The sequence below is a fragment of the Deltaproteobacteria bacterium genome, from assembly GCA_016933965.1.
GTDB lineage: Bacteria > Desulfobacterota > Syntrophia > Syntrophales > UBA2210 > JAFGTS01.
This window is the reverse complement of sequence record JAFGTS010000014.1, coordinates 1-57,671: the sequence shown is the minus strand read 5'-3', so window position 1 is coordinate 57,671 and position 57,671 is coordinate 1. Positions and strand designations below refer to the sequence as shown.

Annotated in this window: 53 protein-coding genes and 1 rRNA gene (1 of these 54 running past the window's edge); 10 read left to right on the top strand and 44 right to left on the bottom strand. The window is 50.4% G+C overall.

Features of this window, described 5'->3' with window-relative positions; all coding sequences use genetic code 11:
- The 24 genes from JXO48_03405 to JXO48_03290 all read right to left on the bottom strand — a co-directional run.
- A protein-coding gene (locus JXO48_03405; GenBank protein MBN2282916.1) for a sugar transferase crosses the window boundary here: on the bottom strand, positions 1 to 219 show its start. 411 nt of this gene lie to the left of the window's left edge; the window shows 219 of its 630 coding nt (coding positions 1-219); its start codon is at positions 217 to 219; the stop codon falls past the left edge of the window.
- Between the two features lie 36 nt (positions 220 to 255).
- On the bottom strand, positions 256 to 1,467 hold the full coding sequence (locus JXO48_03400; GenBank protein ID MBN2282915.1) for a glycosyltransferase family 4 protein: 1,212 nt from the start codon (positions 1,465 to 1,467) through the stop codon (positions 256 to 258).
- A gap of 10 nt (positions 1,468 to 1,477) precedes the next feature.
- Positions 1,478 to 2,779, bottom strand: a complete 1,302-nt coding sequence (locus JXO48_03395; protein MBN2282914.1) for a hypothetical protein — start codon at positions 2,777 to 2,779, stop codon at positions 1,478 to 1,480.
- 97 nt (positions 2,780 to 2,876) lie between these two features.
- Positions 2,877 to 3,785, bottom strand: a complete 909-nt coding sequence (locus JXO48_03390) for a glycosyltransferase family 2 protein (GenBank protein MBN2282913.1) — start codon at positions 3,783 to 3,785, stop codon at positions 2,877 to 2,879.
- Positions 3,786 to 3,884: 99 nt separating this feature from the next.
- The gene (locus JXO48_03385) at positions 3,885 to 4,484 is read right to left on the bottom strand and encodes a CatB-related O-acetyltransferase (GenBank protein ID MBN2282912.1); all 600 of its coding nucleotides are present in this window, start codon (positions 4,482 to 4,484) and stop codon (positions 3,885 to 3,887) included.
- 302 nt (positions 4,485 to 4,786) lie between these two features.
- A complete protein-coding gene (locus tag JXO48_03380; protein ID MBN2282911.1) occupies positions 4,787 to 5,416 on the bottom strand; it encodes a hypothetical protein in 630 nt (209 codons plus the stop codon).
- 385 nt (positions 5,417 to 5,801) lie between these two features.
- Positions 5,802 to 7,250, bottom strand: coding sequence for an oligosaccharide flippase family protein (locus JXO48_03375; GenBank protein ID MBN2282910.1), 1,449 nt, complete (start codon positions 7,248 to 7,250; stop codon positions 5,802 to 5,804).
- Entirely contained in the window at positions 7,238 to 7,945 is a 708-nt protein-coding gene (locus tag JXO48_03370; protein MBN2282909.1) for an SGNH/GDSL hydrolase family protein, read from the bottom strand. Before JXO48_03370 ends, JXO48_03375 begins: the two co-directional genes overlap by 13 nt.
- Before the next feature lie 19 nt (positions 7,946 to 7,964).
- Positions 7,965 to 8,966: a Gfo/Idh/MocA family oxidoreductase gene (locus JXO48_03365; protein ID MBN2282908.1), complete on the bottom strand. Its 1,002-nt coding sequence runs from the start codon at positions 8,964 to 8,966 to the stop codon at positions 7,965 to 7,967.
- A gap of 77 nt (positions 8,967 to 9,043) precedes the next feature.
- A complete protein-coding gene (locus JXO48_03360; GenBank protein MBN2282907.1) occupies positions 9,044 to 10,021 on the bottom strand; it encodes a Gfo/Idh/MocA family oxidoreductase in 978 nt (325 codons plus the stop codon).
- Between the two features lie 167 nt (positions 10,022 to 10,188).
- Entirely contained in the window at positions 10,189 to 10,902 is a 714-nt protein-coding gene (locus JXO48_03355; GenBank protein MBN2282906.1) for an acylneuraminate cytidylyltransferase family protein, read from the bottom strand.
- The gene (locus tag JXO48_03350; protein ID MBN2282905.1) at positions 10,903 to 11,961 is read right to left on the bottom strand and encodes an NTP transferase domain-containing protein; all 1,059 of its coding nucleotides are present in this window, start codon (positions 11,959 to 11,961) and stop codon (positions 10,903 to 10,905) included.
- A 45-nt stretch (positions 11,962 to 12,006) separates the two neighbouring features.
- On the bottom strand, positions 12,007 to 13,176 hold the full coding sequence (neuC, locus tag JXO48_03345; GenBank protein ID MBN2282904.1) for a UDP-N-acetylglucosamine 2-epimerase (hydrolyzing): 1,170 nt from the start codon (positions 13,174 to 13,176) through the stop codon (positions 12,007 to 12,009).
- On the bottom strand, positions 13,173 to 14,174 hold the full coding sequence (gene neuB / locus JXO48_03340; protein MBN2282903.1) for an N-acetylneuraminate synthase: 1,002 nt from the start codon (positions 14,172 to 14,174) through the stop codon (positions 13,173 to 13,175). Before neuB ends, neuC begins: the two co-directional genes overlap by 4 nt.
- Positions 14,171 to 14,791 carry an acetyltransferase gene (locus tag JXO48_03335; protein MBN2282902.1) on the bottom strand — a complete coding sequence of 207 codons (621 nt, stop codon included), beginning with the start codon at positions 14,789 to 14,791 and terminating at the stop codon, positions 14,171 to 14,173. The genes neuB and JXO48_03335 overlap by 4 nt, the downstream gene beginning before the upstream one ends.
- Positions 14,788 to 15,951, bottom strand: coding sequence for a LegC family aminotransferase (locus JXO48_03330; GenBank protein MBN2282901.1), 1,164 nt, complete (start codon positions 15,949 to 15,951; stop codon positions 14,788 to 14,790). Before JXO48_03330 ends, JXO48_03335 begins: the two co-directional genes overlap by 4 nt.
- A 49-nt stretch (positions 15,952 to 16,000) precedes the next feature.
- Entirely contained in the window at positions 16,001 to 16,993 is a 993-nt protein-coding gene (locus JXO48_03325; protein ID MBN2282900.1) for an SDR family oxidoreductase, read from the bottom strand.
- A gap of 178 nt (positions 16,994 to 17,171) precedes the next feature.
- The gene (locus JXO48_03320) at positions 17,172 to 18,353 is read right to left on the bottom strand and encodes a UDP-N-acetyl glucosamine 2-epimerase (GenBank protein ID MBN2282899.1); all 1,182 of its coding nucleotides are present in this window, start codon (positions 18,351 to 18,353) and stop codon (positions 17,172 to 17,174) included.
- A gap of 10 nt (positions 18,354 to 18,363) precedes the next feature.
- Positions 18,364 to 19,926, bottom strand: a complete 1,563-nt coding sequence (locus JXO48_03315) for a Gfo/Idh/MocA family oxidoreductase (GenBank protein MBN2282898.1) — start codon at positions 19,924 to 19,926, stop codon at positions 18,364 to 18,366.
- Positions 19,927 to 20,126: 200 nt separating this feature from the next.
- On the bottom strand, positions 20,127 to 21,284 hold the full coding sequence (locus JXO48_03310) for a hypothetical protein (protein MBN2282897.1): 1,158 nt from the start codon (positions 21,282 to 21,284) through the stop codon (positions 20,127 to 20,129).
- Between the two features lie 36 nt (positions 21,285 to 21,320).
- Complete coding sequence (locus JXO48_03305; protein ID MBN2282896.1) at positions 21,321 to 21,701, bottom strand: four helix bundle protein; 381 nt, start codon at positions 21,699 to 21,701, stop codon at positions 21,321 to 21,323.
- 64 nt (positions 21,702 to 21,765) lie between these two features.
- A complete protein-coding gene (locus tag JXO48_03300; protein ID MBN2282895.1) occupies positions 21,766 to 23,454 on the bottom strand; it encodes a GDP-mannose dehydrogenase in 1,689 nt (562 codons plus the stop codon).
- Between the two features lie 271 nt (positions 23,455 to 23,725).
- A complete protein-coding gene (hemL, locus tag JXO48_03295) occupies positions 23,726 to 25,006 on the bottom strand; it encodes a glutamate-1-semialdehyde 2,1-aminomutase (protein ID MBN2282894.1) in 1,281 nt (426 codons plus the stop codon).
- Entirely contained in the window at positions 25,003 to 25,515 is a 513-nt protein-coding gene (locus JXO48_03290; GenBank protein MBN2282893.1) for an Lrp/AsnC family transcriptional regulator, read from the bottom strand. The genes hemL and JXO48_03290 overlap by 4 nt, the downstream gene beginning before the upstream one ends.
- 154 nt (positions 25,516 to 25,669) lie before the next feature.
- Between JXO48_03290 and atpE the strand changes: the two genes are divergently transcribed.
- A complete protein-coding gene (atpE, locus tag JXO48_03285; protein MBN2282892.1) occupies positions 25,670 to 26,044 on the top strand; it encodes an ATP synthase F0 subunit C in 375 nt (124 codons plus the stop codon).
- A 77-nt stretch (positions 26,045 to 26,121) separates the two neighbouring features.
- On the opposite strand, the gene JXO48_03280 is transcribed toward atpE, so the two are convergent.
- On the bottom strand, positions 26,122 to 26,538 hold the full coding sequence (locus JXO48_03280) for a peptide chain release factor-like protein (GenBank protein ID MBN2282891.1): 417 nt from the start codon (positions 26,536 to 26,538) through the stop codon (positions 26,122 to 26,124).
- A gap of 351 nt (positions 26,539 to 26,889) precedes the next feature.
- On the opposite strand from JXO48_03280, the gene JXO48_03275 reads away from it, so the two are divergent.
- Complete coding sequence (locus tag JXO48_03275; GenBank protein ID MBN2282890.1) at positions 26,890 to 27,915, top strand: ribonuclease Z; 1,026 nt, start codon at positions 26,890 to 26,892, stop codon at positions 27,913 to 27,915.
- A 5-nt stretch (positions 27,916 to 27,920) separates the two neighbouring features.
- Here JXO48_03275 and JXO48_03270 read toward each other — a convergent pair whose 3' ends face one another.
- Positions 27,921 to 28,424 (bottom strand): UpxY family transcription antiterminator, encoded by a 504-nt coding sequence (locus JXO48_03270; GenBank protein ID MBN2282889.1) that lies wholly within the window; start codon positions 28,422 to 28,424, stop codon positions 27,921 to 27,923.
- 9 nt (positions 28,425 to 28,433) lie between these two features.
- Positions 28,434 to 29,525 carry a bifunctional diaminohydroxyphosphoribosylaminopyrimidine deaminase/5-amino-6-(5-phosphoribosylamino)uracil reductase RibD gene (ribD, locus tag JXO48_03265; protein ID MBN2282888.1) on the bottom strand — a complete coding sequence of 364 codons (1,092 nt, stop codon included), beginning with the start codon at positions 29,523 to 29,525 and terminating at the stop codon, positions 28,434 to 28,436.
- Between the two features lie 173 nt (positions 29,526 to 29,698).
- On the opposite strand from ribD, the gene JXO48_03260 reads away from it, so the two are divergent.
- Genes JXO48_03260 through JXO48_03250 form a run of 3 tightly spaced genes read left to right on the top strand, consistent with a single transcriptional unit; the run spans position 29,699 to position 31,843 of the window.
- Positions 29,699 to 30,427 (top strand): NTP transferase domain-containing protein, encoded by a 729-nt coding sequence (locus JXO48_03260; protein MBN2282887.1) that lies wholly within the window; start codon positions 29,699 to 29,701, stop codon positions 30,425 to 30,427.
- A gap of 25 nt (positions 30,428 to 30,452) precedes the next feature.
- The gene (locus tag JXO48_03255; GenBank protein MBN2282886.1) at positions 30,453 to 30,908 is read left to right on the top strand and encodes a dTDP-4-dehydrorhamnose 3,5-epimerase family protein; all 456 of its coding nucleotides are present in this window, start codon (positions 30,453 to 30,455) and stop codon (positions 30,906 to 30,908) included.
- A 59-nt stretch (positions 30,909 to 30,967) separates the two neighbouring features.
- Positions 30,968 to 31,843 (top strand): transposase, encoded by an 876-nt coding sequence (locus JXO48_03250; GenBank protein ID MBN2282885.1) that lies wholly within the window; start codon positions 30,968 to 30,970, stop codon positions 31,841 to 31,843.
- Between the two features lie 27 nt (positions 31,844 to 31,870).
- On the opposite strand, the gene gltA is transcribed toward JXO48_03250, so the two are convergent.
- The 10 genes from gltA to JXO48_03200 form a co-directional block, all read right to left on the bottom strand.
- Complete coding sequence (gene gltA / locus JXO48_03245; protein MBN2282884.1) at positions 31,871 to 33,274, bottom strand: NADPH-dependent glutamate synthase; 1,404 nt, start codon at positions 33,272 to 33,274, stop codon at positions 31,871 to 31,873.
- Positions 33,261 to 34,100, bottom strand: coding sequence for a sulfide/dihydroorotate dehydrogenase-like FAD/NAD-binding protein (locus tag JXO48_03240; protein MBN2282883.1), 840 nt, complete (start codon positions 34,098 to 34,100; stop codon positions 33,261 to 33,263). Before JXO48_03240 ends, gltA begins: the two co-directional genes overlap by 14 nt.
- Before the next feature lie 196 nt (positions 34,101 to 34,296).
- Positions 34,297 to 35,139: an FAD/NAD(P)-binding protein gene (locus JXO48_03235; protein MBN2282882.1), complete on the bottom strand. Its 843-nt coding sequence runs from the start codon at positions 35,137 to 35,139 to the stop codon at positions 34,297 to 34,299.
- Between the two features lie 15 nt (positions 35,140 to 35,154).
- Complete coding sequence (locus tag JXO48_03230) at positions 35,155 to 36,180, bottom strand: 4Fe-4S dicluster domain-containing protein (protein MBN2282881.1); 1,026 nt, start codon at positions 36,178 to 36,180, stop codon at positions 35,155 to 35,157.
- Positions 36,181 to 36,244: 64 nt separating this feature from the next.
- The gene (locus JXO48_03225; GenBank protein ID MBN2282880.1) at positions 36,245 to 37,093 is read right to left on the bottom strand and encodes a CoB--CoM heterodisulfide reductase iron-sulfur subunit B family protein; all 849 of its coding nucleotides are present in this window, start codon (positions 37,091 to 37,093) and stop codon (positions 36,245 to 36,247) included.
- Between the two features lie 51 nt (positions 37,094 to 37,144).
- The gene (locus JXO48_03220) at positions 37,145 to 37,669 is read right to left on the bottom strand and encodes a 4Fe-4S dicluster domain-containing protein (GenBank protein MBN2282879.1); all 525 of its coding nucleotides are present in this window, start codon (positions 37,667 to 37,669) and stop codon (positions 37,145 to 37,147) included.
- Between the two features lie 22 nt (positions 37,670 to 37,691).
- Positions 37,692 to 38,702: a 4Fe-4S dicluster domain-containing protein gene (locus tag JXO48_03215; protein ID MBN2282878.1), complete on the bottom strand. Its 1,011-nt coding sequence runs from the start codon at positions 38,700 to 38,702 to the stop codon at positions 37,692 to 37,694.
- A gap of 47 nt (positions 38,703 to 38,749) precedes the next feature.
- Positions 38,750 to 39,193 carry a hydrogenase iron-sulfur subunit gene (locus tag JXO48_03210; GenBank protein MBN2282877.1) on the bottom strand — a complete coding sequence of 148 codons (444 nt, stop codon included), beginning with the start codon at positions 39,191 to 39,193 and terminating at the stop codon, positions 38,750 to 38,752.
- Positions 39,194 to 39,220: 27 nt separating this feature from the next.
- On the bottom strand, positions 39,221 to 43,612 hold the full coding sequence (locus tag JXO48_03205) for an FAD-dependent oxidoreductase (protein MBN2282876.1): 4,392 nt from the start codon (positions 43,610 to 43,612) through the stop codon (positions 39,221 to 39,223).
- 204 nt (positions 43,613 to 43,816) lie between these two features.
- A complete protein-coding gene (locus tag JXO48_03200; protein MBN2282875.1) occupies positions 43,817 to 44,401 on the bottom strand; it encodes a YihA family ribosome biogenesis GTP-binding protein in 585 nt (194 codons plus the stop codon).
- A gap of 186 nt (positions 44,402 to 44,587) precedes the next feature.
- Here JXO48_03200 and JXO48_03195 point away from each other — a divergent pair, with 186 nt between their 5' ends.
- The 4 genes from JXO48_03195 to JXO48_03180 are packed head-to-tail and all read left to right on the top strand — an operon-like array spanning position 44,588 to position 49,940.
- The gene (locus JXO48_03195; protein MBN2282874.1) at positions 44,588 to 46,354 is read left to right on the top strand and encodes a chloride channel protein; all 1,767 of its coding nucleotides are present in this window, start codon (positions 44,588 to 44,590) and stop codon (positions 46,352 to 46,354) included.
- A 39-nt stretch (positions 46,355 to 46,393) separates the two neighbouring features.
- Positions 46,394 to 47,314 (top strand): M55 family metallopeptidase, encoded by a 921-nt coding sequence (locus JXO48_03190; protein MBN2282873.1) that lies wholly within the window; start codon positions 46,394 to 46,396, stop codon positions 47,312 to 47,314.
- A gap of 54 nt (positions 47,315 to 47,368) precedes the next feature.
- On the top strand, positions 47,369 to 48,721 hold the full coding sequence (locus JXO48_03185) for an FAD-dependent oxidoreductase (protein ID MBN2282872.1): 1,353 nt from the start codon (positions 47,369 to 47,371) through the stop codon (positions 48,719 to 48,721).
- A gap of 13 nt (positions 48,722 to 48,734) precedes the next feature.
- Positions 48,735 to 49,940, top strand: a complete 1,206-nt coding sequence (locus JXO48_03180) for a CoA transferase (protein MBN2282871.1) — start codon at positions 48,735 to 48,737, stop codon at positions 49,938 to 49,940.
- Positions 49,941 to 49,955: 15 nt separating this feature from the next.
- Here JXO48_03180 and JXO48_03175 read toward each other — a convergent pair whose 3' ends face one another.
- The 7 genes from JXO48_03175 to dusB form a co-directional block, all read right to left on the bottom strand.
- Positions 49,956 to 50,813 carry a ferritin-like domain-containing protein gene (locus tag JXO48_03175; GenBank protein ID MBN2282870.1) on the bottom strand — a complete coding sequence of 286 codons (858 nt, stop codon included), beginning with the start codon at positions 50,811 to 50,813 and terminating at the stop codon, positions 49,956 to 49,958.
- A gap of 77 nt (positions 50,814 to 50,890) precedes the next feature.
- Positions 50,891 to 52,171: a tyrosine--tRNA ligase gene (locus JXO48_03170; protein MBN2282869.1), complete on the bottom strand. Its 1,281-nt coding sequence runs from the start codon at positions 52,169 to 52,171 to the stop codon at positions 50,891 to 50,893.
- Between the two features lie 61 nt (positions 52,172 to 52,232).
- A complete protein-coding gene (locus tag JXO48_03165; protein ID MBN2282868.1) occupies positions 52,233 to 53,018 on the bottom strand; it encodes a TIGR00282 family metallophosphoesterase in 786 nt (261 codons plus the stop codon).
- 13 nt (positions 53,019 to 53,031) lie between these two features.
- A complete protein-coding gene (gene rny / locus JXO48_03160) occupies positions 53,032 to 54,594 on the bottom strand; it encodes a ribonuclease Y (GenBank protein MBN2282867.1) in 1,563 nt (520 codons plus the stop codon).
- A 333-nt stretch (positions 54,595 to 54,927) separates the two neighbouring features.
- Positions 54,928 to 55,242, bottom strand: coding sequence for a cell division protein ZapA (locus JXO48_03155; GenBank protein ID MBN2282866.1), 315 nt, complete (start codon positions 55,240 to 55,242; stop codon positions 54,928 to 54,930).
- Between the two features lie 9 nt (positions 55,243 to 55,251).
- Complete coding sequence (zapB, locus tag JXO48_03150) at positions 55,252 to 55,491, bottom strand: cell division protein ZapB (protein MBN2282865.1); 240 nt, start codon at positions 55,489 to 55,491, stop codon at positions 55,252 to 55,254.
- Between the two features lie 356 nt (positions 55,492 to 55,847).
- Complete coding sequence (gene dusB / locus JXO48_03145; protein ID MBN2282864.1) at positions 55,848 to 56,834, bottom strand: tRNA dihydrouridine synthase DusB; 987 nt, start codon at positions 56,832 to 56,834, stop codon at positions 55,848 to 55,850.
- A gap of 474 nt (positions 56,835 to 57,308) precedes the next feature.
- Between dusB and JXO48_03140 the strand changes: the two genes are divergently transcribed.
- Positions 57,309 to 57,671, top strand: a 16S ribosomal RNA gene (locus JXO48_03140); the annotation flags it as partial.

Sequence of the window (57,671 nt, the reverse complement as noted above, 5' to 3'; positions counted from 1 at the left end):
ATTCCTTTCATCCGTCATAGTGCGAAACTTATAGATGGTAAAAGGCCTGCCATGCAACCCTGGACGTATCTGGCGGAAAAGGACCGGCGACCCAATCTTAAGGCGTACCAGGAATCCTATCACACACAAAACGGGCACTAGAATGATCATGGAAGGAACAGCAATCGCCAGATCAAAGAGCTGTCTTCCCGGTTTCTTGTGCGGTTCATAAACAGACATCATCCTCATACGTTTGTTGCTGCTACATCGGTAGTTTCAGCCACATGTTTTTTCCAATACTGCCAACAATTCTTCTGCTAAATCATCACGTGCAAAGCGGGACTTGGCTAGTTTAAAGGCCGCTTGTCCGGCCCTTGTTACCCTACCTGGTTCGGAAAGAAAATCATGCAGTATCTCAGCGGATCGTAAGGCATCATTTGGCGGCACAACCAATCCAGCCCCTGTTTCACGTATCAAATCCGCCTGCCATCCGCCATAATTTATCATAATTGGCCGTCCAGCAGCTAATGCATCAAAAAACTTATTTGCAGAATTATTCCACAGTTCCTTCAAATTTATAACGAACGAACTCGTTATTGTTGCTGCCGAAAGTAAATGCGGCATCTCTGATTTTGAGACCGACGGCAACATCCATAGATTTTTTCCCAGCACACCGGCACTAAAGGCTTTTTCCCTAATTTTCTTTTGTTCCTTACCTTCACCAACAATCAAAAAACGAACCGATGCATCGATTCGTATCATAGCAGTTGCTATTTCAACAAGATATCCAACTCCATTAATGAGACCAAGCGTACCTGCGTAAAGAACAAGTGGCCCATCCCGCAAATCCGGGTGTAACCTCAGAAACGCATCCCTCTCGCTTTCTGAAATTTGAAACATCTCAATATCACAGCTGTTGGGTACTACATACACCTTGTTTTCTGGATACCCAGTTTTAATTATACCTGCAGCCATGCCAGGAGATAAAGCTACTATGGCTTCTGAATTCTTGTAAGCAAAACACTCAAACCATCTCGTTGCCTTTTTTAAAAATATGTTCTTGATCGCGCCCACGGCAATGGGTATCTCCGGCCACAGATCTCGCACTTCAAAAACCATCGGTTTTTTCAACCGCCGGGCAGCATACACTGCTGGTAAGGCAATAGTTAATGGAGTACTGGTTGCAAATATTATATCTCCACCAACTTTTACAGCCTTTAGGGCGGATAAAAGGGCAAACTTCATAAAAGCCATTATTCGTGCCGTAAATCTCATCTTGTTTGAATAAGGCACATGTAACCAGTAGACATGAATACCATCAATATTTTCTTCCATCCATCTGTAAAAATAACGAGAATTCTCTCTTTGTGACGTGATCATATGTACTTCATGTCCTGCAATAATGAAACGTCTCGCCATCTCATATGAACGCGTTCCACCTGACATAGAAGGGGTATTAAAATATTGATGGAGATAGATAATTTTCATATCCAATTCTTCACGCCACTTCAACGCTCCTCCTGAAAATTGAAGGGTTTTTGATGCTCCGCGCATAGCCCGGCAATCCATCTTTCCCATATATTATGGATGAAAGGATAAAGATGTAACAAAATTTATAAAGGGTATGTCCTCCCGAACTATTCAAGAGAGAAGAAAAAAGAAAGGCTGAATATGTTATTAACATAAACACATTGCCCGTTTTATTTAAATAAAACCATGTCATGAACAGAATAAATATTAGCGCAGCGCTTCCAATAATACCAAAAGCAAAGAAAAACGAATGAAGGATAGAATATTCTCTATTAATATTTTCTCCGCTTTCTTCCCCGAAAAAAACTGTTGCTGCATTAAAACCACGACCAAAAAATAGACCGCCTTCGTTCTTAAAGATTTTATAATAATTAAACAGGGAACGGAGTCTTGAATTGCCATGACCTTCTTCAGAAACACTTTGGATAGAAGTGACGATTCTTCCGTAATTAAAGCTATTATCAAGTATTTTCATAACTTCTGACTGATACACCAATAAAAAAACGACTGTTATCATTATAAATAACGGCACTGAAAACAAGATGATAAGCTTTTTAATGTTTCGTTTTTGAAATATAACGTATCTGACACAAAACATAATGGCCATAAGTACCATGACAACATATACAGTCCCGGAAGCCACAAGATGAGCTACGAAAAGAGATAATATAATCCCTAAAATCCTCTTTCGCACCAGAGAATCAAACAACACGATACTTATTACTGGCGCAAACGCTGATGGTTCCGAAAACATGGCACGCCACCGAGTAAAACCATATCCTATCTCTACAAAATAGTTCGGGAAAAAAAACGCCCCGATTACTGTAAGAAACAAAGATGCATAACAAAATGTAAGCAATACACGATAAAAAACATGCCAGTTAAAGAAATGCATAGCAAAAATCAAAATAATGACTATATATGCATATAATCGCGACAGCTTGATGATATATTCAAAAGTGAAGTGATCAATCACTAACATAAGATGACCGAGCAAAATAATATAACCACCTATAATAAACATCACATATTTAATATTAATTCTTACAGTCCCCTTCAATAGTGAAAGGAAATACACAGTAAGTATTCCTGCGGTTTCAACGGAAACTATATTTATTAGATCTAGAGGGCGAGGTCCCCTACAGATGAAATATTTTGCAACAAAGAAAACTGTTGCAATCCAAACAAGAAGGCTTCCGGCATTACCTATCCCGTCTGAATTCGTATCAACTGACAAAGACTTATTCAGCGAATATCCTCTGGCAGGCATAGACGTAACATCTAAAATTTTTCTATCGTGTGAATTGTAAAAAGAAGAATCGTGGCGGCAGGTCATGGATTTAATATCGTGCCTTTAAGAAAATTTTTTATGATAATCTTCTTCCTAATGATCTAAGAATCTCGACAATAATGCCCCCGAATACCTGTGCGCATACCGATATAAAATATGGAATGCGTAAATATCCTTTCTCTATGTTACGACCAAATTTCCATCGATATTTAAGGTTGTTGGTTGATTTGATGGAAAAAAGCCCTCCCATTTTATCCCTCAGTGAAGCGCTATCTAATCCCGGGTTGTTACCTGTAGAAAGAATATCCAAATAACAGACACTTTGTGGAACCACAAAAGGCTGAAATCCCAATCGCTTACAGCGTACTCCGAAATCGCTGTCACCACCATAATGAGGAAAAGCTTTGCCGTCTATAAAACCAACTTTTTCTATTACATTATTAGGAATTAAAAGGGACCGTGCGGTAACTGTCTCAATAGCAACGGGCGCAAAATCAATCTGAGAACGCTTCATTCCTCTCAGAGGGTGATCTGTAAGAAATAATGCCCAACTTTTAATATTACTCCCGCAAGTAATTATAGTTTCTCGGTCTGACTGGTTTACTGTAAGAGAGTGTGCGATGCAGCTGTTTTTCTTTGATTCAAGGAAAAAAAGAAGTTTTTCCAAACAGTCTTCTTTAAGTTCGACATCACAATTGACAAGATATATATAGTCACTCTCCTGCACAACATGAGAAATTGATTCATAGCCGCGCAAAACCCCACCGCCCCACCACAAGTTGCCATCGCCACGCAATACCACTGTGTTATTGCCAATCTGGCTGAGGAATTCAGACGTATTGTCATTGCTCCCATCGTCAACAACAACAAGGGATATGTTTTTAAATGTTTGTTTGAAAAGAGATGACAAACACCGCTTAATCGCATGAAGTTGATTATGACAAGTTATAATAACAAATACTCTGGCGGCTTTATTTTGAATCACTGCTGCTGCTCTTCATTTCGGGAGTATTCTTATTCATATTAAATGACTTGTTTTTATGTCATTTTTCTCATTAATAAACCTGTTATTATTGTTATTATATTAACCAACATTTTTCATGAATTTTTCTATATCACAAAACAAGTGTGCATTTCTTGCGAGCCAATTAACGTCTTTCTCCCACCACTTAAATTCTTGGAGAAACTTCCTTTCTTCTTTACTAAAACGGTATCTTATCGCCCTTGCAGGTATTCCACCAACTACGCAATATGGGGCAACATCTTTTGTTACTACTGCACCAGCACCAATAACCGCGCCATCAGATACAATAATTCCATCCATTATCGTAACATTATTGCCAATCCACACATCATTGCCAATATCAACAACAAATCTTCTCTCTGCATCTACATATAAATGTTCATGGAATAGTTGCTCTTGAGCGAAAGTTATTCCTGCCTGTTTCTTAAGCGAAAAAAATGCGGGATGAATACTAACCATCGTATCGATGGGATGGCGTCCTACTCCCGTTCTCACATAGTCCCCAATAGCACAGAATCTACCAATCTTTGTGCTCCGAATGACGGAATTTTCAGCAACATAAGAAAACAACCCAAGGATTGAATTCGATATTTCAGTATTGTGAAACACGGCATTATGCCCTTCAAACTCACAGTCGATCTTAACTTTACAATTTTTCATTATCTTAACGTTGTATTTGAGGCGCATGATGGTATTCATCGCAGCAATGGTTAAACAGGCGGGCACACTTTGAGCAGTGATTTTTAATATTTTATTTAAGTTAACCGGCATAATGAGTGTGTATCAATAAATATGATGACTTCGTCAAAAAGTCATAAAGTGGCAATTTTTAATTTGCATTTAATATATTCAAGCAGTTAAAAATCAAAATGCTGGTTTTTCGGCACCATGGAGCTTTTCATGACTTCGCCAAATATGAGCATTGAATAAATCATCTGGATCAAAGAAAAGTGTTTTATTTTTTATAAAAGCGCAGACAACTCATCAAAACTTTCAGGGAAAAATATTTTCCCATTTGAATTTGTTACAAGGTCTTTTTTAAGAAACATTTTATAATCATTGTTACGCCACTCCACAAGTTCAATAAGACTTATTGCCTTGAGATGAGAAAATTTTGATGCACTAATCAATGAAGATGAATATATTGCGACAACATTTTTATCAATATTACCAAATATTAACTCAGAAGGCAGGTGTTTTGGATATTGGCACATATTTCTGAGAGCTGCTTCAGCAATTTTTTTACTTGGATGTGATTTTACAACAAAGTCTTTCTTATTTAATAAGTCGTATATTGCATTTATGGACCTTTGCCACGTCACATTTGAGAAGTCCTGATATAAAAAGAGATTCTGACATTTTTTCAACTCAATTTGCCTGTCTTTTATTGCCTCTGCAATCTGTTCATAATAGGTATCTTTATTATCTACTGTCTCTATGTTATGTCTCTCTAAAAATTCCCTATCTATGCCGATCAGATAAACACCTCTCACTTTTTTAATAACGCATTCGCATTCATATATCTTTTTCATCATGAGGCGAAGAAATAATGTCTTCAAAAAACCATAATCGAGCGATATTTTTTCAACCACACCATATTCAACCTCAAAATTATAAAAAAATATCGGGGCTACTTTTGAATAAGCGTTGATCAATAAAAAACAAAAACTATCAAATTGCGTATGTGAAAAGTGCAGAGGTACACCATCGCCCAGTAAACATAACTGATTAATATATTTTTTCACCTTTCCTGAATTGAAACATATATGCTTCTGAGAAAATGAGACAAGTTTTATAACCTCAAGATCAAGTTGCTCACATGTTCTGATAATATTTTGATTTTGTGTGACAAATACTATCCTTCTGCCACAACGAATCAAATAGAGCCCCATCAGAAATGCCTGATATGAAAGGCAATAAAACAACTCGGCTCTTTCAGCAACATAGTTCGAAAGCATTTACTAATCCAATATTAATTCAGATAGAATCAGTGAGCTCGTTCTCATTGTTTTTGCCCGCAAAGACAGACTTAAGTTGAACTCCAAAACGCGCATATAAAAACATTGAAGCAATTGATACTACAATTAACTTTATGAACAAAGAGAGAAGGATGTTCACTTCTATAAAATACGCTGTAGATGCAATTGGTATAGCAATCAGCAATCCCTTTATGATTTTGCTCCAGTCGTAATTGATAAAGTAGCATTTCTTTGCATACCAGTACTCAACGGCAAATAATCCTGCAAAAGATAATACTGTTGCGTAAGCAGCACCGTATGCTCCTAATGGGGGGACGAACAAAAAATTGAGACCAATATTTAATAATGCGCCAAATATTACTATTATCATGAGGGCAAACGTTTTCTTCTCCTGATAAATCAAACGATTCATAAGACCTCCAGCTTGCGAAATAAAATAAGCTAGGGCTATGATTGGAACTATCTTGTAGGCTTCTGCATATCTCTCATCCAGTAAAATAACTATGGCTTCTTTGGAAAACAGGCTGACAAAAAAACATATAACTAAAATGACCATCACAAACGTATTATTATAAAAAAAAAGCTTTTTTCTGGCCATTAATTGATCGTCAGAATTGGCTAAGTTATAAAAAAGCGGCTCGTATGCCATATTGAAAGCACTTGATAGGATTAATACAAGTCCTGCAATTTTGTATCCCAATGAATATATTCCAACATCCGCTAATGAAAAATATCTTTCTATAAAAATCCTGTCAGACAAATTTAAAACCCAAGCGCTGAGCAACGCAGGTATCATCGGCAAACTGAACTTTAGACTTTCTCTCAAAATCGAGAGATTAACAGTATAATTGATTATCCTAAATCCTATAAACAGGAATACAGGAAGCATTACTCCATATCCGAGCATCTGACCCTTAAGCATACCTTCAGCACCAGCTTTCAATCCCACGATGAACCAAAGGATGAATGTGGTATTAGCAGCAAACTGCATTATAGATAGTATCACAAAGCTTGCGGCTTTCTGTTTCAACTGTAAGTATATCTTAGGTATGAGCCCCAGCACTGAGAAATAAGCAGTTACAATGGCATAGGCATAAAACGGATAGAAGGGTATTGATTTATAAATCAACCCCACGAAACCTTTAAACAGAAATAATAACAACAAAATTATGGTGGCTATACTACACAGCGCTACAACTACGGAACCTAAATAATCCTTCTTTCCCTTTTCTGTTTTATAATCCCAGTAAAGACGATAAACAGACCGTTCAATAGCAAGGGTAAAAAAAACCGCGAGAATCGTATTTAGAACTTGCATGGAACTGACAATCCCATAATCGGCGGGTGTTAAATAACGTGTATAAATCGGCAGGAGGAAAAACCCCGCTGCCTGGGGAATGATATTGCCAATAGAGTAAAGGAATGTATTTTTAATTATTTTGGACATATCTGTTTCATAAGTATTCGAAAAATAATATCGTGTCCTTCTAAGTTAATATGGTAGCCATCAATAGTAACATCTTCCAAATTTATTACATCATCAAAAGGATACACCAAATCAACATTTCCAAAATCTCTACTGAGATCATGATAAATATTATTATAATTTTTTATACTTTGATTTGCGAAGGGACTTTTATCGATGAACGCACTGGTCACAGGCGCAATCATTATGGCTATGACTTTTACATTGTGGTTATCTGCTCTTTGAAAGTAATTAGAGAGATTTGACCGAAATCTATGTCTCGGAACATAAGCTTTTTGAGGGTCTCTTACACGATTCTTTTTTATTAAATCCATATATACTGTGCGCATACTTCGCGGCATAATTCTGTTGAGTATTATATTTTCTAAGCTACCTTTTTTTATGTACCTCGGGGCACAATCCACAATACCGATTTGCATAACGACGATATCAGGCATATAATGCTCCAAAAGATCAGCACCGTATGGATTGTTATTATCCCCCCCCCCTTCAGTTACCAATCGTTCAGAAGTAGACGCACGCATCGTTTTATCGATAAATTCCAACTCAGGAAGCGCTTTAATTAACTTGTATACCCATGTATCTTCATAGCATACGTCAGGGCGTGGCATTGCCAGAGAATCGCCTATGATCAAAACCCGTTTCTTCTTTTTCATGTTGTTTTTACCAATAATTTTAAATAAGAGAATATCCCAGAATCACTTCCGCCAATTTTGTATATTCCGCAGCTTTTTTTATATCAACCAATGGAACTGCCTTTTCAAGTTCCAAGGCAAGCATTATTGCCACTTCTTCTGCGATCCCCTGTTTTGCATAAGGGTAAGCTGAAGTTGTCTCAACAAGTTCCCAATTAAAAGAACCTTTTTTGCATCGATAAAGTTGTTCCAATGGAATCAACCGATAGGCATTTTCAGGTGTCATGATTTCTATTCCCCATCGACCTGCGGAACTCCAGTCCGCATGATAGGAAAAAGGGATATTTCCCCGGGTAACACCGGCTCCCACAAAACGATCACCACTAGGATGCCAATTACATTTACCATACTGATATGTTCTTATTTCTTCCGGCATTCCAATAAGATCATGGGCCATGGAGATAACGTGCAGCGAATTCGCGATTCCCCATCTTTCATAAACGTCAGGTTGGTCCTTATTGAAATTGATGGCGTGTACCAGTTCTGTAAACGTATATCTGCATGAGGTTATTCCTCCTTCAGCGTGAACACATTGCTTGAGTTTCCATAAATTGGGATAGGTCAGGCGATTATAGGCAATGCGTATTCTTGCATAGCTGTCATCTGATTGTCTTGCCCATTCAAAAAGCTCACTCGAATAGAGTGATGCAGGTTTCTCAACCAGGATATTTTTATTACGGCATTCTATTGCGCACATGGATGCAGGTTTCAACTCATGCACTGATGTCGCAACAACAACCAGATCAAACGTGTCAAGATTCGGCAGACATTGTTCATAGCCCCCATGATAGGAATGGAATCCAAACTTATCAAAACATACCTTAGCCGACTTTTCCGATCGGGATACAACACTGACATTTCTGACACCCATTTGTGTCAGCGCAATACAATATTGCATCGCCATCCAGCCGGCACCTATGATGAGGACTTTCTTGTCAGAAAAATCTCTTTCCGGTATTGACAGCAATGTATTGTAAGGCATTTGATCCTCCAAATTATCGAGGTGAAATCTGAAAGGAGTAAACGGGCGGGGGTTGTGATCTTCGAATGTTAAGCCCGTTATGTTATCGGGCAGCAATCATATGTTCTATGTTCAACAGTCTCTATATGCTTTTTTATGGCGTCTAAAAAAGGCTCGTGCAGCATAGAACTTTCATTATAATCAGGCAGTTTACAAGTACCAGTCTCCAAGATTACTTTTGCTTCCAGGTGAGTGAGTTCACTCTGAAAAGGCACCGTAAATTTCAACATCTTTTCATTCCAGTTATTTTCCTCTCTGGCAACAGTTGCCTCACCACGGCTCTCATCAAGTACAATTTTTATTTGTGAGTTATTTATTGAAATCCGGGGGGGCTCTTTTTTACCGGCAATTGATTCAAGCTCAATACTGCTTCCATTTGAAAAAACCCCGGTGATCTTTCCGGTCACCTCTACAAAACCCTTTCGTTTACTTTGCAAGACCACGGGATCAAGGCCCGCAATATCCAGTTCATACGAAGTGTTGCGGCACATAAATGCCAGCAGGTCGATAAAGTGCATGGCGTTACAGGCTAATCCCCACTCTCCTCCTGATACTTGTACACAAATCTTGTTATCTTCCGCCATCATTTCCTTTATTTTGTTATATATTGGGTACATTCGGCGGGCACAATTTACCCAGCATGAAATACCTTTCTGATTAATTAATTCTTTTGCATCGTTAAATTGCTTTTTTGATTGAAATAGAATCTTTTCGAAGATTATATTCGCGACTTTCGTTTTGCCGATCAATTCCTTGAAAACCTTAAATCGAACGTCCGCGTTTGTGGCAATAACACATAAATCAATGCTTACATTCAGGTTTGCCATTCCTTCCAGAAAATCGATACGTTCTATATTGTTGTTTACTGGAATATCCAGGTATCTCTCTCGTGCTACTTTCAGAGAGTCTTTGTTGGGGTCTACAACCTGTAAAATCACGGGCATATCAATCTTAGCCAAGGCCTGTAAGTGGCGACTGCCAAGTTGACCTGCACCGATTAAAGCAATTTTTATCATTCTATTGATATCTTCGCTTCTTCATTTGCATTGTCGCACATCCAAAATCATCCACGATTATGTGCCGACCAGTGACATAATATTGGGGAAAATTGTCCGAAACAGATTACTAGCCTCTTTATTTGCTTTGTCCGTAAAGTAAAAAGATTTTTTATTGGCGTCTGCTTTCAACTATCATTCATTTTTTCCCTTAATAACAATGCCGCCAAACTGAAATCCAAGTCCGAATCAATATCAACTGAACGGCTTTGGGGCATTTTATGAGCAAAGGTATCCGGCCCGAAAAATCCATTGTATTTATACAGGTAATCCGTATCAGCAAGATATATGGCACCATTCAGTTTATAAAAAACGGGCAGTTCCTGCCTGCGTTTATTCATCATCTCCGGTCTTATAAAAGATTCCATGTTGCCATCTTCGGGCAATATGTTGGACCACCATGGGTGATGATCCGTTTCACACACAGAGACAACTGCCCGAGCATTCTTGTCTTTTAAGATCAGGATGGCATTTTCTATGTCTTCTTCCGCACGCAGTGGTGATGTTGGTTGTAACAGCAGAATATATCCAGTTTGGTAACCTTTGTGTTTTTTGAGCCATTCTATGGTGTGGAAAATAACGTCTATGCTTTTTGCTGTGTCATTTGCCAATTCTGCAGGACGTATAAAGGGTACTCCTGCGCCATACTTTTTTGCGACTTCAGCAATTTCTTCGTCATCTGTTGACACGACTATTTCATCAATATCCTTACAAGATTGAGCCTGTTCAATACTCCACGCAATCAAAGGCTTACCGCACAGTTCTTTTATGTTCTTCCCCGGCAGTCCCTTTGATCCACCTCGCGCAGGAATTATCGCTAAAACCGATTTCCCGTTTATCATTCAAATTTCCTCAATCACTTTCAACGCCTTGCGGTATTCTGCCCATTGGCCGACGTCTATCCATGCCTTTTCACTTACTGGATACACACCAATTTGCCCACCATTTTCCTTTATCCTGTCAATCAGGTGAGTAATATGAAACAGTTGTTTGTCGGGGATCAATTCAAGGACAGAGGGATTCAATACATACATCCCTGTATTTACCAAAAAACTGTACTCGGGCTTTTCCTCTATTCGTTCCAGACTGCCCCCACCATTCAGTTCACATATACCGTAAGGTATATTAAACTGTTTTGTTGAGGCTACAAGAGTAATATCATTACTGTTTTGCAGATGAAAGTGGTAAAGATCAGCATAATCGGCCTCTATAACCACGTCACAGTTCGATACAAAAAAAGGCTTATGTAATTTATCTAAAAGGAGTTTGAGACTCCCCGCCGTGCCTCTGGGTTCATCTTCTTCGGCGATATCCACGGAATAATCCGGCCTTTTTTCTTCAAAATAGGCTCGGATGATCCTGGCCATGTGATAAATCGTTAAATAAAATTGACTTATTCCATAAACCCTGAATCTGTCGATGATATGATCAATTACCGGTTTGTTCCCGACCGGGATAAGGGGTTTGGGCAAAACTCTCGTAAATGGCTCAAGACGCGTTCCCTTACCTCCTGCCATTATTACAACTGGAGCATCAAGCTGCGTTGCAGTTGATCGACTGCTATTTCCGAAAGCCTTTGACCATGTAATGTAATCTACTATTTTTCGGTTCTGATCAAGAATGGGAACCAGGTCTATTTGATTTTTCGTAAGAATCGTTTTGATTTTTTCCAGATCAAAATTATCCTGAAATGAGCAGATTGGATCTGCTTTGTATGCACCTTGAATTGTTCCAGCAAGATCATTACCCTTCAGAATATGCCGCCTGATATCACCATCAGTTAACGTACCAAGCAGCGAGTTATCTTTATCAACGACCAGAAGCACTTTTTGTGCTGTCTTGTCAAGTAATTCCATTGCATTCTTAATCGTAGCTTCGGGATGAATTGTTATGTCTTTCATGACTTTTCCCTCGTCCAAAAAAATAGTTCTTGAATACAGATAGTTTCATTTTTCGAATTTTACATCATAAAACTCTTTTTTCAAAATATCTGTAAGATTAGTTTCTTTAATGATTCCCTTGATTTTTTTAGAGGCACCACCCTCGCCATAAGGGTTTTTTACGTTTTTAAGTTTGGATTGGAATTCTTTTGAATAAAGCCTTGTAATTGCGGCCAGAATTGCTTCTTTTGTGGGGTTACAATCAATAATACTATCGGCCCTTATTCTGCCACGCTGGCGATCTCCTATGTTGATCGTACCGATCTTGAGTGACGGCGCCTCCGTAAACCCACTTGATGAATTGCCCAGAACTCCGTCTACAAATTGCATTGCTGACAAATATCTGAGTTGTCCGAGGTTGACAAATGCAGTGGCATTATGGCTGTTTTTGGAAACATAATCATCAATCATTTCAATCAGAACACGGCCTTCGGTATCGGCATTCGGTTTTGTAAAAATAAAGTGGGTATCTCTGAGTTCACTAAGGACATCAAGAATATTCTTGAATTGCTTTCTCGCCGTGGCATGTTCCAGGGTCACAGGATGAAATGTTATCATAAGATTTTTTGAACCAAGATTAAAATTTATTGAATTTTCAAATTCCTCCCGACTCATAAGCTTGAGTTTATTAATATTGTCGATACCGAGACCACCTACATTAAAAACTCTTCCGGGTGACTCCCCAAGTTGAATGACCCGTCTTCTGTATTCTTCCGTCGCGGTAAAGTGAATATGCGACATCTTGGTAATTGAATGCCTTATCGCTTCATCAAACGCTCCTTCCGTCGCCTCACCTCCATGTAAGTGTGCAATCGGTATGCGATTAATCATTGCAGCGGCGGCAGCGGAGAAGATCTCAAATCGATCCCCCAAAAGGACAACAATATCCGGGTTTAGGTTTTCGTACGCGTCTGAAAAACCGATCATACCGAGTCCCATTGATTTTGAAATACCTGCCGGGGTATCGGAAGAAAGGAGCATCTCAATCTTTTTATTAATCTCAAAGCCGTCTTTCTCTATCTGACGGAAAGTTAAGCCGAATTCAGAAGAAAGATGCATCCCGGTGGCAATGAGCTGGAGTTCAAGATCAGCGTCTTCCTGAATCTCTTTCATCAACCAGTAAAGAAGACCGTATTCGGCGCGGGTCCCGGTGACAACGCATATCTTTCGGCTCATATTAACTCATCCTGTTGATAATCTCTCTTTGCCTTTTGGCCGATAATCTCATCCCACCGCATGGGATTAATCCCTGTGCCCGGTCGCTTTACGGTGAGATTTTCTTCGGTGAACAATTCACCCTTGTGGATATCGCGGCATGCCACAATACTTTTACGGGAAATGAGTTTATTTTTCAGTTCTGAAGGTGATGGTTTCTTAATTCCGTTTCCCATCGCTCTTTCTATATTGCGAATTGCACAAACCATGGCCTTTAATTCACTGGGGTCAAGTGATGCTTTGTGATCAGGGCCTTCCATGTTTTTATCAAGAGTAAAATGTTTTTCAATGACCGTTGCTCCCATTGACACAGCGGCAATGGGAATTTCTATTCCAAGTGTATGATCCGAATAACCAATATTAACACCGGGGAATGTGGACTTGATCGTTAGCATGGCTTTAAGATTAACGTCTTCAATGGGTGTGGGATATTCAGTGTTACAGTGAAGGATAGTAATATCTTTCAATTTTGCACCGGTATTAGTAAGGACATTAAGGGCATCTTCTATCTCATACAAGTCAGCCATGCCGGTAGAAAGAATAATTTCTTTTTTTAATGATCCGATCTTACGAAGATACGGCAGATTTGTAATCTCGCCGGAGGGTATCTTGAAAATATTGAGACCAAGTTCATTTAATAGGTCTATGCTTCCAAGATCAAAGGGGCTGGATAAAAACTGAATCTTCTTCTTATTGCAGTGCGTGATGAGCCTTTGGTGAGCCGCTGCATTCAGTTCCAGTTTTTTGATCATCTCAAGATGGGATTCATCAGTCTTAGTTTTTTCCTTCTGGTATTCCGCCTTTGGTGTAAATTTACTTACAACCTTTTCAGCCTTGAAGGTTTGAAATTTGACCGCATCCACACCGCAATCAGCAGCTGAATCGATCATCTTTTTGGCCAGATCGAGGCTGCCGTTATGATTCACCCCTGCTTCGGCAATTATGAAGGTTTTTTTCATCTGTTTGTTTTAATACTTGTGCCAGTAGAAATATTCCTGGTAATTTTTATCCCCAAGCCGATTGTGGAATTTTCCCCAATCTCAATATATTCTCTACAAACGGCATTGCTGCCGAAGAAAGTTCCTGAACCAATTTTAACACCCCCGTTGATAACGGCGCCAGTTGCGATATGGCAATGGTCACCAATAATTGCATCATGCTCAATCAAAACTTTATTGTTTATAATACAATTGTTTCCGATCCGTGCCCCTACATTTATCATGGCTTGGTGCATTATTATTGTTCCTTCTCTGATTTCTGCGTATTTTGACACATAGGCAAAAGGTGAAATAATTACAGGAAATATCGCCCCTAATTCTTTCAGGATTTGAAAAAGTCTTCTACGTTTGTCCGGGCTTTTGATCTGGCCAAGAGTGATCAGAAAGTATTTATATTCCTTTACCAATCGTGGCAGGTCATTATCTGTCGCAATGATTTCATAGCCAAGGATTTTTTGGTGAAGATTTTCCGGCAGATCTACAATGCCCGCTATCTGAAACATTTTCTCCTGTTCAATTACATCGATGCAGGATTTGCAATGACCGCCACCACCCATGAGAATAATTTCATTCTTCATAATCTCACACTGCTCGGGATATTTACCACTCTGTTTTCCAGCCATTTCGCGTTTTTCAGCGCATCGGTCTGGCAACTCTTGTACATGTTCAGTTTGTTTAATAGTCTCCAGATGGGACGAGTCATAACTCCCGCCCCGTTTGTCGCTTCCAAAAACTCATCACGTGTTTTCCGGTCTGGCATAATGACGGCACTCAGCCAGTAATTTGATCGGGTGTTTGCCGGTTCTTCAATAAAAAGTATCCTCAAAGACCTAAAAAATTCCTTGTATAGCCTTGCCAGTTCCCTTTTTTTTTCTATAAAAGTATTGAGTTGTTCCAATTGGGCACATGCAACGGCCGCGTTGAGATTTGGAAGTCGATAGTTATACCCAATCATGTCATGGACATATTCATATGGGTGGGGCACTTTGGCAGTTGTGGTTATGTGTTTTGCTTTTTTCGCAAGATCTTCATTATTAGTCACAATGGCCCCACCACCGCCACAGGTCACAGTTTTATTCCCGTTAAAGCTGTAAATTCCAAACAACCCGAAGGTACCCGTGTGTTTTTGCTTGTATGTACTTCCAAGTGATTCAGCAGCATCTTCGATAAGTGAAATATTATAAAGCTTACAAGTGTCCGCAATTTCACTGATACGGCATGGATGGCCAAAGGTGTGCATGGGAACACATGCTGCAATTCGATTGCCGGTAGTTTTATTGTAACAGGCATTCTCCTTAATACTCGTATGGACTTGTAGAAATCTTCTTAAAGCAATTGGATCAAGCCCCAATGTTTCTCGCTCAACATCAAGGAATATTGGATTCGCTTCGCAGTGTGCAATAGCATTGGCGGTTGCCACAAAGGTCAAAGGCTGGGTAATTACCTCATCGCCTGGCTGAACACCGGTAAGCTTTAAAACAAGATGCAATGCACATGTTCCATTGACAGTTGCTATTGAATATTTTGCACCTGTAATCTCACATATCATTTCTTCAAAACGATCAACGTATTTGCCAACAGATGAAACAAAGGTTGAATCTATAGCATCTAAGACATATTTCTTTTCATTTCCGACAAACCGTGGCGCGTGCAACGGCACTGGGTTTTCATCCGGATAAAGTGACTTGATGAAATCGATCATTCTTGAAAATGACTTTGATGATATTTCTTTTGTCATTTTGCTTTGAACTTTCTGTTTTAACTCTTCATCATCCTGCTTTGATTTTCTAGATATTATAAATATCTGTTTTATATTTTCTCAGATTCTCAGGGTTTGTAAACCAGGCTATTGTTTTGCGCAAGCCTTCCTTTATTGAATACTTTGGTTCAAAACCTGTAAGTTCTCTTATCTTTGTATTATCGCACCACAAGCGAAAGACTTCGGAATTTTCGGGACGAAGTCGTATATCATCCGTAATTACGGGTGCGTCTGAATTCATGATTTCTTTTATGTTATCAACCAAGTCTCCAATCGAAATCTCGAAGTTGGAGCCTATATTGACCGTCTCACCGATTGTTTTTTCGCATTCGGCAAGGGCGATAAATCCACGGCACGTATCCTCAACGTAGCTGAGGTCTCTTGTTGGCGTAAAATCACCAAGTTTTATTTGTTCCGTACCGGTTGCAATTTGCGTAATTATCGTGGGAATAACAGCCCGAGCTGACTGACGTGGGCCATATGCGTTAAAGGGACGTGCTATTGTCAAGGGCAGATCAAAAGCATTGAAAAAACTTTGTGCGATTGCATCGGCGCCTATTTTTGAGGCACTGTATGGTGATTGGGGCTGTAATGGATGTTTTTCATCAATGGGAACATATTGAGCCGTGCCGTAGACTTCAGATGTGGAACAATGAATCACACGACTGCACCCGTTTTCAAGTGCGGCCTGGCAGATATTCAATGTCCCCTTGATATTGGTATCCACATAACTGTCCGGAGCAACATAAGAATAGGGTATAGCGATAAGAGCTGCTAGATGAAAAACTATATCTACATCCTTGACGATACGCTTGCAATAGTGGGGGTCCCGCACATCTCCAGTCAGCACTTCGATATCGTTCAAGCAATCTAAATCCTCCAGCCATCCCCAATAATTGAATGAATTGTAATAGCTTAAGGCCTTAATCCTGGCTGACTTTTTAATTAACATTTCTGTCAGATGAGAACCTATAAAACCATCAGCTCCAGTTACAAGAATTGTTTTATTTGATAAATCCACTTTCCTTTTATCCTTTTTCGCAATGTTATTATTTACTTATAATGCTATAGAAAAAATAATCGTTTGAATGACAAAAAACTTCTAAATATAACAGATATATCATTGAAAAATTTTATATCGTATCTTTTTAAAAGATAAATTAATCCATTTTTATCTCTTTTTTCGAGACAAAATGGACTCATAATACAACCTTTTTAAAAAAATTTGACATATTCGTCGCAATGGTGTGAACAATCTTTTCGGCAGCCCTTCCGTCTCCATAGGATACCCGGCGCAACGCAGACGGTTTCACTGAAGCGGCCTTTTCAATGATGAGTGCTTTATCCGTCCCAACCACCGTGTTCCATCCCGAATCCACCGTCTCAACCCATTCCGTTTCCGGCCGCAGGGTAATGCAGGGGACACCAAAGAAATAGGCCTCTTTCTGCATGCCGCCGGAGTCGGTGAGGACGGCGCGGGCGTTCTGCTCGAGGACGAGCATGTCGAGATATCCCACAGGATTCACAAGCTTCACCGTGCTCTTTTTCAGATGCTCCAGAAAGGCCATGTTCAAGGCAGCGATCTGCTTGCGGGTCCGGGGATGGACCGGGAACAGGACAGTCTCTTCAAGTTCAATGAAGGCCGCCAGGATATTCTCCAGGTGTTCCGGGATATCAACATTGTACGGCCGGTGGAGTGTCGCGAGGAAATAGCGGCCACTTTCCAGTTTGAGGGCATCCAGGACCGTCGACGTCCTGCGCGCAATCTCCCCGAACTGGAGAACGGCATCGTACATGGTATCGCCCACGTTCACCACAAGGGGGAGGGCATGATGGGAAAGGACGGGATCACTTTGCAGATCAATACATTTCCCGTTATTGACGATTCCGGTGAATCCTTCCTTTTGAAGGTTCCTCACCGCCGTTTCCGTGGGGCAGAAAAGGATGTCGGCACAGTGGTCCGTCAGGACTCGATTGTGCTCCTCGGGCATCTCGCGGTTGTATGAACGAAGGCCCGCCTCGACATGGGCGATGGGGATATGGAGCTTCACCGCGGCGAGGGCCCCGGCGACGGTCGAGTTCGTGTCACCGAAGACGAGGACGCAATCGGGCCTTTCCTGTATGAGGACATCCTCGATCCCCTTGAGCATCTCCCCCGTCTGATACCCGTGTGAGCCGGAACCGATACCAAGGTTATGGTCAGGTTCGGGGATCCCCATTTCCTGGAAGAACACCCGTGACATTTCATCATCGTAATGCTGGCCGGTGTGTACGAGGATCTCCCGGTGGCCGGCCTGCCTGATGGCCCTGCCCACGGGAGCGGCCTTGATGAACTGGGGCCGGGCGCCGACGATAGTGACTATGATTAATGGTCGATTCATTATGTGATGCTTATGTGTTTTTCAGCTTCAACCCTTTCCCGCTCTTCTTATACTTCTTCCCGCATTCGATGCATTTCAGGTTATCGTCGAGCCGTTCACCGCATTCACACATCCAGCCTTTGCGTTTTGCCGGATTGCCGACCACCAGGGCGTGATCGGGCACATCTTCCAGGACCACGGCACCGGCGCCGATGAACGCGTATCGGCCGATGGTCGCCCCGCAGACGATGGTGGCATTGGCACCGATGGTTGCCCCTTTCCTGACCAGGGTGGGACGGACCTGGTCCATTTTACGGATCTCCGCCCGGGGATTGAAGACGTTCGTGAAGACCATGGAGGGTCCGCAGAAAACACCGTCCTCCAGGGTCACGCCCTTGTACACGCTGACATTGTTCTGTATCTTGCAGTTGTTGCCTATCGTTACCGCGGGACCGGCGACGACGTTCTGCCCGACATTGCAGTTCTCCCCGATCCGGGTACGGGAAAGGATGTGGGAAAAATGCCATATTTTTGTTCCGACGCCGATGGATACCTGGTCATCGACCTCTGCGGTTGGATGAATAAAGAACGCGCCTTCGGGATATGGTTTTTTTTCTTTGACGCTGACCTCGGTCCCCTTCAGGAGGCTTTCCGTGGCCATTTCGAGGATCTCAAGCACTTCCAGGGCATTGTGGGCATCGGCGAGCAGGACGGGGTCTCCATTCAGGTGATCGGCAAAATACTGAAGCTCCGCCGTCAGCGGCATTCCTTTTTCATGCTCGATCACTTCCGTGGGGCCGTCCCGCATGATGGGCTCGCCCTGTATCCAGTCGATGCCCTTTTCATAAAAGAGGATCTCCTTCTTCTCGGAGGAATCTTCATAGGAAAGCATCCCCTTTGAGCCGATCACCACGATCCGGTGCTCCTTGAAGGGATGAAGCCAGCTGACAAAGATGTGTCCCACGATGTTGTCCGGATAGGTCAAAACCGTCATGGAGGAATCGTGTATGCTCGGCTGGATGAAGGTCCCTCCCCGAGAGAGGATCTCCAGGGGAAATCTGCCGATGAGGTACTGGAAAATGGATATATCGTGGGGCGCAAAGCTCCAGAGGATGTTCTCTTCGGTGCGGACCGTGCCCAGATTGAGGCGGTTGCTGTAGATATATTCGAATTTTCCGATCTTGCCGCCGTCGATGAGCTCTTTCATCTTCCTGATGGCGGGATGGAAGAGCAGCAGGTGGCCCACCATGAGATTGACGCCCTTTTCCTCGGCATGTTTCTTGAGCCTGCGGGCGTCATTGGCGGTGAGCGTCAGGGGTTTTTCCACCAGGACGTGTTTTTTGTGCTCGATGATATAGTCGGCGATCTCGTAATGGGTCTCCGCCGGCGTGGCCACGGTGAACCCGTCGAAATCCTCCTGCATGGCCTCCCGGATATTGGCGAAGGTCTTTACGGCGGGAAAGCGCTCCTGGAACTGCCGACGAACATCGGAATCGGCCTCAACGATCCCTCCCAGGTATCCCAGGGTATTGAGGGTATTGATGTGATTCCTGCCCCACCGCCCGGCACCGACAACACAGATCTTTTTGTTCATGGAAGCTCCTTTTTATATGAAAACGCTCTCCCCGTTGGAACTGTTCGGGGAATGACCCATCATTACTCAATGTGCCGGGCCGATTAAAAACGCCGATGAATCGGCAAACTACACATACCGCTGAAATTTCAGTTTTGTTGTTTTACTTTTGTTCAGTTGATCAACTGAATGATCCAATTGATCACATTATACACTCAGCTTCACCGTTCCTGCCGTTGCGCGTTGCGCACGTATTCGATGAAAAATGCCAGGAGCAGGAAGAAAAAGAGGGACCCCGCACCGGCAAGCGCCACGATCTGTTTCTTTTTCGGCTTGACGGGACGCACCGATATTTCGGGGGTCTTGACGACCTTGATATTGGTGATGATGTCCTTCTCTGACCGCAGTCGTTCGATCTCGGCGGTGATGTCATCGATCTTTGTCCGCACCCCTTCGTCCTTCTGAAGCCGCAGGCGCTCTGCTTCCCCGGTCTTCATATTAACTTCCCCTTCGAGCAACGATATCTCTGATTCAATTTCATGCTGTTCATCTCTCAGATCGTAGATCTGTGTGCTAAGTTCATTGAAATAGATAATGTTCTGCTGAAGCGTCGTCCCGTAGAGCATGAGCGACAGGTCGTCCTGAGCGGTGCTTTCGGTGATCAGTTCGTTTCTCTTCGCGGCGATCTTTTCGGAGTTGTCCTTCACCTGCTTCAACTCAAGCAATAGTTTTTCGACCTGCTGCCTGACACTTTCAAGCCTCTCCTGCTTGACCCGCATCTGGTTCTGCTTGCTCTGGATATCGCTCATTTTGATCTGGATCTGTTTTTCCAGGTCTTTTCTCTGGATCTCGACTTCCTGTATCTTGTTTTTATTGGTCGTTATTTTTGAATCGTAATTGAGCTTTTTCTGCTGCACGATGGCCTGGTAATCATTCGTAAGCAGGTCAACGAGACGGGTAAGGACATTAACACCGAGGCCGACCTTCTCTTCCTCCCACTGTGATGTCACCCTGATGACCTGCGATCCGCCCTTCCGGTCCACATCGGCATTGATATCCAACCTGACCTCTCTCGGATCGATATTGAGGACCTGCACGATCCGCTGGTTATAGGCCTGCTGGTCTATCTTGCGGCTGATATTCTCCGGTGAATCCAAGTATATGAAGCTCCCCTTTTCATCGACCCCCATGATCCCCGGCTCGATGATCATATCCACCAGGTACACCTTCGGAAGCTGATAGGAAAGCACCACGGCCGCCACGACGCAGAGAAAGGTCCCGATCACGATCATCCATTTCCATTTCCAGATGACCCGGAGAAGATCGATCAACTCGATCTCGTCTTCCCGTGATTGAATATAGTGACTATCTTGATCCATTGTGAACCTCCGGATAAAGGATTAAAGGATTACGGATTACGGATTAGCATGTCCGGCAGCCGGTTCCCTTAATGAACGAATAAGACCGTTCAACATTCTGCTTGCTGATTCATAGTTGTTCTCGAGTTTTGTGTAATGAATATCGTCCAGGAAAAGAAGGTCTCTTGCAAGTAATAAAAAATACCTCACTTCTTCAAGAGACCCGCGAGCATTATACAAGAATTTCAGGTATTCTCTCGTGGTGTTTCGACTCTGCCCTTCAACGATATTCGCCGGCACGGAACTGGCTGCTCTTCTAAGTTGACCGGTAAGATTGTATGTCTCAGAGGCCGGAAAACAAGAAGTTGTTTTGTAAATCTCAAGTACCAGTTCGTGGGCCTTTTCCCATACTCTCAATTCTTTCCAATGCAAAGCCACGCGTCATCCCCCCTGAATCATCATGTCTTTGTATTATAATCCGTAATCCTCTATCCCGTAATCCTTAATCCTTCTTCACCGAATCCTTGATCCTTTTTATATGTCCCCTTCCGAGGCCTTTTACCTCGCACCCCAGTTCGATGAAGCGGCGAATATTGTCATCACTGAGTATTCCGAAGCAGTCAACGATGGCCGTTTCTTTTCCGACCATATCGACGATCTCGTCAGGGGTCAACGCGAGATAGGGCTCGTGGCGGACCGCCAGGACGACGGCATCGGCGCCCTTCAGTACATCTTTAATGTCCTCGTGGATGCGGAGTTCCGACAGTTTGTCCTGGTTCCTGAAAAAGCGTGACCACGAATGCCCCGGCGCCGGGTAGGTTTCCTGTTTTTCGAACTCCCACCAGTGCTTCACATAGGGATCATGGACCTCCACTTCACCACCCATCTCCGTCAGCTTGCGGACGATGATCTCGGAGCCGCTGTACCGGGTATCACCCACATCCTCACGATAGGAAGCACCGAGAACGGCTATCTTCGATGCAGCGACTATTTTCCCCATGTTCCGCAGGGCGTCCCGGACCAGTTCAGCGGCATGCAGGGAACGGGTGTCGTTGATGTCGATCGCGGCCGGGGTGATCCGGAAAATATCGTCATCGAACCCCATCAGTTTGTGATAGGACCACACGCCCAGCCCCCCGTCCTTGGGAAGGCAGTACCCGCCGATGCCGGGACCGGGAAAAATCATGTTGGAATGGGTGGGGCGGACCTTGATGGCCTTTATGACCTTGATGAGGTCGACGCCGTTTCTCTCGGCAAAGAGACTCCACTCGTGAAGAAAGGCAAGTATGGTGGCCCGGTATGAGTTCTCCACGATCTTGCAGGTCTCGCTCTCCATGGGACGGTCAAGAACGGTGAGGGGGAATTTTTCAACGTTGAGAACGTCGGAAAGAAACGCCGTCACGCGATCCCGCGCCTCCTCATTGATACCGCTGCATACCCGCCAGAAATCCCTGATGGACGATACGTATTCCCTTCCCGGCATGACCCGCTCGAAAGAATGAGCGAGAAGCGGTTCCCGGTCGTTGAGTCCCCTCTTTTCAAAGGCCTTCTTGATAATGGGGTAGGCGATATACTCGGTGGTCCCGGGAGGCACCGTGGTTTCTATCAGGACCAGGCAGTCGGGACCGATCTTCTCGCCGATTATCTTCAGGCTTTCTTCAAGGGCCGCGATCTCGGCCCTGCCCTTTCGAACGTCTCCGAGGTTTTCCTTGAAGTAGTCGCACTGCACATCGACGACCACGACATCGGCCAGACAGAGGGCGTCATAGGTGTATGTGGCGATCAGATTTTTCCTTTCAAGCACGCAGCGGCTGATCATGGGGACCACTTCGGGGTCTTCCGCTTCAACAGGTGCCACACCGCGATTGATGAGGGGTATTTTCCAGTAGGAGCGGGCAGACGGTCGCTGCATGCCGATGACGAACTTCAGGGGCTCACCGGTCTTCTTATCGATGGAGTCGGCGACAACCCCCGCCATGACGGCGCCGACGAAACCGACGCCCATGACGACCACGATCTCCCGCCCTATCTGACGCTGCTCGGCAACGATCGTTTGCAGCCGCTTGTACTCGCGAACGTAATCTTCTTCCTGGGGAAGCGGAAAGGCCTCACCGGCGGGGGAAACGGAAACGGCTCCTTCCTTCAAATCAACCTGTAGTTCTCTGTCCTGTCCTGGTTCATTCTGCGTCATGTGAAACGGCTCCTTCATTCAAAAAATGTACAGCTTCGCCCTTTGAATTACATGAACTGCGCCATACCTTTCCTCATTCACAGTGGGAAACATATCCCCGTCGGATGAAACACCCTTCCTTCAATAGTGGTTCCCCGGTGGCGCAATATCCTGTAACCCGTAAGGTTTTTATGAAATCTCATGGAGTTAGGTCTATATAATAACAGCCGTACTCTGTCAAAGAGAAAAGGGGGGGTGATAGATGATGAACAATGTACCCGTGGAGAGGTTTTCACAGGTCCGCAAGCGTCTCCCTGCAGGCCTGGAGAGTATGGTCAATATCTTCGTCGTTGTGGGCGAGCGACAGAAAGGAACTCTCGAACTGGGAGGGCGCCATACTGATGCCCCTTTCAAGCATGCCTTTGAAGAAGGACGCGAAGCGCCCGGTATCACAGGCGTTGGCCGATTGAAAATCAACGACGGCCGCCGGCGTAAAGAAAAGGGTGAACATCGAACCGACCTGGTTGATGGTGAGGGGGATCCCCTTTTCAACGAAAAGGCCGTCCGTCTCTTCGCAGAGATAGGAGGTTCGCCGTTCCAAATCTTTATAGCCGTCCGTTTCCCGTAATATCTTCAGCGTGGCGAGCCCCGCCGCCATGGCAAGGGGGTTCCCTGAGAGGGTTCCCGCCTGATAGACCGGCCCCAGGGGCGCCAGTTGTTCCATAATGTCTTTCCTGCCGCCGAAGGCCCCCACGGGGAGACCGCCGCCGATGATCTTTCCGAGACAGGTCAGGTCGGGTTCGATGCCGGCCAGGTTCTGGAGCCCGCCGTAGCAAAGGCGGAAGCCGGTAATGACCTCGTCGAAAATGAGGATAACATCTTTCTTGCGGGTTATTTCCCTGAGCTCTTCGAGGAACCCCGGCAGAGGCGGGACAACACCCATGTTCCCGGCTACCGGCTCCACGATGACACAGGCCGTCTCAGTACCGTATTCGTCAAGGGCATCCCTCACGGCGTCGATGTTGTTGTAAGGAACGGTAACGGTCAATGCCGCCAATTCCGGAGGGACGCCGGGACTTCCGGGTATTCCCAGGGTAGCCACGCCCGATCCCGCCTTGACGAGGAGGGAATCAACATGTCCGTGATAGCATCCCTCAAATTTCAGTATTTTATTTTTCCCTGTCACGCCGCGGGCGAGCCTGACGGCGCTCATGGTCGCCTCCGTTCCGGAGTTGACCATTCTCACCATGTCGATGGCGGGAAAGGCTTCAACGATGCACCGGGCCATCTCGATCTCCAGTTCCGTCGGCGCGCCGTAACTGGTTCCCCTTCCGGCGGCCTCCTGAATGGCCGTCACAACGGCGGGATGCGCATGTCCCGCGATCATGGGACCCCAGGAAGCCACGTAGTCAATATATTCTTTTCCATCGGCATCATATATTCGTGCCCCCGAGGCGCGGGAGATGAAAAGCGGGTCGCCCTGAACGGACCTGAAGGCCCTGACGGGACTGTTGACGCCACCCGGGATATAGTTCTGTGCCTCTTCAAAATAGACGGCTGACTTCTTTTTCATGAAAAATACTCCATGCTGCTCTTCTTGTATTCCTCGAGACTTCTGAGAATTGCATAAGAATCGATGCCGATGTGCCGGGCGAGAGCGGCGACCCGCTGCTCCGGTTCCTCATCCCGGCAGTGGACCATGGTAAAGATCGTGTAGATGCCCTCAAAGGGAGGTGTCCTCTCGTAACAGTGGGTAATATCGCGGCAGGCCGCCAGTTTTCCCCCGATCTCCTCACAGCGCTCCGGCGGCACCGCCCAGACCACCATGGCATTTCTCCTGAATCCCGCTTCACGATGTTTCAGAATAGCGCCGAATTTCCTGATAATGCCGCGCTTCACAAGGGACCGGATCGTTTCGAGGGCCTCCGCTCCCGTTGTTCCGATCCGCCGGCCGGCTTCTTCGAAAGGCTTCCTGACAAGGGGGAGGTCACCCTGCACGACCCGGGCGATCGATTTTTCTTTCTCCGTAATGGCCGGAAAAATCATGACAAAAATTACCTCGATGGAAATTTTCCTTAGCATATCTAAATATTGCTTGACAATCGTTTTTCTTGCAGATAAAGAGGTCCCATCTGCTACAATGGTGAGAAGTTCCGACCCGTGCCATACCGGTTATGGGAGAGGATGTTTTCTGACCGGCGGAGCGGAAAAAATCAATGAAAGGAGTGGATACGGTATGAGAAAAATGTTGAGAGGCATCATGTACTGCATGATTTCCCTGGCGGGTCTGATGGTAACGGCACCCTTCGCGTTCGCCGCTGAGGAAGCAGCCGCAGGTGGCGACGTATCGGGAAAGGCGCTTGTTCTCGCGTGCAGTATCATCGCGGCCGGTATTGCAATGGGTGTGGGTGCATTCGGTCCCGGTCTCGGAATGGGGCAGGCGACGGGTGGAGCCACGAACGCCGTGGGCAGAAATCCTGACGCACAGGGCAAAATCATGCTTACCATGCTGGTCGGTATGGCAATGACCGAGTCCATCGCGATCTACGCGCTCGTTATTGCTCTGGCGATCCTGTATGCCAATCCGCTGCTGAAGTACATCGTCGGATAGTGATTGTGGTCTCATAGGGAAAAAGGGGGAGCGTATAAGAGCGACTTCCCCCTTTTTTTGCCTTGAAAAAGCCGGGCCTACTCCCCTTCGGGAAGAGGGATCTTCGCGCGACGCATCTTTTTCTCAGACTGCAGGTGCTTCGATTGCAGAACTTTCTCCTTGGCCCGCTTTGACCGTTTTCGTTTCTGTCTTTTTATCTTCTCGATGCGCTGTCCTTCAGCGCTCTGTCTTCCTTTTTCTATCCGTTCAAGGCGGTCCAGGAGGATCCGCCGGGCCAGAAATCGATTCAGCGCCTGCGACCGCTCCTGCTGGCACTTGACGATAAGGCCCGTGGGCTTGTGGATGAGATGGACGCAACTGGAGGTCTTGTTCACCTTCTGCCCGCCGCGACCCGAGGACCTGACGAACGTCTCCCGCAGGTCTTCATCCCGGACCCCGAGCTTCTCCATCCTGTCAAGCAGTTCCTTTTCCTTCTGTTCTGATACAGCGAACATGATCTGAGTACCTGAGTACCTGAGTACCTGAGTGCCTGAGTGCCTGAGTGCCTGAGTGCCTGAGTGCGGGACAAAACCCGCCTCCCCCTTTGAAAAAGGGGGATTGAGGGGGATTTGTAAATATAAATCCCTCCCGGCCTCCCCTTACAAAGGGAGGAAAATAGTAGTGTGCCTATTTATCGGCGCTTTTTCAAAACGCCCGATGGATCGGGCAACTACACTGCAAAAAACTCAAGAGCTTATGAACTCACGAGCTCACGAGCTCTCTTCCTCCGCGGGTAATCCTTGACTCCGCCGGAGCCCTCGTTTATAGTGATTTTCCCAAAAAAAATCAACAGGTAAAGTGATACCATGTTTTCGGCCGAACTCATCAACGAACCCTGCGCCGATCCCGGTGTCTATGTGAAATTCAAGCACCGCAATGAAGCCTTTCTCTTTGATGTGGGAAATCTCTGCGCCACCCCGTCGCGAAAGATACTGAGACTCAGCAATATCTTCGTATCCCACACCCACATGGATCACTTCATCGGGTTCGATTACATCCTGAGGATCTGCCTGGGGCGCGACAGGCACCTTTCTCTCTTCGGTCCGCCGGGGTTTATCACCAACGTGGAAAGCAAGATCGGCGCCTACAGCTGGAACCTGGTGGGAAACTACAGTAATGATTTCGTCATCGATGTCACGGAAGTTCATGAAAACAAAAGGATAACGAAGCGATTCGAGTGCCGGAACGCCTTCAGCGGAGAAGTCACCGGCGAAATGACGGACACCTCCGCTGTCCTTCTGGACCGGGAAGACTGTATCGTGAAAACCGCCTTTCTCGATCACCGGATACCCTCCCTCGCCTTCTCCCTGAAGGAGAAACAACATATCAATATCATGAAAAACGCCCTGGAAGAGCTCGGTCTTCCCCAGGGCGACTGGCTGGCTGACCTGAAAGACCGTATACGGCGCAATGAACCCGACGAGACGCCGGTCTCCCTGCCCCGAACAGTGAAGACCGGGAGGGGCGGGGAAGCCGCAACGATGCCGCTGGGCAGATTGCGGGACAGCCTTGTCATGATAACGCCGGGCCAGAAGCTGGCCTACGTGGCGGACGCCGTGTACAGCGAGGAAAACGCGAGGAAGATCATAGACTTGGCCGAATCGGCCGACATCCTCTTCATCGAAGCACCCTTTCTTGACGAGGAGGCCGAGCAGGCCGCCGCGAAATACCATCTGACGGCACGCCAGGCGGGCGAACTGGCGCGAAAGGCCGGGGTAAAGCGGTTTGTCCTCTTTCACTTTTCCCCGAAATACCGTGGTCAGGAGTTTCTTCTGGAAGACGAGGCACTGGAAGCCTTCATTGATCTTGAAGAGGAAATCCCCCTATTTTGAGGCCCTCACACCTTCTCTATCTGGAATCCCTCGACCCGAATGGCAACGGATCGTTGCAGGATGTCAATGGAAACGACAAAAAGATTCTTGCGGTAATCGGTACTGATAACGGTTCCCTCGATACCCTTGAAGGGGCCGTCCACGATACGGGCCGGTTCACCCGCCCGAGGATATTCAAAGGGTTGGAGCTCCACGTCGGAGTTGACAAGACGCTGCACCGCCTCGATCTGCTCGTCGGGAACCGGTTCCGGCCTGCTGCTGTCAGGTCTTCCGAGTATCCTGACCACACCGGCCGTCGTCAGGACGTCAAGTTTTCTCTCATTCGTCAGTTCTTCAATATTAACAAAGAGATAACCGGAAAAAAGGGGGACCTGTATCCGTTTTCTCCGGTCCTTCCGCCTGCTCCACACTTCCATCTTGGGAAGAAAGGTGTCGATGGACTTCTGCGTCAGGCGGGCATGGACACGATCCTCGTGACGGCTGCGGGTATGAACGGCGTACCAGGACATTTCCCTGCTCTAATCCCTTCTCTTCATCCGGTAATCGAGTATTACATCGTCTCCCTTCCGGGTGATCCTGCGCAGGGAGAGCTGCAGGGCATCATCGATGCTCGTGCTGTCGAGGTCGCCGACCGCCTCAATACCGGCGCCCAGTATCTTCGGGGCCGTGATGATCACGAGCCGGTCCGCGAGGTGCTCCTTCAGGAAAGAGGTGATGACCTTTGAGCCCCCTTCGACCAGGAGGGACGATATGCTTCGGCTCCCCAGTTCCATCAGGAGCGTTTCCGGGTTGATACCCGAATCACCGGCCGGGACGGTTATCGTTTCGACACCCCGGTCCAGCAGTTTCCGCCGCCGTTTCTCTGAACATCCTTCAGCGGCGACGACCACCGTATTGGCCTGGTCCTGGTCCCGAAGGATCCGGGCATTATCGGGAATACGCAGCGTCGAGTCCAGGACGATCCGGAGGGGATTCCGGCCCCGCACCAGCCGGACCGTCAGTTCCGGGTCATCATGGATCACCGTATCCACACCCACCAGGATGGCGTCATGGTGTGACCGCAGCATATGGGCGAAACGCCGGGAAGGCTCGGAGCTGACCCACCGTGAGTCACCGGTTCCCGCGGCTATCCTTCCATCCGCGGTCTGGGCGTATTTCAGTGTAACGAAGGGGCGGTGGGTCGTCATGAAGGTGAAAAAGGTCTCGTTCAACTCCCGGCATTCCTCCTCCAGCACTCCGAGCGTGACGTCGATCCCCTGTTTGCGTAGTTTTTCCAACCCCTTGCCCCCAACGACCGGATTGGGGTCCTGCACTCCAGCCACCACCCTGGCCGGCCGTGACGCGATGATCGCATCGACACAGGGCGGTGTCTTTCCATGGTGGGAACAGGGCTCGAGGGTAACATACCAGGTGGCCCCATCGACCGGTTCAACAGCATTATGAAGGGCCTGTATCTCGGCATGGGGACCGCCGAACTGCCTGTGGTAGCCCTCGCCGATTATTATGCCCTTTTTGACGATGACGGCACCGACCATCGGATTCGGGCTCACCCGGCCTTCTCCCTTTCGGGCGAGCCGGATCGCCCGCTCCATGTAATCCCTATCGTTCATCGATACCCCTCGGTTGATATTGAGCGACTGTGGAAGCATATACTACAGGTTTCCAGTTCTGTAAAGAAGGGCTCTTATGTGATTTTCAGGTTGGTATCCAGACAATACGGGTGGCGAAGCCGGGACCACCTGTGCTATATATGCGGAACCACCCGTATATGAAGGAGGAATCGATGAAAGGCATCATACTGGCCGGGGGCCTCGGCACCCGCATGTTCCCGCTTACGAAGATCACGAACAAGCATCTTCTCCCCGTATTCGACAAGCCCATGATATTCTACCCGCTTCGGACCCTCATCAATGCCGGTATCGACCAGATACTGATCGTGACCGGCGGCAACAACGCCGGCGACTTTCTGCGGCTCCTGGGAAACGGGAAGGATTTCGGCCTGAAGCATATCAACTATACCTATCAGGAAGGAGAAGGAGGTATCGCTGACGCGCTCCGCCTGGCTGAGCATTTTGCCGACGATGACCGGATCGTCATCGTTCTCGGTGACAATATCATCGAAAAGAATATCAGGAGCGCCGTCGAGTCCTTCAAAAAACAGGAACGGGGGGCGAAGATCCTTCTCAAGGAAGTACCCGATCCCCAGCGTTTCGGTGTCCCCGCCTTCGAGGGAGACCGGATCGTCCGCATAGACGAGAAACCGAAGGAGCCCGCCTCATCTTACGCGGTGACGGGGATCTATATGTACGACAGGACCGTTTTTGACGTCATCAGGACGCTGAAACCGTCGGACCGCGGAGAGCTGGAAATAACGGATGTCAACAACCACTATATCCGGGAAGGGACCATGACCTGTGATTTCCTCGAGGGCTGGTGGACCGACGCGGGAACCTTCGAGTCACTCCTGAACGCGAGCAATCTGGTGGCAAAGACGGGGGCGAACAAGCCGTGACAATCATTTCCAAGGGGGAGATCCTATGATCGAGGGCGTAAAGGTCAAAAAGCTGCGGGTGATTCCCGATGAGCGGGGACGCCTGATGGAGATTCTGCGCAACGACGATGAGGTGTTCGAAAAATTCGGGCAGGTCTACATGACGACTGCCTATCCCGGCGTGGTCAAGGCCTGGCACTATCACCGGGCGCAGTCCGACAATATGGCCGTGGTGAAAGGCATGATGAAGATCGTCCTTTACGACGACCGCGAGGGATCACCCACCCGCGGGGAAATAAATGAATTCTTCGCCGGTGAGCACAACCCGATCCTGCTGCACATCCCTCCCCTTGTCTGTCACGGGTTCAAGTGTGTCTCCGAGGCCGAGGCCATCGTGATCAACGCGCCGACGGAAGTCTATGATTACGAGGAGTCCGACGAACACCGCCATCCGCCCCACGGCGGGCACATCCCCTACGACTGGGATCGAAAAGACGGCTGAAACCCAAACCTGGGGTCAGGTCTTGCATTATAACATTTTTAGAACCAAGGGGGGGTTATATGGCACGACCACTTCGTATAGAATATCCTTATGCGATATACCATGTTACCTCGCGAGGTAATGCCCGACATGATATTTATCGTAATGACAGCGATAAAAACACCTTTCTCAACGTGCTTGAGTCAGTTGTGGAAAGATACAACTGGCTTTGCCATGCATATTGTCTGATGAAAAATCACTACCATCTCGTGATAGAGACACCGGATGGTAATCTTTCCAAGGGGATGAGACATCTCAACGGTGTCTATACACAGAAGTTCAACTATCGCTATAACAATGTTGGTCATCTCTTTCAGGGACGGTACAAGGCGATCCTGGTCGAAAAAGAAAGTTACTTGCTATCATTGTGTCGATACATTGTTCTGAATCCGGTACGGACAGGAATTGTGTCGGGTCCTGAGCGCTGGCCATGGAGCAGCTATCGGGCAATGGCGGGAATGACTCAGAAACCTCCATTTCTCACAATTGATTGGCTTCTTCTGCAATTTGGTGAAACAAGAGAAAAAGCGATACAGGCGTATACGCAATATATTTATGATGGCATTGATGAAAAACCACCTTGGACCGAAGTGAAGGGACAGATATTCCTTGGTTCGATAGAATTTATTGACAGGCTAAAGCCTCACCTGGAAGAACAACACGACGCAAGGGAGGTCCCACGAGAACACCGTTTCGCAAATCGCCCGTCTCTTGAGGATTTACGCATCGAATTGGAAGGAAAGGACAAGAGAGAACGAGGGAATTTAATATATCGTGCCTATGTGGAATATGGATATACAATGAATGAAATTTCCAATCTTATCGGTGTCCATTATACGACGGTCAGTAGAACAATTCGCCGGATTGAAAAGACCAAGGGGCAAAAAATGCCGTAAATGTTATATTGCAAGACCTGACCCCATTTATTTTAGGTAGGCATGGATCGCCCGGGCGGCTTTTTTTGCGGCGCCCATGGCAAGTATCACCGTCGCCGACCCGGTCACGATGTCACCGCCGGCGAACACGCCCTCACGGGTTGTTTCTCCCGTTTCCTCATCAGCAATGATATAGCCGCGCCGGTTCGTTTCCAGACCGGGCGTGGTAGCCTGAATGACGGGATTCGCCATGGTCCCGATGGCAACGACCACCATATCCACGTCGATGACGAATTCCGAACCTTCAATGGGCACAGGACGCCGCCGTCCCGATTCGTCGGGCTCACCCAGCTCCATGCGGATGCACCGGGCACCCTTCACCCAGCCGCTCTCGTCGCTGATATATTCGACCGGATTGGTCAACAGGTGAAACTGCACGCCCTCTTCCCTGGCGTGATGTACTTCCTCTATCCGGGCGGGCATTTCCGTTTCGGTTCGCCGGTAGATGACATAGACGTTCTCGGCGCCCATTCGAAGGGCTGTCCTGGCGGCATCCATCGTCACATTCCCGCCGCCGATGACGCCCACGTTTCTTCCGCGGGCGATAGGCGTGTCATACTCGGGAAACCGGTAGGCCTTCATCAGGTTCGACCGGGTCAGGTATTCATTGGCCGAGTATATGCCGCTCAGGTTTTCGCCGGGGATGTTCATGAAGACCGGCGCGCCGGCGCCGACACCCAGGAAAACGGCATCATACCCCTCCGCGAAGAGGTCATCCACGGTCTTCAGTCTCCCGACCACGGCGTTGGTGACGATCTCGACACCCATGCGCTTCAGAAAATCTACCTCGGCATCAACGATGCTCTTGGGAAGACGGAATTCCGGTATGCCGTAGATCAGGACGCCGCCGGACTTGTGAAGGCCCTCAAATATGGTCACGTCATGGCCGAGCTTGATGAGGTCCCCCGCTATGGTCAGCCCCGCCGGTCCGGCACCGACGACGGCGACCCGCTTGCCCGTTTTCGGCGCCATCTCCGGGATCAGGATCTCCCCGGTGCCACGCTCAAAGTCGGCGACAAAACGCTCGAGCCGTCCGATCGCCACAGGATCGCCTTTCTTGCCGAGGATGCAGGTCGCCTCGCACTGGCTTTCCTGGGGACAGACACGGCCGCAGACCGCCGGCAATGAATTGGTTTCCTTGATCTTGCGGGCCGCGCCGGCAAAATCCCTCTCTGTGATCAGTGCAATGAAGCCGGGAATATCGATATCGACAGGACACCCGTTGACACAGAGGGGTTTTTTACAGTGAATGCAGCGTGATGCTTCGAGCAGGGCCTGTTCTTCCGTGTATCCCAGGGGCACCTCATCAAAGTTCCGCACCCGTTCTCCCGGGTCCTGTTCCGGCATGCCCTGCCGCGGGACCTTTTCCTTTTTCTTCTTACTTTCGTCCATGGCATTGACACTCCAGATGGTCTATTGCTTCTTTTTCCTGTTCCGTGTACATCCTCAGGCGGCTCGCCAGCAGGCCGAAATCAACCTCATGCCCGTCAAATTCCGGACCGTCGACGCAGGCAAGTTTTGTCTCGCCGCCGACGGAAACGCGGCAGGCGCCGCACATGCCGGTGGCATCGACCATGATCGGGTTGAGACTGACGATGGTCGGAATGTGATAGGGCCTGGTCAGTTCCGAGAGGACCCGCATCATCGGCACGGGACCGACGGCAAAGACACGGTCTATCGTCTCTCCCGCATCGATGCGGCTCTGGAGAACATCGCTGACAAAACCGTGATGGCCATAACTCCCGTCGTCGGTGGCGACCAGAAGTTCGTCGCTCACGGCACGCATCTTCTCCTCGAGAATAAGGATGTTCTTCGACCGGGCCCCGATGATCGATACGACCCGGTTCCCCAGCTCTTTCAGCGCCTTCGCGATGGGATACACGACACCGATACCGACACCGCCGCCGACACAGACACAGGTACCGAACTGCTCAATATCCGTCGCCTTGCCGAGGGGTCCGACAACGCTGAATAGTTCATCCCCCGGATTCATGGCGGCAAGGCAGGCGGTTGTCTTCCCGACGACCTGATAGATGATGTCTATCGTTCCCGCTTCCCTGTCCTCGTCGACAATGGTGAGCGGTATCCGCTCCCCCTTTTCGTCGGTCATGAGCACGACAAACTGCCCCGCCTTCCGTTTGCGGGCGATCTCGGGCGCTTCGATGACCATCTGTATGACATTCTCCGATATTGATTCCTTATCGATGATCCTGTTCAAGGTTTGACACCCCCTGAATTGAAATTCTGCAGATTGATATGATGACTTCCTACAAAGCCGTAAAATACGTATACTGCGAATACCCGCGCGGCCGCCGGGCGTTCACATGCTCGCGGACTATAGCACGGATGTTTATCCTTTTTAAAGGATAAACATCCGTTTTCTGGTTGGAAGGATGAATTCTATCAGACTGTATTTAGTATTCTTTCGTCAAGCCGTCCAGTTCGGCAAGTGAGAACACGGGGCCGTCCTTGCAGACATACTTGTGTCCCACGTTGCAGCGACCGCACTTTCCAATGCCGCACTTCATCCTCATTTCCAGTGAGGTATAGATGTTCTCCCTGGAAAATCCGAGATCGAAGAAGACGGGCAGGGTGAACCGTATCATGATGGGAGGCCCGCATATGACAGCCACGGCGTTTTCAGAGCTCGGGGCCACTTCCTTACAGACCGTGGGAACGAATCCTTCGCGACCTTTCCAAGTCTCATCCCCTTTGTCGACGGTGACATTGAGATTAATGTCGTCCCTTTTCTCCCACTGTGCAAGCTCGTCCTTGTAGATCAGGAGACCCGGCTCACGGGCGCCGTACACGACGGTGATGTTCTGGAACCGGGAGCGGTTCGCGTCGTCTATCATGTAATTGAGCAGCGACCGGAGCGTGGTGAAGGCAAACCCGCCGCCGACGATGACGATGTTCTTTCCCTCGAGGTAATCGATGGGCCAGGTGTTCCCCAGGGGGCCTCGTACACCCATCAGGGTCCCTTCTTCCATGGCGTGGAGCTCGCTCGTTACCACACCGGCCTTCTGCACGGTAAATTCAATGTAACCTTTCTGCGTGGGTGAGGACGCGATCCCGATCGGTGACTCGCCCTTTCCGAAGACGGAAAGCTCGGCGAACTGGCCGGGAAGGTACTTGAAGTTTTCCTCATCTTCCTTGTTCACGAAGGCGAGGCGGAACGTCTTGATATCCTTGGTCGTCACTTCCGTGATGATTTTATCGACGTTGACAGGTATCGGTACATAAGGGTTCGTTTGCATTACCATCTCCACACACTATTGTTTCGAAATATCCGTTACAATCTTTCGTATGTCTATATTGACGGGGCAGTACATGACGCACCGGCCGCAACCGACACAGGCGATCGCCCCATATCTGTCAACGAAATACCGGAACTTGTGCATCAGTCTCTGGCGCCATCGCTCCTTCTGGCTCGGTCTCGGATTATGGCCCGAGGTTTCCATGGTGAAAAGCCAGGACATGCAGGAATCCCAGGAGCGGATACGCTGCCCGCCGTCGCCCTTCACTTCATCGGTGATGTCAAAGCAGTGGCAGGTGGGACACAGATAGGTGCAGGTACCGCAGGCAAGACAGCTTTTATGAATCGTATCCCAGAAGGGATGTTCGAAATTCTCATCGAGCCATGGTTTGATCTCTTTACCCGGAATATGGGATTTGATCTTACCCTCAGCTGCTGCGGAGATTTCCTTCTTTTTCTCATCCAACCCCTGATCGGCCGCCGACAGATCACCCAGACGGGCCAGAAGCTTCTCACCCTTCTCGGTCAGAAACTCGGCCAGATATCCCTCTTCCATCTCCGTCAGCATCACGTCGGCACCTTCCGAAGAAAGGGGGTGGCCACCGACGGAGGTGCAGAAACAGGTCGTGTAGGGCGGGTTGACACAGCCCAGCGAGACGATTGTCGTTTTTTCTCTTCTCTCGATGTAATAGGGATCTTTATATGTCGGATCATTGAAGACAGCGTCCAGCAGGACGAAGCTCCGCGCATCGCAGGGACGGACGCCGAACAGGATCGCCTCGGGAGATCCTTCGACGACCTCGGAAAGTTCCCTGCCCCGCTCACTGCGAAAGAACTTGAGCATTGTCTCCGTCTGGGGAAAGAAGAAATTTTTCGGCGCGTTTTTCGCGTTCGCGAAGTCGATCAACGGCGCCATTCCCTGTTTCAGAGCCTTGAAGAGTACCTGATCCTCTTCCTGAACCGGCGCATAGACCAGCGTATCTTCCGCCAGTTTCTGTACAATACCGGCCAGGGCGTCCTTTTTAATCACTCTCTTTTCCATATCGTTCCTTAGTCAGCTTTTTTAGTTATGTGCTTTCAGGATTGTTCGTAATCAACCCTCATGCTTACACAAGCCCCAGGGAGCTCAGCAGGGGACGGGGATTGACGTTGTGCATCCTGAACCAGGAATCGTATCCCTCAAGCCCCAGGGCAAGAGCAATGAGTTCGGTAAAGTAAAACGCCGGGAGCACCACGTTTTCACTCGCCCTTGTATCGAGGTTCGCAAAGCAGACGGGGCATGCCGTCACCAGGCAATTGGCCCCCGCTTCGCGGGCCATGGTCATGAGACGGTCCACCAGCCTGATGACGATCTCCGTTTTCCCCAGGGTCAGGCTTCCTCCGCAGCAGTCGGTCTTGCAGGACCATTTGCGCGATTCCGCACCGAGACCGTTCATGATCGCGTCAAGCATGTAGGGATTCTCGTAATCATCGAACTGGCACACCTCGGGCGGCCGCAGGAGCAGACATCCGTAATAGGAGACGGGTTTCAGGCCTTCCAGGGGTTTCTTTACCAGTTCCCGGATCGCATCGATACCGATGTCATTGTAAATGACATCGATCGGTGTCCGGACCGCCACCGAACCGGCGTACTTCATGCCGAGAGCGTTTTCTATTTCAGAGCGCAACGCCTCATCCTTCTCAAGGTGGTGCTGCGCGGACTTGAACCGGTTGAAACAGGCGGCGCAGGGAACCATGACGTCCCATTCATTTTTCTCGGCGGCGATCAGGTTTCTTGCCGGAAGCGCGACGGAGAGCTTGTAATTGGTCATATGGGCCGATGACGCTCCGCAGCAGGACCAGTCATCCACCTCATTGAGTTCTATATTCAATGCCGTGCTGACGGCTTTAACGGACTCGTCATACTCCCTTCCCGTGGCATGCAGCGAACATCCTGGATAATATGAAACTTTCAACGATAGCCTCCTTCAACATCGGCAAACAGCGATGACAGGGCCGTCTCTTCTCTATTTACCGGTTGCTTTGAATATATTTCTCACCGATTTCATGTCACTCGTTCTCGGGGACAGAAGTTTTATCTTCCCCTTCATGAACATGCTCATTCCCATCCCGAGGTCGGAGAAATAATCTCCCGATTTCATCTTATAGAGCATGATCATGAGCGGCTCGTTGATCCTGCCGCCGAACTTGATATTCGATAGGAACGCTTCATGAAATTTCAGAATATTCTTTTCTTTCGGCTCGATATTGTTCTCGATCGCCGTTTCCCGCAACACGTCCATCATCCGGGCGATATCGACCTCGTTGGGGCAGCGCGTTACGCAGGTTTCACAGGAGGCGCAGAGCCAGATCGTCGAGCTGTTCAGAACCTCATCACGCTTCCCCATCTGGATCATCTTGATGACGGCGTTCGGGTTGTAATCCATGGCAAAGGCCACCGGACACCCGGCTGTACACTTTCTGCAGTGGTAGCAGGCCTGAATGGGGACTCCCCCGATTTTCTCATTGATCTCTTCTAAAAACGTTCCCATGTTCACTCCGTTTATTGTTCTCTTACTCCGGTTCGTAGATGAATTCCTCTTTATCGTTCATCGAATGGACACTGAGCGGCGGCAGGCTCTCGAGAGACTCACCGGCCCGGTGTTCGAAAAGTTCAAATCCGTCCTTATCGAGTTTTTTGAGGAATGTTCTCAGATCCACGCCCATGGGGCAGACCTCGACGCAGGAACCGCAATCGACACATCTGCCCGCCATGTGGAACATCCGCATGAACTGGAATACCTGGGTGTCGGTCTCCTCGACGCCGACGCCGATCCACTTGGGCTGATTCTGCTCAAGGAAGCATACTTTGCAGTAGCAGGAGGGGCAGGCATTCCGGCAGGCGTAACAGCGGATACATTTGTCCATCTCCCCGGCGAAATAGGCCCAGCGCTCCTCCTCTGTTTTGTTCTCGAATTCCGTTACGGCGTCGTATTCCCTGCCGGGCTCCATGGGAGGGGCCGGATCTCCCACCATGATGTCCGATATGATGGGATTGTTATATCGACAGGTCATACAGCTGTTGGAAATGATGTCTTTCAGGAGAATGTCGCTGTCACCACCGGCGGTGGTCACCGTCAACCGGTCGCCGTTGACGGCACACCCGATGATCTCTTTTCCACCGGCCGCACGGTCAAGTTTCCTGCGGGCCACGTACCCTGTGCAGGGAACGCCGATAATGACCAGTTCTTCTCTTTCGTACTGTTTCTCCTGCAGGTTCAGAATGAGTGACCGCGTGGTACAGCCCCGCGCCACGACACCGACGATCTTCTTCGTCCGTTCTTCCGGCTTCGCCCGTTTCTGCGAGTCCCTGTGACGATGGATGATATCATGAACGTACTTTGCCAGATTCATGGAACAGAAGGGATTCCAAACAAGCCGGTCGGCGTCGGCCGAACTTTCAATGAAACAGGGTGTCGTCTGCCCGGGAAGTGTTCCTTCCTCGTACCCGACAATGACGTTGACCTTACCGTCATCCAGCAGTTTTTTTGCTTCTTCCCGCAATTGATTCTCAATATTTTTCACAGCCTAAGATTCCTCGTTCCCAGTATTTGGTTTTCGCAATGCATCGCCTAATCGAACTTCTTCACCAGCTTTTTCGCCGGTCCCAGGGCTTTTACCTTGTCGGTCACACCCTTGATGACATGAGCGAACTTCTCGCCTTCCGATGCTGAAACCCACGTAAAAAGCGTTCGGTCGGGTTCGACCCCGACATAGGTCAGGAAATTTTTCAGCATGGAGAACTTTCTCCGGGCCGAGAGATTTCCCGTGAGGTAGTGACACTCGCCTGGATGGCAACCTGATACGAGAACACCGTCAGCCCCTTCCTGCAGCGCTTTGACGACATAGAAGGGATTGACCCTTCCGGAACAGGGAAGCCGTATCAGCCTGACGTTGGGTGGATACTGAATTCTGCTGATCCCCGCCAGGTCGGCCCCCGCATAGGTACACCAGTTGCAGACAAAGGCCACGATCTTGGGTTCCCAGTTTTGATCTTCTTTATTGTTATCAGCCATACAATCCTCGTTCTTTGGATATGGTAGTTACAGAGCGGCTATCTGCGCCAGGATCTCTTCGTTATTGAATCCGTTCAGATCGACGGCGTTCATTCTGCACGAAGCGGTGCAGACACCGCATCCCTTGCACAGAACGGAATTGACCACCGCACATCCTTCCTTCACATCAACCTCTATGGCACCGAAGGGACAGTTCGCTTCGCACAGACCACAGGCCATGCAGCGTTCCTTGATGACATAGGCGGTCTTGCCTTCGGCTTCGATGAAGTCCTTTGTCAGGATGGTGCAGGCCCGTGACACGGCTGCGTTCGCCTGCGAAATGGACTCGTCGCTCATCTTCGGTGAATGGGCCATGCCGCAGAAGAACACGCCGTCAGTGGCAAAATCCACGGGGCGCAGCTTTACGTGCGCCTCGAGGAAGAATCCATCCTGATTGATGGGTATTTTCAGCATCATGCCGACCTTTTCGTTCCCCGCGTTCGGTATGGTACCGACGCTCAGTGCCAAAAGATCGGCTTCCATTTCAACGGTCTCGTTCAGGATGTAATCAAAGGTCGACACCCTGATCTTCGAACCGTTGCTGATCACTTCCGGTTTCAGGTTCTCCTCATAGCGAACGAACTTTACGTTGGCTTCGCGGGCCTTCTTATAATAATCCTCCTTCAATCCGTAGGTGCGTACGTCACGGTAAAGGATGGTCACATCAGCGGAGGGATCGAGCTCTTTCAGCTTCAGGGCGTTCTTTATCGCCTCGCTGCAGCAGTAGCGGCTGCAGTACGGTCTCTCTTCGCACCGCGAGCCGACGCACTGGATCATGACCACGCGCTTCGCCTTCGCCGCGCGGGGATCCTTCGTCGCCAGCAGTTCTTCAAGCTCTCTCTGGGTCACCACGGCGTTATGCTGCCCGTACAGGTATTCCTTCGGCTGATACTCATAGGCGCCGGTGGCGACGATGACGACACCGTGCTCGAACTGTTCTTCCTTGCCCGCAGCGGTGACGGTCGTCTTGTAATTGCCGATGAACCCCTCGATGCTCTTTATTTCAGCACCGGTGTGAACGTGTATGAGTTCGTTCTTCCGGACCTCGTCGACGAGCCTCGCCAGGTGCGCGCGGGTGTCAAGCCCCTCGAGGGTGTAGTACAGTTTTCCATAGTTGCCGCCCAGTTCCCTTTCCTTTTCCACCAGGTGCGATTCGAATCCCTGGGCCGCCAGCGAGAGGGCCGCCGTGATACCGGCGATGCCGCCGCCGATGACGAGCGCCGCCTTGTTGACGCTGAGCTGTCCCGGTTTCAATGGTTTCAGGAACTGCGCCTTCGCAACGGCCATCCGGACGAGGTCCTTCGCCTTTTCCGTTGCAGCCTCGGGTTCGTGCATGTGGACCCAGGAATCCTGGTCCCTGATGTTCGCCATCTCAAAAAGATAGCGGTTCAGGCCGGCTTTCTCGCAGTTCTCCTGGAAAAGCGGCTCGTGGGTGCGCGGTGAGCAGGATGCCACGACCACTCTGGTGAGATTGTGTTCCTTGATCACCTCTCCCATCTTTACCGCCGTATCCTGGGAACAGGTAAAGAGGTTGTCCGTGGTGTAGACCACGTTTGGAAGGCTTTTGGCATATTCGACAACGCCAGGCACATCGACGACGCCGCCGATGTTGATACCGCAATGACAGACAAAAACGCCGATCCGGGGGCCAGTCCCCCGCATATCCATCTCGGCGGGCAGTTCCGCTTCCTTGATCAGGGTGCCACGCTGCGACGCGAGAAGGCCTTCGGCACAGGCGGCGGCGCTGCTTGCTTCCATGACCGTTTCGGGAATGTCCTTGGGACCGCCGAAGACACCGCAGACATAGACACCGTCACGGCTGGTCTGTACGGGGTTCTCCAGCGACGTTTTGACGAATCCGTGCTCTTCGAGTTCGATACCCAGGTTCGCCGCCAGCTCCTTTGCCTCCCGGGGCGGCATGAGCCCCACGGAAAGGACCACCATGTCGAATTCTTCCTCGACCAGCGTCCCGTCTTCCTGAACGTAGGTCAGGAGAAGGTTCTTCGTCTGCTGCAGTTCCTTCACCGACGATGGAATGGCCCTGATATAGCGGATGCCGTATTCTTCCTTCGCCCGTGTCACGAAACGGTCGAAGTCTTTTCCATAGGCCCTGATATCCATATAGAAAATGGTGGGCTCCAGGTTCTTGGCGTGCTCCTTGCCGATGATCGCCTCCTTGGTGGCGTACATGCAGCACACCGACGAGCACCAGCTGTTGCCGCAGTTGACATCACGGGAACCGACGCACTGGATGAAGGCGACCTTCCGCGGTTCCTTTCCATCGGACAATCTCTGTACATGGCCGAAGTATGGACCCGAGGCCGAGAGAATTCTCTCGAACTGAATACTGGTGACCACGTTGTCATACACGCCGAACCCGTACTCACCGCGGAGAGAGGCATGAAAGAGCTCCGTGCCCGGTGACGCGATGATGGCACCGACGGCTATGGTCTCTTCCTCTTCCTTCATCTCGTGATCGATGGCACCGGCGATGCAGGCTTCGACACACTGATAGCATTCGGAGCAGACACCGCAGCTCAGGCAGCGATTGGCTTCCCTGACGGCCTCTTCTTCCGTGTAAGCCTGAACGACCTCCCTGAAATGGGTCTTCCGGTCGTTCGCATCGAGTTCTCTCAGTTCCGGGCGGGCTTCTCGCGGCATCCAGCTCACATCACCCTTGTCGGCAATGCATTCCTTCCAGTTCCGCTCACGTCCCGCCTTCACATCTTCGCCGCGGAGATAGCGGTCGATGGATTTCGCCGCTTCCTTGCCGGCATTGATGGCCTCAACGACCGTCGCGGGTCCTGTCACGGCGTCACCACCGGCGAAAACCCCTTCGGCACTGGTCATGAAGGTAACGGGATCGACTTCGAAGGTATCCCACTTGTTCACGGCGATCCCGCTGTCCTCTGAAATAAAGGAAAGGTCGGTCTGCTGGCCGATCGCGGGAATGACGGCGTCGAGGTCGATGGTGAATTCGGACCCCTTGACGGGTACGGGGCGCCGCCGTCCGCTCGCGTCCGGTTCGCCCAGCTCCATCCTGATGCACTCGATACCGGTCACCTTGCCGCCGTCACCAAGGACCCTGACGGGGGCCGCCAGAAATTCCATCTTGATCCCTTCCTGGATGGCCTCTTCTATCTCTTCCGGTGACGCGGGCATTTCCGCGCGGGTCCGGCGGTAGAGGACGAATGCCTCTTTCGAGCCCGTTCGCAGTGCGGTCCGTACGGCATCCATCGCCACGTTTCCACCGCCGATGACGGCGACCTTGTTGCCGAGGAACACCTTTTCCCCAAGGTTGACCCGTTTGAGGAAATCGATGCCGTGAACGACGCCCTCGAGGTCTTCGCCGGGCGCGTTCAGCTTGCTGCTCACATGGGTACCGACCCCCAGGAAGACGGCGTCATAATCTCTTTTGAGCTCGTCGTAGGAAACATCGACCCCGACCCTGGTATTAAGCCGGATCTCGACACCCAGCTCCTCTATGATCTTTATTTCGGCATTGATGATGTCCTTGGGAAGGCGGTATTCGGGAATACCGACGGAGAGCCAGCCGCCCGCGACGGGCAGCGCCTCGAAGACCGTGACCCGGTATCCTTCAACGGCCAGATAGTAGGCTGCCGTGAGACCGGCGGGACCACCGCCGATGACGGCGACCTTCTTGTCCCTCTTGTCCTTGACTTCGGGAATATATTTCGATTCATCGTTCAGATCGAGGTCTGCCACGAACCGTTTGAGGTACATGATCGAAACGGGCTCATCCACTTCCGCCCGCTTACAGGCCGATTCACAGGGATGGTTGCAGACCCGGCCGCACACGGCGGGAAAGGGGTTCTCCTGTTTGATCAGTTTCAGCGCTTCCTTGTATTTGCCCGCCGCGATGAGCGCCACATACCCCTGGACGCTGATGTGTGTGGGACATGCCGCCTTGCAGGGCGCCGTTCCCAGTTTGTCTATCGCGAAGGCACTCGGGATCGCCTGGGGAAACTTGCGGTATATCGCTTTCCGCTCATCAAGACCTTCATTAAAAGCGGAGGGAACGGAAACGGGACAGACACCGGCGCAATCACCACATCCGGTGCATTTGCTGATATCCACGTACCGCGGTGCTCTTTTCAACCGGACATCGAATCTGCCGGCCTCACCATCCACCGACAGGACCGTCCTGTTGGTGAGTATCTCCACATTCGGGTGTCTCCCGACTTCAACCAGTTTGGGGGAAAGGATGCAGGCGGAACAATCGTTGGTGGGGAAGGTCTTGTCGAGCTGGGCCATGATACCGCCAATGCTGATATCATTCTCGACGAGGTATACTTTCATACCCGAATTCGCAAGATCCAGGGATGCCTGAATACCGGCGATCCCCGAACCCACTACCATAACAGCACCGACTTTTTCGCTATCTTTTACCACCGTATATACACCTCGGATTTCATTGAATATATTTCCAACATTTGACCGTCGGTCAGTGTCATCGAACCGATGCAGTCGCTATCAAAATTTACCCTGGTTGTCAAGCTGGATTTGCTTCTTTGATGGTTTTTTAGAAAGAAAAAAGACGGCACCGTCCAAAACGCGAACCCACTAACGGGAGAGTACGTCGGTAATGTGTTTCCACACCTCGTCCCTGCCGCTCCCCGATCGGGCCGAAAAGGGAATGACCGCGGCGGGAGAGGGTGCGAGAGACGCCTTGATGAGATCGCACTTTATGCGTATCTGGTGGCGCGACAGTTTGTCCGTCTTGGTAATGACGAACAGGGCCGGTATGGCATAATGTTCCAGCCAGTCGATGAGTGAGCGGTCGTCTGGCGACAGGTCCCTGCGCACATCGAGGATCACGATAACCAGGCGAAGGGTCTGCCGGGTCCCCAGGTAACGCTCCACCATGGGTCCCCATTTCTTTTTCATGGCGGCCGGGACCCGTGCGTACCCGTAGCCGGGAAGATCGACGAAATAGAACAGGTCGTTGATACGAAAAAAATTGATCAGCCGTGTCCGCCCGGGGGTATTGCTGGTCTGGGCAAGGTTCTTCCTGTTGACCAGCGTATTGATAAGTGAGGATTTTCCCACGTTCGACCGTCCCGCGAAGGCGATCTCCGGCAGGGCGTCATCGGGAAACTGAGGAGGAAATTCCGCGCTTTTTATAAACTCGGCCGACCGTATTTTCATGCGCTCCTCCGGGATAACGGGAATACTGGAAGAAGCTATAGCACAGCGGAGCCGAAAACACCACGGGGGAAGGAACGAAGCGCGACCCCCCTGTGGACTTTTTACGAAGTTTTCAATATTTTTCTTGAAATATCAGACATGTAAAAGGTAATACTTTTGAAACCACCACAGGGTCGCAGGAACTTCATGAAAAAACACGTCATACCCGCATTGCCGAAATTCAACATGAACGAACATGCCGTTATGCTCATCCTTGCCATGATCATCGGGATTCTCGGCGGATATGGCGCCATTCTCTTCCGGCTTCTCATCGATCTTTTCAAGCTTCTCTTTTTCAGGCCGGAGGGTCTTTCGTACCTTGAGCATCTGTTGCGCCTGCCCTGGTACGCGAAATTGCTCCCCCCCTTCGCCGGTGGCATCATTGTAGGCCCGATCATCTATTTCTTCGCCCGCGAGGCGAAAGGTCCCGGTGTGTCCGAGACCATTGAATCCGTGGCAATAAGGGGCGGACTGATCAGGAAACGGGTTTTCTTCGCGAAAACAATAACGGCGGCGATATGCATCGGGTCGGGGGGGTCGGCCGGAAGAGAGGGACCCATCGTTCAGATCGGCTCCGCCATCGGCTCCTTCGTGGGTCAGATCTCACGGGTTTCATCGGACAGGATGCGGACCCTCGTCGGGTGCGGCGCGGCTGCGGGAATCGCGGCAACGTTCAACGCGCCCATCGCCGGTGTCATGTTCGCCATGGAGATCATCATCGGCAGCTATGGGATCGCCATGTTCAGTCCCATCATCATTTCATCGGTCATCGCCACGGTCATATCCCGGGCGCATCTCGGCGATCACCCTGCGTTTTTCGTTCCTCACTATACACTCGTGAGCCCCCTCGAGCTCCCCCTCTATCTTCTTCTCGGCATTATAGCGGGGCTGGTCGGTTCTCTCTTCATCACCTGCCTCTACAGAACGGAGGATTTTTTCAACTCCCTGCACTTTCCGGAATACCTGAAGGCGGCCCTGGGAGGACTTCTGGTCGGCGTCATCGGCATCTTCCTTCCCCATGTTTTCGGCGTCGGCTATGACACCATTTCACTCGCCCTGTGGGGACATCTTGCCTGGTACCTCCTGCTGATCCTTATCTTCGTCAAAATACTGGCGACCTCCCTGACGATCGGTTCCGGCGGCGCCGGCGGTATCTTTGCGCCTTCTCTCTTCATGGGGGCGATGGCGGGCGGAACCTTCGGGTATTTCGCACACTCCCTGTTCCCCTCATTTACGGCGACATCCGGTGCGTACTGTCTCGTCGGCATGGGAGCGGTCCTGGCGGCAACGACCCACGGTCCCCTGCATGCCATCCTCATCATCTTTGAAATAACAGGAACCTACAAGATACTCCCCCCGCTCATGCTGTCATGCATCATCGGTTATGTTGTGGCATCCTATATCAACAGGGAATCCATCTTCACATTGAAGCTCGCGCGGAGGGGAATAGACATCAAGGCCGGACGGGAAATGAACATTATGAAATCCCTTCGCGTCAAGGACGCCATGACGAAGGACGTCATGACCGTTCCGGAAACCATGCACCTCAAGGACCTCATGAGAACGACCATCGAGGGGAAACATGCCGGATTTCCCGTCGTCGACGGGGAGAACCTGCTTTCAGGGATCGTGACATTTCAGGATTTCAAGGAAATCATTTTCGAGGAAGGGCTGGATGACCTCATTATCGTCAAAGACATCGCCACAACCGATGTGATTACGATAACGGAAAATGAAAGTCTTGACAGGGCGCTGGAGAAAATCGGTTTCAGGAACATAGAACAGCTTCCGGTCGTTGACGAACACAACCGGCGAAAGATCGTCGGGATCCTGTCGCGTCGTGACATATTCGCCGCATACAACAAGGAACTTATCAACAGGTCGCTGAGAGAGAGGATCGCGACAGAAAAATAACCACGATGCACTTTCAAGAACCGTTTTTGAGGAGGGAACATGAACGTTGCCGTCTTCGCCGACATCGAGGGAAGTTTCGGCATCTGGCGGATGCGCCAGTGCCGGATGGGAACACCCGAGTGGCAGTACGGCCGTTCGTGCCTGACGGAGGACGTGAACCACGCCGTACAGGGGGCCTTTGAGGGAGGTGCCCGCACGGTCACCGTCAAGGATATTCACGAAATGGGGTTCAACTGCATCATCGACCGGCTCGACCGCCGTGCCCGCTATGTGGGCGGCCATTACATCAGGCCTACCTTCTTCGGCGCCGTCCGGGAGTATGACCTGATCCTGTACGTTGCCATCCATGCCGCGTCGGGCACGGAAAAGGCGTTTTTCCCCCATACGCACTACGGCATCTTTTCAGACGTTCGAATAAACGGCCGGCGGGCCTGCGAAATGGACATTTACGGCGCCTATCTCGGCGAATTCGGTGTCCCCATCGGACTCGTGTCCGGAGAAGAGGTGGCCCTGGAGCAGGCGCTGCAGGCCCTGCCATGGGCGCTCCCGGTAGCGGTTGACAAACGGCATGAAGCCTACAACGCGGGCGAAGCGAGCCGCCGCTACCTGCGGGAAGGCAGGGCGAGACTGCGTGAAAAGGCCGCCGAGGCCGTCCAAAGGGCATCGGAGATGAAACCGCTTGTTCTCGGCGGTACTCTTCACTTTGAAGCGGTCTTCAGATCACGGAAACTGGCGGACCGTTACAATACCTGGAAGTTCGAACAGACCGCCGAGACGGTTTCCTGGGATGCGGATACCATGATCGAGGGATTCGAGAAGCTGAATAAATTGACCTTTTTCCCGAAATACATGTATCCTGTCCGCAGGCCGATCATGTTCCTCACACGACTCTACTGCCGCACGAAAAATACCTATTTCCCGCCGAAGCCCGACCCCGAGGACGCGGTCGTCATTTCATAAGGAACCTCTCAGGTCCCGATCGGCTGTCCGATTCCAGCAAAGGAGGGAACATCCATGCAGGAATATCTTCACGAAGAAGCCAGGGAGATACCGATCATCGATTCCGTTGACGTACTGGTCTGCGGGGGAGGCACCTCGGGCCTGTTCGCCGCACTCGCGGCCCGGCGCTTCGGGGCCCGAACGATGCTTCTCGAGCAGGAGGGATTCCTGGGCGGAACCGCAACATCATACCTCGTCAACCCGTTGCCGGAGATCATGGGGAAAGGCGGTCTGTTGGAAGAGTTTCTCGATCGGATGGCCGCGATCGGCGGCTACATCAGGCGCGACCCGGCCGAGATCGAGTATGATTTTTCATCGGCAAACACCTTCGACGTGGAGTCCTTCAAACATGTGGCCCTCTCGATGGTATCGGAATCCGGCACGGATCTCCTGCTCCACACGATGTGCGTCAGGCCGGTCATTGAGGAGAACAGCATTCGGGGCGTCATTATCGAGAACAAATCGGGAAGGCAGGCGATCATGGCAAAACGGGTAATAGACTGCACCGGTGATGGTGACATCGCCGCCATGGCAGGCGCACCCTTTGAAAAGGGAAGGGATAAGGACGGCCTGATGCCTTCCGTTTCGCTTTTGTTTCACCTGCACAACGAAGGTATGATCGAGGACCTTCCGGCCATGCAATTCGGCGGGATATACCTTATCGGCCCGCTCCTGACGGAAACGGCACGGAACGCGGAGATAGCATACACACTGCCCTACGACGTCAGTTTTTGTGTCCCCCTTCCCGTCAGTCCGGGGAGATTGCTGGTCAATCTGTCTCACATGAAGAACGTGGATGGAACGAACGCAGCCGACCTCACGAGCGCCCAGATCACCCTGCACAGGCAGGTCATGGAGGCCGCTGCGGTCTTTCGGCACCACCCCTATTTCACCCGTTCATATGTGGCCGCGACGGCCACCCACGTGTACATCCGTGAAACACGCCGCGTCATGGGCGAATACAAGCTGACCGAGGACGACGCCGTGCAGGGAAAGCGGTTCGAGGACGCGATCACCTCATGCCGCTACATGATCGATGTTCATCCCATCGACGACACAGAGGTCGGCCGCTATGAAAATCATGAACCCTTTGACATACCGTACCGGTGCCTTGTCCCTCTGAAGGTGGACAACCTCCTCACCGCCGGCCGGTGCATTTCGGCCGACCGCGTCGCTCAGTCGGCCCTGCGGATCAGCGGCACCTGCATGAGCACCGGGGAGGCGGCCGGGACTGGCGCCGCCCTGTCGATCACGCGGAACGTGACACCTCGCGATCTCGACGGCACGATCGTAAGGCAGGAACTTGAAGCGCGGGGCGTGAACATACGGCCGGACACCGGCCTCATGCCGGAGAAATGCATGTTCTGAACGGAGGCGGATCATGGAAATTCTCAAAAACATCAGGATCATCGACTGCACCCAGTTCATCAGCGGCTCACGGTGCACGCAGATCCTCGCCGACATGGGGGCCCAGGTCGTCAAGGTGGAACTCCCCCATGGAGACGCCCTTCGGATGATATTCCAGCTCCTGCCGGGGGCGGAGCGCAATTATTCCGTCTTCAACCGCAACAAGTACGGCATATCCGTGAACTGGAGAACCCTCCCGGGACGGGACATGATCAGACGACTGGCCACCGTGTCGGATGTCTTCGTCCACAATCTCATACCAGGAACGCTTGAAAGGCATGGCCTCGGTTATGACGACCTGAAGGATTTGAAGGAAAACATCATCTATCTGTCCCTGTCGGGTTTCGGGTCCGAGGGGATCAATCCCGAACGGGCCGCGTTCGATATCGTCGCCCAGGCGGTGTCCGGCCAGTTCTGGGATGACCGGGAAAACCTGAAACCACCGTCGAATTACTGGGGAGACCTGATGTGCGGGGCCTACGGCGCCATCGCCCTGCTCCTGGCCTTGATGCACCGAAGGGAAACGGGAGAAGGTCAGTTCATCGATCTGTCAATGCAGGATATCCTCTATTTCAATAATTACCGGGCCATGATCAACCGGGCCATGGGTCCCATCATGGAGGCCGTGACGGAAAGACTGGGCAGGAAACCCGACGACGTGCTGAATTCGAAGGACCGCATGCCCTTTTACGGATTCTTCAAGTCACGGGACGGCAAGGTGGCCATTGTCGCCCTCACCCAGCGCCAGTGGCAGGACCTCGCAGAAACGGCGGGGCATCCGGAAATGCTCAGGGATGAACGGTTCTCAAATATCGTGACCAGGATCCACAATCACGCCGAAGCGGTCCGGCGGATCGAGGAGTGGACGTCGGTCCATGATTCCGATCACATCATTTCCGTTCTGGAAAAGAAAAAGATTCCCTGCGGCACCGCCCACGATATCGACGGCGTGAACGAGGATCCCAATCTCAGGGCGAGAGGCATGCTTGCCACGGTCCGGCACAGAAGGTTCGGCGAGATAGCCGTGCCGGGCATCCCCTTCAAGTTTTCCCGGTCCGAGGAAAGCCTCAGGATGGCCGCTCCGGAACTGGGCGAGCACAATGATCTCATTCTTCGAGACTGGCTCGGGTACGGCGAGGATGAGATCGATGACCTCCGGGCCGCCGGTGTTATTCCCTGACATGCCGGGGACCGGTTATTTCCTCTTCAGCCAGTCACCGATCTCGGCGGCCTGGTATTCCAGCTGCTGAACGGTGAGGTCCATTTTCAGAGCGAGTCCCGCATGTTTCCTGAACTCCTCTTCGTCCGTCAGGGTCGAATACCGCTCAAGGTCCGCGCTGATGTCCTCGATCGCCCGCTGCAACGCCTGTGATACGGCGGCTCCCGTGTTGACGGACTCCGCTTTCAGGCGCGGGACCACCCCGTCCTCCGCGGCCGCTTCGGCGAACATGGCGAGGTGCTTCATCTTCTCCATGGCCTGGTCCATCAACCGCCACCCCGTCCTGTCCTCTTTCTGGAACATCCAGGACATGCGGATATGACGGAGCATCCCTGTGTATTGCGCGGCCACTTCCTTCTGGAGTTTCTCCAGGAACGCTTCCGGAAGTTCATGATCGTTCACGGCGAGGCTCGATGCCTCTTCCGGCGACAGCTTGTCGAGCATCCGTTGAAATCTCCGGGCATGGATCGCCGACTCCCAGGCTTCCCGTCGCAACACCCGCTTGATATGGGGATCATCAACGGCATCCGCCTCGGCGTTATAGTGGGGGATCAGTTTGAGCTCATAGTCGATATAGGATTTAAGAACAGTGGACCTGTCCGTGGGATCAAAGGGGTACGGTCCCGGGGAAAAATCGGGTTCCCCGCCCAGATCGCAGATGATCATACCGAGCCAGTGCATGTGCCACATCTCCTCGCGCGAGCGGGACAGAAGGCCGGCACCGAGCGGCGTATCCTCACCCTCCTGATAGGCATGGATCAGGTACCGGATGATCGCCGCGTGTTCATCGGCAAGGTCCTTGTTCAACATTGTAATCAGTTCCCGCGTGTTCATGTCATCCTCCTCGGTCGTCGGTCGACCCTTTCATGAGAGATGTCCGCCTTTTCCCCCGTGACGATCGGGGCGGCTTCCTACAGCACTTTGATAACGGTATATCGTTTTTTCCCTTTTCTCAACCGTATCTCACCGTTCCCATCGATATGCGCAGCATCGATACGGTCGTCAAAGGACCGCACAGGCTCACCGTTCACGTAGCATCCGCCCTGACTGATCAACCGCCGGGCCTCCCCCCGGGAGGAGCAGAGCCCGACCTCATGGAACAGTTCAAAGGCCGGAATGCCCGCTTCTATTTCCTTCCGTTCCTTCTCCACAAAGGGGATCGCCGATACGTCCGCGGCGGCCGCAGACCGCGGGATGGAGCTCGAGGGAAGGAGGTTTTCCGGCACCGCCCGCAGGTTGAAGGCCCCCGACGATGCCTTCCATGCCGCCAGGGCCGCTTCCTCACCATGGGTAACCTTCGTGGCCTCATAGGCAAGGACGGTTTTCGCCATGTTCAGTTCGGCATCCCTGAGCTTGCCGGCTTCCCCTATCTCCTCAACGGGCAGAAAGGTGAAGAACGCCAGGAACCTTTCCACATCGGCGTCCTCCGTATTCATCCAATACTGAAAATACTCATAGGGGGACGTCAGGTCCGGATCAAGCCAGACCGTTCCCTTCTCGGTCTTCCCCATTTTGTGCCCCTGGGAGGTCACCAGGAGGGGAAAGGTCATGCCGAAGACCTTCCCGTCGGCAAGGCGCCGTGTGAGGTCGATCCCGGCCACGATATTGCCCCACTGGTCATTTCCGCCCATCTGCAGGATGCAGTCATGATGCCGGTAGAGATGATAGAAATCATAGGACTGCAGGAGCATGTAATTAAACTCGATGAAACTGAGCCCCGTTTCCAGCCGCATCCGGTAGCTCTCGGCGGCCAGCATGCGGTTCACGCTGAAGTGGCGACCCACGTCACGGAGAAACTCTATGTAGTTGAGGGGGATCAGCCAGTCGGCGTTGTTTAGCAGAACAGCCTTCCCCTCGCTGAAGTCGATATAGCGGGAGAGTTGCTGCTTGATGGCCTCAGCGTTCTCATCGATCTCCCCGCGTGTGAGGACCCGCCGCATCTCCGTTTTACCGCTCGGGTCACCGATCAGGGCCGTGCCGGCCCCCACCAGGGCGATGGGCCGGTGACCGTGGCGCTGCATGTGGGCCAGAGACATGATCGGAACAAGGCTTCCGACATGGAGACTCCTGGCCGTAGGATCAAACCCGATGTAACAGGTTATGCTCTCTTTCGCCAGGATCTCACGGATCGGCCCCTCGTCGGTCACCTGCTCGACAAACCCCCGTTCCTCCAGAACATCATACACGCTCATCTATCAAAACCTTCTCATTCAATGTATTGTCGACCGGATAAATAATCCAACTGCTGCGAGATCACTGCTCCAATGGAACATCAATCCTCTCTATACTCAGGCTTTTCCCCGTCTCATCGTCAATGTCGATCACGACCCCCTGAAGCCGGACGTTTCCCCGGGCCACGTCGAATTTGTTGGGTGTCATGCGGAGAAAGCGTTCTATGGCGATCTCTTTTTTCACGCCGAGCACGGAATCGAAGGGGCCCGTCATGCCGGCATCGCTGATGTAGGCCGTGCCATCGGGAAGGATCCGCTCATCGGCGGTCTGAACATGGGTATGGGTACCGATGACGGCGCTTACGTCGCCGTCAAGGAACCATGCGATGGCCTGCTTCTCGGAGGTGGCCTCGGCATGCATATCGACGATGACGGTCCGTGTCATGGCGTGCAGAATCTCCAGTTCCTGTTTGGCCCTTCGGAAGGGACAATCGAGATCTTTCATGAAAACTCGCCCCTCCACATTCAGAACACCGATAGACGTCCCATTGTCAAACCGCATCGTTATGCTTCCATGCCCCGGAACACCGTCGGGATAGTTGGCGGGGCGCAGGAGCGTTTCATAGTCATCAATGAAATCCAGGACTTCCTTTTTGTCCCAGATATGATTTCCCGAGGTCAATATATCAATGCCGAGTCCGTAGAGTTCATCGACCACGTCCCTGGTCACACCGAAACCGCCGGCGGCGTTTTCGCAATTCGCCACCGTGCAATCGATCCGATATTCCTCCGTGAGCCGGGGAAGGAGCCGGGCGACGGCTTTTCTGCCGGGTTTTCCGACTATATCTCCGATAAACAATACCTTCATGGTTCACGTATTCCTACTTCGCATAATCACTGACCCGCATCTCCCTGATAACGGTCACCTTGATCTGGCCGGGGTAGGTCAGTTCCTCCTGGATCTTCTTGATGACGTCCTTGCAGAGCATGACGGCATCATTATCGGAGATCTTTTCATTCTCCACAAGGATCCGGATCTCCCTGCCCGCCTGAATGGCAAAACATTTGTCGACACCGCTGAAGGACCCGGCGATTGCTTCCAGTTCGCTCAGGCGCTTGACATAGGTCTCAAGCATTTCCCTGCGGGCCCCGGGTCGCGCCGCCGAGAGAGAGTCCGCCGCCTGGACCAGGACGCCCAGAAGGGTGTTGTTCCTTCCGTCATCGTGATGGGTGGCGATGGCCTGCACGATACGATCGGACTCCCCGAACTTGCGGGCGTATTCAGCCCCGATCGCCGCATGGGTCCCTTCAACCTCGTGATCGATCGCCTTGCCGATATCGTGAAGCAGTCCCGCCCGTTTTGCTTCCCTGACGTTCATCCCCAGTTCGGCGGCCATCATGCCCGTCAGGTGGGCCACTTCGATGGAATGGACCAGCACGTTCTGGGAAAAGCTCGTCCTGAACTTCAAGCGGCCGAGAAGATTGATCAGTTCCGGATGCAGATCATGAACACCGACATCAAAGGATGTCCGTTCACCGGTTTCACGGATCAGATCATCGACCTCCGCTTTCACCTTTCTGACCACATCTTCTATGCGGCCGGGGTGGATCCTTCCGTCGCTGATCAGCTGCTCGAGTGATCTTCTTGCCACTTCACGGCGAATGGGGTCGAAACTCGAAAGGACGACCGCCTCCGGTGTATCGTCTATTATGAGGTCCGTTCCCGTGGCCGCCTCGATAGCCCTGATATTTCTGCCTTCCCGCCCGATGATCCTGCCCTTCATTTCGTCCGAAGGTAGATTGACGACGGAAACGGTGCTCTCGGCCACGAAATCGGCGGCATATCGCTGAACCGCGTAGGCAAGGATCTCACGGGATTTCTTGTCCGCTTCCCGCCTGGTTTCCTCCTCCACCTTCCGGATCATGCCGGCCGCTTCCTGTTTCGCCTCCGACAGCATCGCCTGCATCAACTGGTTTTTCGCTTCCTGGGAGGAAATCCCGGCGATCTTTTCCAACTGCTCCTGCTGTGCGGTGACGAGCCTGTCAAGTGTCTCGTGTTTCTCGTTCAGGGCTGATTCCTTGTTTATGAAGGACTGCTCCCGTCTTTCCAGGTTCGTCTCCTTCTGGACCATCATGTCCAGTCTCTTATCAAGATTTTCCTCTTTCAGGCGCAGTTTTTTCTCGACATTATCAAGCTCGGCCCGGCGCCCTCGAGTCTCCTTTTCAAATTCATTCTTCGCCTTCAGGAGATTATCCTTTGCCTGAAGGATCGACTCTTTCTTGATGCTGTCCGCTTCTTTCTTGGCTTCCTCTACAATCCTCTTGGCCAGATTCTCTGAAGATTCCAGGAACCTGCCGGAAACTTTCTTTCTGAGCAGATAGCCCAGCACAAGTCCCGCCGCCAGAAATCCGGCACAGACAAATAATACTATCATTTCATTCATACCAATCTTTCACCTCCCCCCATAATCTCGTATATCGATGGAGAAATTTTTTATGGATGAAAAAGGCGGGAAACCAGGGTGATAACTGGTGACGGCAAGACCTCGGAAGTACCCGTGAAGCCTCGCAAAACTATTGCGGAACAGACAGGAAAAAAACAAAAAGTGATCACCCAAGGGATACCGGACATTTCAGTGACAACAATTCGGTATGGACACTTCGCACCGGATTTCTCATCATTGTCGATCTCATCAATGCCATACCTTCCCGGTTGTCACTGCCCCCGTGTTTCCGGGGAATGGCCGGAACCGTTTCGCCGGCCTGTCCTCTGCACCTCACGCACCCCTGAGGGGTTCAAACACTTTCTGTTTTTTGTCTATATATTCAATCAATTTCTCAGTCCTGCCCCGCACCGTATCGCTCAACTGTCGTTTTTCTTCTCTCAGGGTGAACAACTCGTCGGCAATATTCAATGCAACCAATATCGCACTGTTCAGAGCCGTCAGCTGATCCGAGGCTTCTCGCATTTCCCTTGCTTTTTCATTCACATAGTCAACAACACTCTCTACATATTCATCCCCTTTATCACTTAAAACCGATAAATCCTGTTCCATGACAGTTATGTTAAAACGTTTTTTCAATCCGCTCACACCATCCGATTACTCGGGAACGTCGATATTGCGAAGCATCCCCAGAAGAGCGTCGATCCTGCCGCGCACCGTTCCCTGTTCATCGTTCAATGCCCTGATCCTGTTCTTCGCCTCCGCCAGCTCCGCATTCGCCCCCTCAAGCATCGATTCCAGTTCCCGGTTCCTTTTTTTTATCAGGGCATGTTCCTCAATAATACCTTTTACCTTCTGCTCCAGTTCATTGAATTTTTCCACTTCAACCGTATCCACAGGCACTCTCCGCTAAAAATAATCTCTTGCGATTCCAAAAGTCTATGGATTATGCCAAGTCACTATATAATTGTCAAGAATCTATTTATTAGCGACTTCGTAAAAAGCCCATATGCTGTGTTATGCTTCACCCTTCGTCATTGCGACGTACGAAAAGTACGCCTCATTCCTCAGGACTCGCACGCCTTGCCTCTGGAACTTTTTACTAAGCCGCTTCATATTATCGTTTTGAGGCTTTTTACGTTTACCGTCATCTATTGGCGACTTCGTAAAAAGCCCATATGCTGCGTTATGCTTCACCCTTCGTCATTGCGACGTACGAAAAAGCAGGGCGCGAGGATCCGGGCAACAGGCCTTTAGATCGTATCAAGTTCGACAAAGTATTCATGGAGCCGTTCAAGAATGACGTCCTTCTCAAGCAGGGCCGCCGCTGCTTCCCTGAATCGCGCCCCCCCTCTCAAGCCCTTTGTGTACCACAGGAGATGCTTGCGGAACTTCCTGACACCCGCTTTTTCTCCATACCGGCCGACCATGGCGTTCAGATGCCAACGTATCATCCGTTCCCGTTCTTCCAGGGACACGGCGGAAGAAGGCTCCATTGACAGGCTCTGCAGAGCTTCCCCGCATATCCAGGGATTCCCGAGGGCTGCCCGGCCGATCATGACACCGTCGCATCCCGTCATGTCGAGCATCCGTCGGGCGTCCTTTCCGTTCCTGATATCGCCGCTTCCGATAACGGGTATGGACACGGACTCTTTTACCTCCCTTATCAGGTCCCAATCGGCGGAACCGCTGAATCCCTGCTCCACGGTCCGCGGGTGAAGGACGACGGCGTCAACCCCGCATTCTTCCGCGAGGCGGGCGATAAGAAGTGCTTGCGGACCTTCCCTTTTCCACCCTGACCTGATCTTGACGGTCAGCGGCACGGCACCGCAGGCTTTTCGCATCGACAGCAGGATTTCCTTCACCCTGGCGGGCTCCCGCATGAGCGCCCCACCGGCACCGGTTTTGATGACTTTGCGGACGGGACAGCCCATGTTGATATCGATGAGGTCCGCTCCTCCACGCTCCACTATGTACCGGGCGGCCCGTGACAGCACGTCCGGGTCCGATCCGAATATCTGGGCACCGAGAGGCCTGTCCCTGTCTGACGATTCCAGATATTCAAGGGTTTTCAATGTATTGCGAACCAGCCCGGCGGCACTGATCATCTCCGTGAAGCACAGAGAACATCCACAGGCACGAACCGCCTGTCTGAAAATGGAATCCGTGATACCCGCCATGGGGGCGAGAAAAACAGGGTTTGATACTTCCAGTGTTCCTATGATGACTCGTCTTTCCATAGCTTTTACGAATGATTCTCCTGTCCGGGCTGATGCCGCGCCTTCCGGTCGCCCCAGACCATATACCGCCTGAAGGATTGCGTCGACAAAAAAAACACCCCTCAAAAGGGAACCCGCAGGCGTCACTGATCGGAACCGGCATAACATATTGTCAGCGTTGCTTTTACATCGTTCCACCACATCAGGTCAACGGGCACGTTTCACGGTCACCGGCCGGCATGAACGCAATTATTTTCGGTTCCGTCGTCTTTTTTTAAAAATAAGTCTTGACTCGACCGAAATGAGAGTGTATACACCGCCCCCTGCATGGCGAAATTTTCTTTCACATATTGCAGCGAAAAGAAATAATCCTTGACAGTCTGAATTCGTTTATTGTAGATTTTAGGCTCGTTTTCGAGTTCTCTAACAATCAAATAGTGGGATAGCAGCTTGTGGGTCCTTTTCAGATTAAAAGTGAATTTACTTCACAAATTTAAACTGGAGAGTTTGATCCTGGCTCAGAACTAACGCTAGCGGCGTGCCTAACACATGCAAGTCATACGAGAAAGTTCGCTTCGGTGAATGAGTACAGTGGCGCACGGGTGAGTAACGCGTGGATAATCTGCCCTTAAGTTGGGAATAACCCGCCGAAAGGCGGGCTAATACCGAATAATGCTGTTTGACCCAGGTCTTATAGCCAAAGATGGCCTCTGTTTACAAGCTATCGCTTAAGGATGAGTTCGCGTACCATTAGCTTGTTGGTAGGGTAACGGCCTACCAAGGCGACGATGGTTAGCTGGTCTGAGAGGACGACCAGCCACACTGGAACTGAGACACGGTCCAGACTCCTACGGGAGG

Coding starts and splice junctions, on each gene's coding strand:
- JXO48_03400 (MBN2282915.1), bottom strand. CDS start 1,467: ATGAAAATTATCTATCTCCATCAATATTTTAATACCCCTTCTATGTCA.
- JXO48_03395 (MBN2282914.1), bottom strand. CDS start 2,779: ATGCCTGCCAGAGGATATTCGCTGAATAAGTCTTTGTCAGTTGATACG.
- JXO48_03385 (MBN2282912.1), bottom strand. CDS start 4,484: ATGAAAAATTGTAAAGTTAAGATCGACTGTGAGTTTGAAGGGCATAAT.
- JXO48_03375 (MBN2282910.1), bottom strand. CDS start 7,250: ATGTCCAAAATAATTAAAAATACATTCCTTTACTCTATTGGCAATATC.
- JXO48_03370 (MBN2282909.1), bottom strand. CDS start 7,945: ATGAAAAAGAAGAAACGGGTTTTGATCATAGGCGATTCTCTGGCAATG.
- JXO48_03365 (MBN2282908.1), bottom strand. CDS start 8,966: ATGCCTTACAATACATTGCTGTCAATACCGGAAAGAGATTTTTCTGAC.
- JXO48_03360 (MBN2282907.1), bottom strand. CDS start 10,021: ATGATAAAAATTGCTTTAATCGGTGCAGGTCAACTTGGCAGTCGCCAC.
- JXO48_03355 (MBN2282906.1), bottom strand. CDS start 10,902: ATGATAAACGGGAAATCGGTTTTAGCGATAATTCCTGCGCGAGGTGGA.
- JXO48_03350 (MBN2282905.1), bottom strand. CDS start 11,961: ATGAAAGACATAACAATTCATCCCGAAGCTACGATTAAGAATGCAATG.
- neuC (MBN2282904.1), bottom strand. CDS start 13,176: ATGAGCCGAAAGATATGCGTTGTCACCGGGACCCGCGCCGAATACGGT.
- neuB (MBN2282903.1), bottom strand. CDS start 14,174: ATGAAAAAAACCTTCATAATTGCCGAAGCAGGGGTGAATCATAACGGC.
- JXO48_03335 (MBN2282902.1), bottom strand. CDS start 14,791: ATGAAGAATGAAATTATTCTCATGGGTGGTGGCGGTCATTGCAAATCC.
- JXO48_03330 (MBN2282901.1), bottom strand. CDS start 15,951: ATGACAAAAGAAATATCATCAAAGTCATTTTCAAGAATGATCGATTTC.
- JXO48_03320 (MBN2282899.1), bottom strand. CDS start 18,353: ATGAATCGACCATTAATCATAGTCACTATCGTCGGCGCCCGGCCCCAG.
- JXO48_03315 (MBN2282898.1), bottom strand. CDS start 19,926: ATGAACAAAAAGATCTGTGTTGTCGGTGCCGGGCGGTGGGGCAGGAAT.
- JXO48_03310 (MBN2282897.1), bottom strand. CDS start 21,284: ATGGATCAAGATAGTCACTATATTCAATCACGGGAAGACGAGATCGAG.
- JXO48_03300 (MBN2282895.1), bottom strand. CDS start 23,454: ATGACGCAGAATGAACCAGGACAGGACAGAGAACTACAGGTTGATTTG.
- hemL (MBN2282894.1), bottom strand. CDS start 25,006: ATGAAAAAGAAGTCAGCCGTCTATTTTGAAGAGGCACAGAACTATATC.
- JXO48_03290 (MBN2282893.1), bottom strand. CDS start 25,515: ATGCTAAGGAAAATTTCCATCGAGGTAATTTTTGTCATGATTTTTCCG.
- atpE (MBN2282892.1), top strand. CDS start 25,670: ATGAGAAAAATGTTGAGAGGCATCATGTACTGCATGATTTCCCTGGCG.
- JXO48_03280 (MBN2282891.1), bottom strand. CDS start 26,538: ATGTTCGCTGTATCAGAACAGAAGGAAAAGGAACTGCTTGACAGGATG.
- JXO48_03275 (MBN2282890.1), top strand. CDS start 26,890: ATGTTTTCGGCCGAACTCATCAACGAACCCTGCGCCGATCCCGGTGTC.
- JXO48_03270 (MBN2282889.1), bottom strand. CDS start 28,424: ATGTCCTGGTACGCCGTTCATACCCGCAGCCGTCACGAGGATCGTGTC.
- ribD (MBN2282888.1), bottom strand. CDS start 29,525: ATGAACGATAGGGATTACATGGAGCGGGCGATCCGGCTCGCCCGAAAG.
- JXO48_03260 (MBN2282887.1), top strand. CDS start 29,699: ATGAAAGGCATCATACTGGCCGGGGGCCTCGGCACCCGCATGTTCCCG.
- JXO48_03255 (MBN2282886.1), top strand. CDS start 30,453: ATGATCGAGGGCGTAAAGGTCAAAAAGCTGCGGGTGATTCCCGATGAG.
- JXO48_03250 (MBN2282885.1), top strand. CDS start 30,968: ATGGCACGACCACTTCGTATAGAATATCCTTATGCGATATACCATGTT.
- gltA (MBN2282884.1), bottom strand. CDS start 33,274: ATGGACGAAAGTAAGAAGAAAAAGGAAAAGGTCCCGCGGCAGGGCATG.
- JXO48_03235 (MBN2282882.1), bottom strand. CDS start 35,139: ATGCAAACGAACCCTTATGTACCGATACCTGTCAACGTCGATAAAATC.
- JXO48_03230 (MBN2282881.1), bottom strand. CDS start 36,180: ATGGAAAAGAGAGTGATTAAAAAGGACGCCCTGGCCGGTATTGTACAG.
- JXO48_03220 (MBN2282879.1), bottom strand. CDS start 37,669: ATGGGAACGTTTTTAGAAGAGATCAATGAGAAAATCGGGGGAGTCCCC.
- JXO48_03210 (MBN2282877.1), bottom strand. CDS start 39,193: ATGGCTGATAACAATAAAGAAGATCAAAACTGGGAACCCAAGATCGTG.
- JXO48_03205 (MBN2282876.1), bottom strand. CDS start 43,612: ATGGTAGTGGGTTCGGGGATCGCCGGTATTCAGGCATCCCTGGATCTT.
- JXO48_03200 (MBN2282875.1), bottom strand. CDS start 44,401: ATGAAAATACGGTCGGCCGAGTTTATAAAAAGCGCGGAATTTCCTCCT.
- JXO48_03195 (MBN2282874.1), top strand. CDS start 44,588: ATGAAAAAACACGTCATACCCGCATTGCCGAAATTCAACATGAACGAA.
- JXO48_03190 (MBN2282873.1), top strand. CDS start 46,394: ATGAACGTTGCCGTCTTCGCCGACATCGAGGGAAGTTTCGGCATCTGG.
- JXO48_03185 (MBN2282872.1), top strand. CDS start 47,369: ATGCAGGAATATCTTCACGAAGAAGCCAGGGAGATACCGATCATCGAT.
- JXO48_03180 (MBN2282871.1), top strand. CDS start 48,735: ATGGAAATTCTCAAAAACATCAGGATCATCGACTGCACCCAGTTCATC.
- JXO48_03175 (MBN2282870.1), bottom strand. CDS start 50,813: ATGAACACGCGGGAACTGATTACAATGTTGAACAAGGACCTTGCCGAT.
- JXO48_03170 (MBN2282869.1), bottom strand. CDS start 52,171: ATGAGCGTGTATGATGTTCTGGAGGAACGGGGGTTTGTCGAGCAGGTG.
- JXO48_03165 (MBN2282868.1), bottom strand. CDS start 53,018: ATGAAGGTATTGTTTATCGGAGATATAGTCGGAAAACCCGGCAGAAAA.
- rny (MBN2282867.1), bottom strand. CDS start 54,594: ATGAATGAAATGATAGTATTATTTGTCTGTGCCGGATTTCTGGCGGCG.
- dusB (MBN2282864.1), bottom strand. CDS start 56,834: ATGGAAAGACGAGTCATCATAGGAACACTGGAAGTATCAAACCCTGTT.